This is a genomic window from Sphingobium sp. L-44, assembly GCF_056859495.1.
On the sequence record NZ_JBSXOQ010000118.1, the window covers coordinates 1 to 56308 of the forward strand.

At 65.5% G+C, this 56308-nt stretch carries 49 protein-coding genes, 2 tRNA genes and 1 other RNA gene; 32 read left to right on the plus strand and 20 right to left on the minus strand.

Annotated features, from left to right (window positions below; genetic code table 11):
* Window positions 1–385 precede the first annotated feature (385 nt).
* Window positions 386–3367, minus strand: a complete 2982-nt coding sequence (gene uvrA, locus AC13EK_RS21660; protein ID WP_069338690.1) for an excinuclease ABC subunit UvrA — start codon at window positions 3365–3367, stop codon at window positions 386–388.
* Between the two features lie 257 nt (window positions 3368–3624).
* On the opposite strand from uvrA, the gene AC13EK_RS21665 reads away from it, so the two are divergent.
* From AC13EK_RS21665 to AC13EK_RS21680, 4 genes are all read left to right on the plus strand, one after another.
* Window positions 3625–6111 carry an autotransporter domain-containing protein gene (locus AC13EK_RS21665; RefSeq protein ID WP_483022383.1) on the plus strand — a complete coding sequence of 829 codons (2487 nt, stop codon included), beginning with the start codon at window positions 3625–3627 and terminating at the stop codon, window positions 6109–6111.
* A gap of 122 nt (window positions 6112–6233) precedes the next feature.
* Window positions 6234–7160 carry a phosphotransferase family protein gene (locus AC13EK_RS21670; RefSeq protein WP_234792505.1) on the plus strand — a complete coding sequence of 309 codons (927 nt, stop codon included), beginning with the start codon at window positions 6234–6236 and terminating at the stop codon, window positions 7158–7160.
* Between the two features lie 423 nt (window positions 7161–7583).
* Window positions 7584–7928, plus strand: a complete 345-nt coding sequence (locus AC13EK_RS21675; protein ID WP_069338688.1) for a UrcA family protein — start codon at window positions 7584–7586, stop codon at window positions 7926–7928.
* Between the two features lie 160 nt (window positions 7929–8088).
* Window positions 8089–9387: an OprO/OprP family phosphate-selective porin gene (locus AC13EK_RS21680; protein WP_234792504.1), complete on the plus strand. Its 1299-nt coding sequence runs from the start codon at window positions 8089–8091 to the stop codon at window positions 9385–9387.
* Between the two features lie 51 nt (window positions 9388–9438).
* Here the strand turns inward: AC13EK_RS21680 and AC13EK_RS21685 are convergent, their stop codons facing one another.
* Window positions 9439–10188 (minus strand): LytR/AlgR family response regulator transcription factor, encoded by a 750-nt coding sequence (locus AC13EK_RS21685; RefSeq protein ID WP_069338696.1) that lies wholly within the window; start codon window positions 10186–10188, stop codon window positions 9439–9441.
* Between the two features lie 5 nt (window positions 10189–10193).
* Window positions 10194–11303: a sensor histidine kinase gene (locus tag AC13EK_RS21690; protein WP_069338686.1), complete on the minus strand. Its 1110-nt coding sequence runs from the start codon at window positions 11301–11303 to the stop codon at window positions 10194–10196.
* 158 nt (window positions 11304–11461) lie between these two features.
* Between AC13EK_RS21690 and AC13EK_RS21695 the strand changes: the two genes are divergently transcribed.
* The 4 genes from AC13EK_RS21695 to AC13EK_RS21710 all read left to right on the plus strand — a co-directional run bounded on the left by AC13EK_RS21695 (window position 11462) and on the right by AC13EK_RS21710 (window position 13121).
* Window positions 11462–11626: a hypothetical protein gene (locus tag AC13EK_RS21695; RefSeq protein ID WP_010335364.1), complete on the plus strand. Its 165-nt coding sequence runs from the start codon at window positions 11462–11464 to the stop codon at window positions 11624–11626.
* Between the two features lie 104 nt (window positions 11627–11730).
* Complete coding sequence (locus AC13EK_RS21700; protein ID WP_004207712.1) at window positions 11731–11982, plus strand: hypothetical protein; 252 nt, start codon at window positions 11731–11733, stop codon at window positions 11980–11982.
* Between the two features lie 59 nt (window positions 11983–12041).
* Window positions 12042–12416 (plus strand): hypothetical protein, encoded by a 375-nt coding sequence (locus AC13EK_RS21705; RefSeq protein WP_069338685.1) that lies wholly within the window; start codon window positions 12042–12044, stop codon window positions 12414–12416.
* 156 nt (window positions 12417–12572) lie between these two features.
* Window positions 12573–13121: a hypothetical protein gene (locus AC13EK_RS21710; RefSeq protein WP_004207710.1), complete on the plus strand. Its 549-nt coding sequence runs from the start codon at window positions 12573–12575 to the stop codon at window positions 13119–13121.
* Window positions 13122–13981: 860 nt separating this feature from the next.
* Here AC13EK_RS21710 and AC13EK_RS21715 read toward each other — a convergent pair.
* The gene (locus tag AC13EK_RS21715; protein WP_004207708.1) at window positions 13982–14638 is read right to left on the minus strand and encodes an alpha/beta hydrolase; all 657 of its coding nucleotides are present in this window, start codon (window positions 14636–14638) and stop codon (window positions 13982–13984) included.
* A gap of 152 nt (window positions 14639–14790) precedes the next feature.
* Here AC13EK_RS21715 and AC13EK_RS21720 point away from each other — a divergent pair, with 152 nt between their 5' ends.
* From AC13EK_RS21720 to blaSGM, 4 genes are read left to right on the plus strand one after another with little or no spacing between them, the layout of a single operon-like run.
* Window positions 14791–15825: a cysteine desulfurase family protein gene (locus AC13EK_RS21720; RefSeq protein ID WP_069338103.1), complete on the plus strand. Its 1035-nt coding sequence runs from the start codon at window positions 14791–14793 to the stop codon at window positions 15823–15825.
* On the plus strand, window positions 15792–16910 hold the full coding sequence (locus tag AC13EK_RS21725; protein WP_069338104.1) for a cysteine desulfurase family protein: 1119 nt from the start codon (window positions 15792–15794) through the stop codon (window positions 16908–16910). Before AC13EK_RS21720 ends, AC13EK_RS21725 begins: the two co-directional genes overlap by 34 nt.
* A gap of 19 nt (window positions 16911–16929) precedes the next feature.
* Window positions 16930–17265 (plus strand): 2Fe-2S iron-sulfur cluster-binding protein, encoded by a 336-nt coding sequence (locus tag AC13EK_RS21730; RefSeq protein WP_010337134.1) that lies wholly within the window; start codon window positions 16930–16932, stop codon window positions 17263–17265.
* Between the two features lie 3 nt (window positions 17266–17268).
* Window positions 17269–18249, plus strand: a complete 981-nt coding sequence (blaSGM, locus tag AC13EK_RS21735) for an SGM family class A beta-lactamase (RefSeq protein WP_069338105.1) — start codon at window positions 17269–17271, stop codon at window positions 18247–18249.
* A 50-nt stretch (window positions 18250–18299) separates the two neighbouring features.
* On the opposite strand, the gene AC13EK_RS21740 is transcribed toward blaSGM, so the two are convergent.
* Window positions 18300–19064, minus strand: coding sequence for a class I SAM-dependent methyltransferase (locus AC13EK_RS21740; RefSeq protein WP_483022384.1), 765 nt, complete (start codon window positions 19062–19064; stop codon window positions 18300–18302).
* A gap of 482 nt (window positions 19065–19546) precedes the next feature.
* On the opposite strand from AC13EK_RS21740, the gene ffs reads away from it, so the two are divergent.
* Window positions 19547–19644, plus strand: an RNA gene (ffs, locus tag AC13EK_RS21745) — signal recognition particle sRNA small type.
* Window positions 19645–19685: 41 nt separating this feature from the next.
* Here the strand turns inward: ffs and AC13EK_RS21750 are convergent.
* On the minus strand, window positions 19686–19976 hold the full coding sequence (locus AC13EK_RS21750) for a TM2 domain-containing protein (RefSeq protein WP_234792462.1): 291 nt from the start codon (window positions 19974–19976) through the stop codon (window positions 19686–19688).
* A 104-nt stretch (window positions 19977–20080) separates the two neighbouring features.
* On the opposite strand from AC13EK_RS21750, the gene AC13EK_RS21755 reads away from it, so the two are divergent.
* From AC13EK_RS21755 to AC13EK_RS21780, 6 genes are all read left to right on the plus strand, one after another.
* Complete coding sequence (locus AC13EK_RS21755) at window positions 20081–21706, plus strand: DNA polymerase III subunit gamma/tau (protein ID WP_037507431.1); 1626 nt, start codon at window positions 20081–20083, stop codon at window positions 21704–21706.
* Window positions 21703–22026 (plus strand): YbaB/EbfC family nucleoid-associated protein, encoded by a 324-nt coding sequence (locus tag AC13EK_RS21760; protein ID WP_004207701.1) that lies wholly within the window; start codon window positions 21703–21705, stop codon window positions 22024–22026. Before AC13EK_RS21755 ends, AC13EK_RS21760 begins: the two co-directional genes overlap by 4 nt.
* A 155-nt stretch (window positions 22027–22181) precedes the next feature.
* Window positions 22182–24581, plus strand: coding sequence for an endopeptidase La (gene lon / locus AC13EK_RS21765; protein WP_004207700.1), 2400 nt, complete (start codon window positions 22182–22184; stop codon window positions 24579–24581).
* Window positions 24582–24743: 162 nt separating this feature from the next.
* Window positions 24744–25016: an HU family DNA-binding protein gene (locus AC13EK_RS21770; RefSeq protein ID WP_004207699.1), complete on the plus strand. Its 273-nt coding sequence runs from the start codon at window positions 24744–24746 to the stop codon at window positions 25014–25016.
* 240 nt (window positions 25017–25256) lie between these two features.
* On the plus strand, window positions 25257–25841 hold the full coding sequence (locus AC13EK_RS21775) for a septal ring lytic transglycosylase RlpA family protein (RefSeq protein ID WP_069338106.1): 585 nt from the start codon (window positions 25257–25259) through the stop codon (window positions 25839–25841).
* Between the two features lie 82 nt (window positions 25842–25923).
* A tRNA-His gene (locus AC13EK_RS21780) sits at window positions 25924–26000 on the plus strand.
* Between the two features lie 192 nt (window positions 26001–26192).
* Here AC13EK_RS21780 and AC13EK_RS21785 read toward each other — a convergent pair.
* Entirely contained in the window at window positions 26193–28469 is a 2277-nt protein-coding gene (locus AC13EK_RS21785; protein WP_483022385.1) for a TonB-dependent receptor, read from the minus strand.
* Window positions 28470–28709: 240 nt separating this feature from the next.
* On the opposite strand from AC13EK_RS21785, the gene hisI reads away from it, so the two are divergent.
* On the plus strand, window positions 28710–29096 hold the full coding sequence (gene hisI / locus AC13EK_RS21790; protein WP_069338107.1) for a phosphoribosyl-AMP cyclohydrolase: 387 nt from the start codon (window positions 28710–28712) through the stop codon (window positions 29094–29096).
* Entirely contained in the window at window positions 29083–29616 is a 534-nt protein-coding gene (locus AC13EK_RS21795) for a hypothetical protein (RefSeq protein WP_037521773.1), read from the plus strand. Before hisI ends, AC13EK_RS21795 begins: the two co-directional genes overlap by 14 nt.
* A gap of 50 nt (window positions 29617–29666) precedes the next feature.
* On the opposite strand, the gene AC13EK_RS21800 is transcribed toward AC13EK_RS21795, so the two are convergent.
* The 4 genes from AC13EK_RS21800 to AC13EK_RS21815 all read right to left on the minus strand — a co-directional run bounded on the left by AC13EK_RS21800 (window position 29667) and on the right by AC13EK_RS21815 (window position 34172).
* Window positions 29667–30971 carry a M20/M25/M40 family metallo-hydrolase gene (locus tag AC13EK_RS21800; protein ID WP_069338108.1) on the minus strand — a complete coding sequence of 435 codons (1305 nt, stop codon included), beginning with the start codon at window positions 30969–30971 and terminating at the stop codon, window positions 29667–29669.
* 72 nt (window positions 30972–31043) lie between these two features.
* Window positions 31044–31703 (minus strand): YitT family protein, encoded by a 660-nt coding sequence (locus AC13EK_RS21805; RefSeq protein WP_170828734.1) that lies wholly within the window; start codon window positions 31701–31703, stop codon window positions 31044–31046.
* A 95-nt stretch (window positions 31704–31798) separates the two neighbouring features.
* The gene (locus AC13EK_RS21810) at window positions 31799–32935 is read right to left on the minus strand and encodes an aspartyl/asparaginyl beta-hydroxylase domain-containing protein (protein WP_069338110.1); all 1137 of its coding nucleotides are present in this window, start codon (window positions 32933–32935) and stop codon (window positions 31799–31801) included.
* Between the two features lie 40 nt (window positions 32936–32975).
* On the minus strand, window positions 32976–34172 hold the full coding sequence (locus AC13EK_RS21815) for an MFS transporter (RefSeq protein ID WP_069338111.1): 1197 nt from the start codon (window positions 34170–34172) through the stop codon (window positions 32976–32978).
* 184 nt (window positions 34173–34356) lie between these two features.
* Between AC13EK_RS21815 and AC13EK_RS21820 the strand changes: the two genes are divergently transcribed.
* Entirely contained in the window at window positions 34357–35229 is an 873-nt protein-coding gene (locus AC13EK_RS21820) for an EamA family transporter (RefSeq protein WP_069338112.1), read from the plus strand.
* 9 nt (window positions 35230–35238) lie between these two features.
* Here the strand turns inward: AC13EK_RS21820 and AC13EK_RS21825 are convergent, their stop codons facing one another.
* Genes AC13EK_RS21825 through AC13EK_RS21835 form a run of 3 tightly spaced genes read right to left on the minus strand, consistent with a single transcriptional unit; the run spans window position 35239 to window position 39192 of the window.
* Complete coding sequence (locus AC13EK_RS21825; RefSeq protein WP_010337124.1) at window positions 35239–35919, minus strand: L,D-transpeptidase family protein; 681 nt, start codon at window positions 35917–35919, stop codon at window positions 35239–35241.
* A gap of 60 nt (window positions 35920–35979) precedes the next feature.
* Entirely contained in the window at window positions 35980–38247 is a 2268-nt protein-coding gene (locus tag AC13EK_RS21830; RefSeq protein ID WP_004207688.1) for an NADP-dependent malic enzyme, read from the minus strand.
* Between the two features lie 27 nt (window positions 38248–38274).
* Window positions 38275–39192, minus strand: coding sequence for a LysR family transcriptional regulator (locus tag AC13EK_RS21835; RefSeq protein WP_069338113.1), 918 nt, complete (start codon window positions 39190–39192; stop codon window positions 38275–38277).
* 96 nt (window positions 39193–39288) lie between these two features.
* Between AC13EK_RS21835 and AC13EK_RS21840 the strand changes: the two genes are divergently transcribed.
* The 8 genes from AC13EK_RS21840 to AC13EK_RS21875 all read left to right on the plus strand — a co-directional run bounded on the left by AC13EK_RS21840 (window position 39289) and on the right by AC13EK_RS21875 (window position 48696).
* On the plus strand, window positions 39289–41403 hold the full coding sequence (locus tag AC13EK_RS21840; protein ID WP_069338114.1) for a malate synthase G: 2115 nt from the start codon (window positions 39289–39291) through the stop codon (window positions 41401–41403).
* A gap of 65 nt (window positions 41404–41468) precedes the next feature.
* The gene (locus tag AC13EK_RS21845; protein WP_069338115.1) at window positions 41469–42095 is read left to right on the plus strand and encodes a glutathione S-transferase family protein; all 627 of its coding nucleotides are present in this window, start codon (window positions 41469–41471) and stop codon (window positions 42093–42095) included.
* On the plus strand, window positions 42082–43341 hold the full coding sequence (locus AC13EK_RS21850) for a M24 family metallopeptidase (protein ID WP_069338116.1): 1260 nt from the start codon (window positions 42082–42084) through the stop codon (window positions 43339–43341). The genes AC13EK_RS21845 and AC13EK_RS21850 overlap by 14 nt, the downstream gene beginning before the upstream one ends.
* Before the next feature lie 67 nt (window positions 43342–43408).
* A complete protein-coding gene (locus AC13EK_RS21855; RefSeq protein ID WP_081331782.1) occupies window positions 43409–43714 on the plus strand; it encodes a DUF7660 family protein in 306 nt (101 codons plus the stop codon).
* A 167-nt stretch (window positions 43715–43881) separates the two neighbouring features.
* Window positions 43882–46536 (plus strand): alanine--tRNA ligase, encoded by a 2655-nt coding sequence (gene alaS / locus AC13EK_RS21860; protein ID WP_069338118.1) that lies wholly within the window; start codon window positions 43882–43884, stop codon window positions 46534–46536.
* A 40-nt stretch (window positions 46537–46576) separates the two neighbouring features.
* Entirely contained in the window at window positions 46577–47131 is a 555-nt protein-coding gene (locus AC13EK_RS21865) for a nucleoside 2-deoxyribosyltransferase domain-containing protein (RefSeq protein WP_069338119.1), read from the plus strand.
* A gap of 42 nt (window positions 47132–47173) precedes the next feature.
* Entirely contained in the window at window positions 47174–47680 is a 507-nt protein-coding gene (locus AC13EK_RS21870; RefSeq protein ID WP_069338120.1) for a DUF2306 domain-containing protein, read from the plus strand.
* Window positions 47681–47754: 74 nt separating this feature from the next.
* Window positions 47755–48696, plus strand: coding sequence for a glutaminase (locus AC13EK_RS21875; protein ID WP_069338121.1), 942 nt, complete (start codon window positions 47755–47757; stop codon window positions 48694–48696).
* 259 nt (window positions 48697–48955) lie between these two features.
* On the opposite strand, the gene AC13EK_RS21880 is transcribed toward AC13EK_RS21875, so the two are convergent.
* Window positions 48956–50740: a cation:proton antiporter domain-containing protein gene (locus AC13EK_RS21880; RefSeq protein ID WP_004207677.1), complete on the minus strand. Its 1785-nt coding sequence runs from the start codon at window positions 50738–50740 to the stop codon at window positions 48956–48958.
* A 192-nt stretch (window positions 50741–50932) separates the two neighbouring features.
* Here AC13EK_RS21880 and AC13EK_RS21885 point away from each other — a divergent pair, with 192 nt between their 5' ends.
* Window positions 50933–51226, plus strand: coding sequence for a hypothetical protein (locus tag AC13EK_RS21885; RefSeq protein ID WP_483022386.1), 294 nt, complete (start codon window positions 50933–50935; stop codon window positions 51224–51226).
* A gap of 18 nt (window positions 51227–51244) precedes the next feature.
* Here the strand turns inward: AC13EK_RS21885 and AC13EK_RS21890 are convergent.
* From AC13EK_RS21890 to aroA, 5 genes are all read right to left on the minus strand, one after another.
* A tRNA-Leu gene (locus tag AC13EK_RS21890) sits at window positions 51245–51330 on the minus strand.
* Between the two features lie 47 nt (window positions 51331–51377).
* Window positions 51378–51668 (minus strand): integration host factor subunit beta, encoded by a 291-nt coding sequence (locus AC13EK_RS21895; protein WP_004207675.1) that lies wholly within the window; start codon window positions 51666–51668, stop codon window positions 51378–51380.
* Between the two features lie 181 nt (window positions 51669–51849).
* Window positions 51850–53562 carry a 30S ribosomal protein S1 gene (rpsA, locus tag AC13EK_RS21900; protein ID WP_004207674.1) on the minus strand — a complete coding sequence of 571 codons (1713 nt, stop codon included), beginning with the start codon at window positions 53560–53562 and terminating at the stop codon, window positions 51850–51852.
* 175 nt (window positions 53563–53737) lie between these two features.
* A complete protein-coding gene (locus tag AC13EK_RS21905; protein WP_069338123.1) occupies window positions 53738–54367 on the minus strand; it encodes a (d)CMP kinase in 630 nt (209 codons plus the stop codon).
* Window positions 54364–55728 carry a 3-phosphoshikimate 1-carboxyvinyltransferase gene (gene aroA / locus AC13EK_RS21910; RefSeq protein WP_422067280.1) on the minus strand — a complete coding sequence of 455 codons (1365 nt, stop codon included), beginning with the start codon at window positions 55726–55728 and terminating at the stop codon, window positions 54364–54366. Before aroA ends, AC13EK_RS21905 begins: the two co-directional genes overlap by 4 nt.
* 176 nt (window positions 55729–55904) lie before the next feature.
* Between aroA and AC13EK_RS21915 the strand changes: the two genes are divergently transcribed.
* Entirely contained in the window at window positions 55905–56243 is a 339-nt protein-coding gene (locus AC13EK_RS21915) for a TIGR02300 family protein (protein WP_004207671.1), read from the plus strand.
* Window positions 56244–56308: the final 65 nt, after the last annotated feature.

Genomic DNA, 56308 nt, shown 5'->3' on the forward strand with positions numbered 1-56308 from the left:
GCCCTCAGGCGCCACGGGTTTTTCGAGGTGTCCAGATCGAAGAAACCCGGCTGCCCTGCCATCATCGCCTCCGCTATCGCGCAAAGGCAGTGAATCACTTCAGGCCCTCAGGCGCCACGGGTTTTTCGAGGTGTCCAGCTGAACGCGGAAAATATATATGAGGGTTGGACTCCTATTTCGCCGATCTTGGTTTTGAATATGGAAAGAACAACAAGGTTCAGTGCTATTGTTATAGATACCATCCCAGGAATGTTATTCCCTGATACCAAAATTGCCTCTCCAGAGGTTGCGAGGCAATTTTGGAATTGTGTTGGAGAGCGGCCTATTTTTGATTCTCTGAAATTGGCAGTGATGCTTTTAAAGCAAGTCGAAACGATTCATTAATCTACTCCGCCGCCACAGCCTCCAGCCCCAGCAACGGCGCCAGATAGCGCCCGGTAAAGCTCCTCGGTTCCTTCACCACCTGTTCCGGCGTGCCCTGCGCGACGACTTCGCCGCCCTTGACGCCGCCCTCCGGTCCCATGTCGATGATATAATCCGCCGTCTTGATGACATCGAGATTATGCTCGATCACCACGACGCTGTTGCCCTGTTCGACCAGGGCGTGGAGGACTTCCAGCAGTTTGCGGACATCCTCGAAATGCAGGCCGGTGGTGGGTTCGTCGAGGATATAGAGGGTGTTGCCGGTGGCGCGGCGCGACAATTCCTTGGCGAGCTTGACGCGCTGGGCTTCGCCGCCCGACAGGGTTGTGGCTTGCTGGCCGACCTTGATATAGCCAAGGCCCACTTCGGCGAGCATCGCCATCTTGTCGCGGATCGGCGGCACGGCCTTGAAGAATTCGACCGCATCCTCGACCGTCATGTCGAGCACGTCGGCGATGCTCATCCCCTTGAACTTCACCTCCAGCGTCTCGCGGTTGTAGCGGGCGCCATGGCAGACGTCGCAGGTGACATAGACGTCGGGGAGGAAGTGCATCTCGATCTTGAGCACGCCGTCGCCCTGGCAGGCTTCGCAGCGGCCGCCCTTGACGTTGAAGGAGAAGCGGCCCGGCTTGTAGCCGCGCGCCTGCGCTTCGGGCAGGCCGGCGAACCAGTCGCGGATATTGGTGAAGGCGCCGGTATAGGTGGCCGGGTTGGAGCGCGGGGTGCGGCCGATCGGCGACTGGTCGATGTCGATCACCTTGTCGCAATTTTCCAGGCCCGTGATCTTGTCATGCGGGCCGGCGACGATGCGGGCGCCGTTGAGGGTGCGGGCGCTGGCGGCATAGAGGGTGTCGATGGTGAAGCTGGACTTGCCCGATCCCGACACGCCGGTGATGCAGGTGAAGGTGCCGAGCGGGATCGACGCGGTGACGCCGGTGAGGTTGTTGGCGCGGGCATTGTGGACGGTGAGCTTCTTGCCCGAGCCCTTGCGGCGCTTGGCCGGGACTTCGATGCGGCGGGTGCCGTTGAGATAGTCCGCGGTCAGGCTGTCCTTGTGCGCCAATAGCTGCGGCAGGGTGCCCTGCGCGACGATGGTGCCGCCATGGACGCCGGCGCCCGGCCCCATGTCGACAATATAGTCGGCGGCGCGGATCGCATCCTCGTCATGCTCGACGACGATGACGCTGTTGCCGAGGTCGCGCAGGCGCTTGAGGGTGACGAGCAGCCGGTCATTGTCGCGCTGGTGCAGGCCGATCGAGGGTTCGTCGAGGACGTAGAGGACGCCCGAGAGGCCCGAGCCGATCTGGCTGGCGAGGCGGATGCGCTGGCTTTCGCCGCCCGACAGGGTGCCTGATGTGCGGTCGAGGTTCAGATAGTCGAGGCCGACATTGTTGAGGAAGCCGAGGCGCTCGACAATTTCCTTGAGGATGGCGCGGGCGATCTGGTTCTGCTGCTCATTGAGCGCGTCGGGCATGGCGGTGAAGAAGGCGAGCGCGTCCACCACCGAGCGGCGGGTGGAGACGGAGATGTCCTCGCCGGCGATCTTGACCGCGAGCGCCTCGGGCTTGAGGCGGGCGCCGTGGCAGGTCTCGCAGGGCATGGCGGTCTGGTACTTGCTCAGTTCCTCGCGCATCCAGGCGCTTTCGGTCTGGAGCAGGCGGCGGTTGAGGTTGCCGATCACGCCCTCGAACGGCTTCTTGACCTCATAGCTCTTCTTACCGTCGACGAAGCGCAGGGTGACAGGCTTGCCGCCGGTGCCGTGGAGGATGATGAGCTTCACTTCGCCCGGCAGATCGGCCCAGGCGGTGTCGAGGGAGAAGCCGAATTCCTTGGCGAGGGAACCCAGGACCTGCATGTAGTAGGGGCTGGGCGGGTTGGACTTGGCCCAGGGGACGACGGCGCCCTTCTTCAGGGAGAGGGCTTCGTTGGGGACGACCAGTTCGGGGTCGAACTCCTGCCGCTCGCCCAGGCCGTCGCAGGCCGGGCAGGCGCCCATCGGCGCGTTGAAGGAGAAGAGGCGCGGCTCGATCTCGGATATGGTGAAGCCGCTGACCGGGCAGGCGAATTTCTCGGAAAAGACGATGCGGTTGGCGGGGATGCCGGCATTCTTCATCTTGCCCGCGGACTGGGCCCTAACGGCTCGCCCAGGCGAGCCGGCTTCGGGGCTGCCTGCTTCCCCCGGAAGCAGGCTGGCCGCCCCTACGCCCTCGCGGCCGGGGACGACGCCCTCGGCCAGGTCGACGAAGGCGAGGCCGTCGGCGAGTTTCAGCGCTTGCTCGAAACTGTCGGCGAGGCGGGTGGCCATGTCGGCATTGACCGCCAGGCGATCGACCACGACCTCGATGTCATGCTTGTATTTCTTGTCGAGGGCGGGGGCATCCTCGATCAGGTAGAGCTCGCCGTCGATGCGGACGCGGGTGTAGCCCGCCTTCTGCCACTCGGCCAGTTCCTTGCGATATTCGCCCTTGCGGCCGCGCACGACCGGGGCGAGCAGGTAGAGGCGCGTGCCTTCGGGCAGGAGCATCACCCGGTCTACCATCTGCGAGACAGTTTGCGCGCTGATCGGCTCGCCGGTGGCGGGCGAATAGGGGATGCCGACGCGCGCCCAGAGGAGCCGCATATAGTCGTAAATCTCGGTGACCGTGGCGACCGTGGAGCGCGGGTTCCTCGACGTCGTCTTCTGCTCGATCGAGATGGCGGGGGAGAGGCCCTCGATATGCTCGACATCGGGCTTCTGCATCATCTCCAGGAACTGGCGGGCATAGGCGGAGAGCGACTCCACATAGCGACGCTGCCCCTCGGCATAGATGGTGTCGAAGGCGAGGCTGGACTTGCCCGAGCCGGACAGGCCGGTGATGACGATCAGGCTGTCGCGGGGCAGATCGACATCCACGCCCTTGAGGTTGTGCTCGCGCGCGCCGCGGACGCTGATGTGGGTCAGCATTCGGTAAACCTCTGCTTCGAAATATGGGTCAGACTCATGGGGGCGTTGTTCCAGATTTGTTCCGTGGGGGCAAGGGGCGTCGCCCGGTCGGAAGGCAAGATAGGAAGGGGGAGCGGCCAGGGGAAGATGGCCGGGCGTGGACGATGGCGCGCTGCGCCGGCCGGAGGGCGTTTCTGGTTCGGCTGCGGGCGCGCCTCGGCCTGTCTCGGGGTTTCCATGGATGGCCGCGGCTATGGGATCGCACGTAGAAACGGGGCATGACCTATTGGCGGCTCCATTGGCATGCGGGCGTCCTGAGCGTGGCGGGCAGCGTCGCGGGCATGACATTGGCGACGACCGGGGCCATGGCCCAGAGCGAGACGCCCGCGGGGCGGATCATCTTCCTGGGCTGGACCGAGGGCAAGGACTATTCGGTGTGGCTGTCCGGTGTCGATCCGGGCGAGTTTTTCGTCGTCTTTCCCGAGACCGGGGAGCGGGTGGACAGTTGGACCCAGCCCGATACCGGCCTGCACCTGACGGTATCGCCCATCGTGCGGGAAAATGGCGGCACCCATAATCTGTTCGCCCATATCCGCACCGAATATGCGGAATATGACAATTTCGTCGATTCCGCCGACCAGCATCCGGGCGGCATCAATTTCCCCGATCACTGGAACCGGCCCGACCCGGAACTGCCTGATCTGGTGACGCCGGAATTGCGGCCGAACCCGGATACGGTGACACCCGGCCTGCGCCCGTTGCCGGATACGGTAACGCCGGGATTGCGCCCCAATCCGGATTTGATCACGCCCGGCCTGCGGCCCTTGCCCGAGACCGTGACGCCGGAACTGCGGCCGAACCCCGACACGGTGACGCCGGGTCTGCGGCCCGATCCGGATACGGTGACGCCGGAGTTGCGACCGAACCCCGACACGGTAACGCCGGGACTGCGTCCTGATCCGGATACGGTGACGCCCGAACTGCACCCCGATCCCGAAATCGTCACGCCCGAACTGCGGCCGGTGCCCGTTCCCATTACGCCGGAGGCGCGACCAGACCCCGATACGGTGACACCGGAAGTCCGCCCGGACCCTGATACGCCAACACCCGAAATACGGCCTGATCCGGACACGGTGACGCCGGGTCTGCGGCCGAACCCCGATACGGTGACGCCGGGCTTGCGGCCTGACCCGGATACGGTGACGCCGGGGCTGCGGCCTGACCCGGATACGGTGACGCCGGGCCTGCGACCCGATCCGGATACGGTGACGCCGGGCTTGCGGCCTGATCCGGACACGGTGACGCCGGGCTTGCGTCCTGATCCGGACACGGTGACGCCGGGCTTGCGACCTGACCCGGATACGGTGACGCCGGGTTTGCGGCCCGATCCCGATACGGTGACGCCGGGCCTGCGGCCTGATCCGGACACGGTGACGCCGGGCCTGCGGCCCGATCCGGATACGGTGACGCCGGGTCTGCGGCCTGACCCGGATACGGTGACGCCGGGGCTGCGGCCTGATCCTGACACGGTGACGCCGGGTCTGCGTCCTGATCCTGACACGGTGACGCCGGGACTGCGGCCTGATCCGGACACGGTGACGCCTGGTCTGCGGCCCGATCCGGACACGGTGACGCCGGGCTTGCGGCCCGATCCGGACACGGTGACGCCGGGGCTGCGTCCTGACCCGGACACGGTGACGCCGGGGCTTCGGCCTGACCCGGACACGGTGACGCCAGGACTGCGGCCTGACCCGGATGTAGGCGGGCCGACGGTGCGGCCGATACAGCGGCCGCGCCCCGAGACGTTGCCGCCGATCGCGCCGACCGGTGTCGCGCCGGGCCGTGACGAGCGGCGCCCGATGCTGATGACTGCCGATGAGGTCTGCCGGGCCGGGCGTGAAGGCCGGCTGCGGGGCGATCCGCAACTGGTCGACAAGGCCTGCCGGATTGCAGCCAATGCCCGCCGGCGCTGGACCGCCTGGGGGGAATGGAGCTATTCTACGCTGAAGGATGACCGTTCCGGCGCCCGGACCAGGGGCAGCGCGAACCAGTATAATATTGGCCTGGATCGCTGGATCGACAAGCGCACCGTTGCCGGCCTGGCCATCCAGTTCGGCAATTCGGATTATAAATCCTTCAATGGCGGCATGCGCCAGCAGGCCGATTCCATCACGGTGAAGCCATACATGGTGCATCGGATGGCAAATTCGGACGTGGTGCTGGATGCCAGCATCGGCTTCAACTTCGGCGAATATGAACAGCATGTGCTGATGCTGTCGGGCAAGCATGACAGCTTCACCCTGTCGGGCACGATCGGGATGAGCGCGCAGCGCCCGATCGGCAGCTTCCTGCTGCGGCCCCGCCTGTCGTGGAGCTATGCCAGCATCTGGCACGACAATTATGTCCTGCAGGGGCAGGTGGGCAATATCGACCTGCGCGTGCTGCAGGGCGATGCGCGCTATGATTATGGCGCGGTGGCGACGTCGCTGGAGATCAGCCGGCCATTCCGATCGGATGATATGGTCATCACCCCCTATGTCGAGGGTGGCGTCGATTTTGCCTATCTGCGCCCCAATGGCGGCCGTGTCCTGGGGCCGGACCTGCGCCTGATCGCGACCACGCCGGCGACCGGATCGGTCCGGTTCGGCACGCGCATCCAGTTGCGCGGCAATGTCGCGCTGATCGGATCGGGCGAATATTACGGGATCGGATCGGGCGGCCTGTCGAGCTGGCAGTGGCGGGGAAATCTGTCCTTCCGATTCTAGCGCGGCGGGACGGGGCGAGCGGGTCGCAGGCGAAGGGGCGGACGAGCTGTCGCGTCGCTGATGGCGCGTATCGGCGCAAAAACACTGGTCAAGCCTGTTCGGGTGCGGCACAGGCGAGGGGCATGAGCCTGCCCAATCCTTCCACCTTCATTGCCGAGGGCGCCTCCGCCGCGGTCTATCGGCTGGACGGGGGGCGGGTGCTCAAACTGTTCCATGAGGGCGTCGACGCCGGGATCGTCGCCCGCGAACATGCGACGGCGCAGGCGATCCAGGCGACCGGGCTGCCGGTGCCGCGCGTGTTCCGGCGCGCGGAGGCTGGCGGGCGGCAGGGCATCATCTATAGCGAGATAGAGGGGCCGAACCTGCTCCATCATATCGTCCGCCATCCCCATCGGATCGGCTGGGCGATGGGCGCGATGGCGGCGTTGCAGCGGGCCATCCATGGGCATGACCTGCCCGCGCTGCGCAGCCGCAAGGCGATATTGGCCGAGGATATCGAGATGGCGCCGATCGGCGATCGGTTGCGCGCGGCGGCGATCGACCGGCTGGACCAGTTGATCGAGGGTGACCGGCTGTCCCATGGCGACCTGCATCCCGCCAATCTGATCGTCAGTGGCGACGGGCTGGCGGTGATCGACTGGTCCAAGGCGGCGCGATCGGCTCCGGCGGCCGATGTGGTGCGCAGCGAGATGTTAATGCGTTTCGGGCCGGGGCAGTCGGCCGGGATGCTGGAGGGCATGCTGCGCGACGCGACGACGGCCTATTATGTCGGGCGCTATCGCAAGCTGGCGGGGACTGGTAAGGCTGGCCTGGCTGCGGCATCGGCTGCCGGGGCGGGACGCGGCCTTTGCCGCCTATCTGACCGATGCGTTGCGCCGCGCCGGACTGCCGCCGCTGGAAGGCTGATGTCGTTGGTGGATGGCGGTGGGCGGTTCGTCCCCCGCCGATGCCGCCCGGCGGATGCTGTACCCCGGTCATCGAAGCGGCGCGCGCAGCATCGGTCCTGTCGTTATTCTGACATCGAAACAGGCCAGAGAGCAGCGCGTTAAGCGACGGTTCACGGCCGATGGTGCCGTGTTGACGGTAACAGTTGAGACAAGATCTGGAGTGCCCGACAGCATCCGGATACGCCCCCGGCATTCCCTTGCGCCGGGGGCGTTTTCATGTCCGCTCCTCCTGCGTCTCCGTAATTTCCCCTAGGGAATAGGATGTCGTTTCGCAGACGAATGGCATTCGTCCGGTCGTTCGTCCCCGCAAATCCGCGCTTGGTCGATGGATCGGTCGTTGGCCGATGCCGGGGGTTGCCGGTCGAAGCGGACGAGCGGCGAGACGGCCGGGCGCGTACACAGGATGGGCGAACGGGATATGGCGCAACGCCCCCACAAGACCCCCGCCGAACCGTTCGCATCCGGCATGTCGATGCCCCCTGACGACGCAGGCCGGATGCCATGACAGTTTTGAGGAGACACGCCATGTTCGCCACCGCCAAGATCATCACTGCCCTGAGTGCCGCCGCCGCCCTGCTGGCCGGTTCCGGCATCGCTTCGGCCGAGGAGTTCACGTCCAACGGCCGCACCACCGAGGTCCGCTTCGGTGACCTGGACCTCACGCGCCACGCCGACCAGCAGGAACTGCGCACCCGCATCTCCCGTGCGGCCAGCCGGGTCTGCTTCAGCACCGACATCAACACCATGAGCGCGTGCCGCGCGGCGGCGATCGCCCAGGTCGAGGCGCCGATCGCGACCGCCATCGCCCGCGCCCAGACCAACGAACGCTATGCCGATGCCAAGAATGCCCAGCCTGTCGTCGGCAACTGACGCCCATCATCCCGCCAAGGGAGGGAGAGGGCCTGGCGCGAGCCGGGCCCTTTTCGCGTGGGAAAAGGCCCGTCGCCCCGGCCATTCTCGGTATTTCCCACGATGGCGGACCTCCGGATTTGCGACGATCAGAAGGGACAGGTTCAAGGGGAAATTGGTCATGCACGCGCGTCTTCCCGGCACTTCGCCCGTCATCATGGCAATGCTGATGGCCGGGGGGCTATGCGCGACCGATGCCTGGGCGCAGAGCACGGAATCGCTATACGAACCGATTGGCCATCATAGCGGCGGCGACGTGCATGCGGTGGACGAGACGCCGAGCTATGTCGTCCCCGATTTCGCGCCGGCCAAGGCCGCCGACCCGAACAAGGAACTGCCCTTCTTCAAGATCCGCCTAGGCCTGTCGCTGATCGGCGACTGGACCGATTTCAGCCAGGACGCGGTCAATGAAAGCCAGATCGGCCGGCAGGAGAATGAGTTTCAGGTGCGATCGGCGCGGCTCAGCCTGATCGGATCGGTCGGTGGCGACTATCGGGTGAGCTATCAGGTCAGCGGCGAATATAAGGGGTTCGACACCAACCCCGAGCAGAAATGGAAGCTGACCGACGCGTCGCTGACCTTTCCGTTGGGCAGCCGCACCAAGATGACGCTGGGCAAGACCAAGGAGACATTCTCCTACGAAATGGTCGGGGATTCGGCGAACCTGCCGCATAGCGAGCGCGTGCTGACGCCCTTTTTCACGTCGCGCAATTTCGGCGTCCGCTTCGTCCAGGTGCTGGGCGCGAACAAGGCGGCGACCTTTTCGGCGGGCGCCTACAAGGATAGCTGGGATTTCGGCAGCTCGACTGATCGTGGCTGGGACTATTCGGCGCGCATGACCGGGCTGATCTGGGACGTGCCGGACCGCAATGAGTTCCTGCATGTCGGCGTGGCCTATCGCCATGCGGCGGCGGACGGCACGATCCGCTACAGTGGCCGGGCGGAAACCAATGTCGGCGACGTCGCGATCGACACCGGGAAATTCGCGGCGCAGAGCAGCGACGGCTTTGCCGGTGAGGCGCTGCTGAATGTCGGGCCGGTGTCGTTCCTGGGCGAATATATATTGAACCGGACCAATTCGCGCGAATTTCGCGATCCGGTCTTCCATGGCTGGTATGTCACCGGCAGCTGGATATTGACCGGCGAGACCCGGCCCTATGACCGCAATGTCGGCTATGCCCGGCGCGTCATTCCCAAGGGCCGCTGGGGCGCGCCGGAACTGGTGGCGCGCTATTCGGAAATGGACCTGGACGATAATGGCATTGAGGGTGGCCGCTTCAAGAAGACGATGTTGGGCCTCAACTGGTGGGCGACGACGCGCTGGAAATTCGGCGCGACCTGGGGCCATACCTGGCTCGACCGGTTCGGCGAGCGCGGCGAGAGCGACACAGTGCTGACCCGCATCCAGTGGATCTACTGAGCGCGGAAGAGCGCGTTTTGGAAAATGCGCGGGTGCGCCAGCGGCGCACTCTCAGCGTCCAGTCATGGCCCGCGCATTGGCGAGATAGGTGCGGCCGATGCGGATCTCGTTGCCGTCGGCCAGCGCCGCGAACCAGACGCCGCTGCCATCGTGACGCAGCCGCGCGATATGCGGGCGGCGGACGATGTGCGAGCGGTGCAGGCGGACGAACGCCTGCGGATCGAGCCGCTCCTCCAGCGAACTGATGGTCTGGTGCAGCAAATAGCTATGGGCGCCGACATGGAGGCGCATATAGTCGCGCTCCGCCTCGATCCGGTCGATCTGGTCGGCGGCGATGCGGACCAGTTCGGAACGGTGCGGCACCCAGAATTCCTCGGCCCATTCGGGCGCGGGTTCGGCCGGGGTGAGGGGGGCGTCCTCCTCGCCCTCGCGGCTGCGCAGCGCCTGTTCGACCCGGTCGACCGCGCGGGTCAGGCGATCATGGGCGACGGGTTTCAGCAGATAATCGACCGCGGCGAGATCGAACGCCTCGACCGCGAAGCTTTCGAAGGCGGTGACGAAGATGATCGCCGGGCGGATGCCCATCTGGCTGATCGCGCGGGCGACGCCGATGCCGTCGAGCAGCGGCATGGCGATGTCGAGCAGCAGCAGGTCGGGCTTCAGGGCCTCGACCAGGCGCAGCGCCGCCTCGCCATCATTGGCAGTGCCGACCAGCGCGATGCGCGGTTCGCGCGCGCACAGCATCTGCAATCGCTCGACCGCGAGCGGCTCATCATCGACGATCATGGTGCGGATGGACATGGGCGTCAGCACCCCCGGCGGTTGAGCGGAAGGAAGAGATTGACGGCAAAGCCGCCATCGGCCTGCGGACCATAGTCGATCCGGCCCTGATCGCCAAAGCGGGCGGACAGGCGGTCGCGCACATTGGCGAGGCCGATGCCACTGCCGCCATCGCCGGGGCTGGGCGGCTTGTCGCCATTGTCGGCGACGGTGAGGTGCAGCAGGCCATGCTCCTCGCGCGCGCGGATGGTGATGGCGACCGGGCTGGAGGTGCGCGAGACGCCATATTTGATCGCATTTTCGACCAAGGGCTGAAGGATCAGGCCCGGCACGCAGGCGGTCAGCAGATCGGCGGGAATGTCGATCCGGGTGGCCAGCCGGTCGGGGAAACGCACCGCCTCGATATCCAGATAGAGTTTCTGGAGATGGACTTCCTCTTCCAGTTGCACGTCATCGAGCGGATCGCCGGTGAGGCTGGTGCGGTAGAAATTGGAGAGCGACATGATCATCTGTTCGGCCTCGTCGCGCCGGTCCTTCATCACCAGGGAGGAGAGCGAGTTCAGTGTGTTGAAAAGGAAATGCGGGTTCACCTGATAACGCAGCGAGCGCAGTTCGGCCTGCTGCGCGGCGCGTTCGAGCCGGGCGGCGCGGCGTTCGGTGCGATGCGCCTCGCTGGCATAGGAGAGGCCGAGATAGAGGCCGGCCCAGGCGGACAGGAAGAAATAGCGGCTGACGGCGTCATCGACGATATAGATCAGCGCGTGGGACTGGGCCTCATATTTCTGCTGGTCCATGTCGGGAAACATGCCCATCGGGTCATAGATGTTGAAGACATAATAGTTGGCGACCGCCATGGCGAGCGCGAAGGGCGCGGCGAGCGAAAAGGCGGCGACGATGCGGACCGCCAGCGGCTTGGCATCGAACCGGCGTATCGCCAGATAGAGAATCCAGGTCACGATGATGCCGATCAACGTCACCACGGCGCGGCGGGCGGCCATTTCGCCCTGATAGTCGAAGCCCACCACCAGCGCCCGCACGCTGATGAGGATCGCGTAGAAGAACCAGAAGCCGATGATGGAATAGAGGGCGGCGGTCGGCGAAACGCCGCGCGGCCCCTCTTCGGTGGGAAGTGTCATGGAGGATATCTACGCCAGCTTGGCGACGCTGTCGCCCCCTGCGTGCGATGCTGGTCGAAGCGGCTTGGCGGTTGGTCGAAGCGGCGGCGTGGGGCACTGGCGGGGAACCGGGGCCTGACCCTGTCGGTTGATCCGGCAGGAGAAAAGGAGACGCGCAGATGAGCGATACCAAGCGCGAGAGCGAGAAGAAGCTGGACGAGGCGCTGGAAGACAGCATGGACGCGTCGGACCCGCCCGCGACCAGCCGGCCCGACGATGACGGCGAACCGGTGCCGTCTTCGGGATTTCCCGAAAAGCCCCGGCCCGAAAAGCCTGATCGCTGACCGATAGCGGACCGCGAAAATCCATGTTATTCCAGTCGGGCAAGCGCGGCCCCGACCGCCATCAGGCGGCAGGCCGGCTTCCCGCGCGAGAGGAGCAGACGACGATGCCGACTTCCACCACCCCCGCGATCGAACGCATTGCCCGCGTGCTGGCCGGGCGCCAGCTCAGCCTGAATGGCGGCGGCCAGGATCCCCATGCGGCGGGCGCGGTGGATGCGGCCTGGCCCGACCATGTCGACGATGCCTATGCGATATTGCACACGCTGCGCGAGCCCGATGCCGACATGGCGCGGGCCGGCGACGTGGCGGTGTGGCGCAGCATGATCGGCGCGGTGCTGGAGCGGCGTGCGGGCTGAACCGGCGACACGCGAAATATTAACCCGGTCATGGCAGGGAGCGCGCAGGAGACTGCGCCATGTACCACATCGAATTTCGCCATGATCTGAACCTGCTGGACATCAAATGGTCCAAGCTGTTCACGGCGCAGGAAGTCGCGGCCTATGCCCGCGAGTGCAAGGCCCGCTTCCTGGCCGAGGGGTTCAAGCCGGGCTATCTGCTGCGCATGGACATGAGCGCCAGCAGCGCCCAGCCGCAGGAGGCGGTCGCGTCCTTCCGCGCGAATCTGGGCGATTTTCCCAAGGCGCGGCGGATCGCCATCATCACCGGCAGCGCGATCACCCGGTTGCAAGTGAAGCGCGAAATGACGCAGCCCTATTTGCGGATCTTCGATGATGCGACGGCGGGGCTGGCCTGGCTGCTGGCACCCGAAGCGGTTGAAGCGGAGGCATAATCCTCCGTCCGTCGCATTTCACAAAAATATCATGTTGCACTGCAAAACGAAATCTGGTCCCTTGTGACAATCGGTGGGACAGGTGCCCGTTAAGCCTTTGCTAACCATGTGAGGCGCATGTTCTGCTGATCGACTTCAAGTCGGAGGGCATGAGCAATGGGCACGAGTGCAAGACCGGCGGACGGGGCCATTACCCTGGCGGAATTGCGGGAATTCGCCAGTTTCCCGTCGGCCACGCAAAGATATATTCGCAGATCGCTGGACATCGGGCTGCATCGCCGCGACGCGATGAAGCTATGGTCGCGCGACATGGTCGAGGAAGCCAGCATCCGCGCCCAGGCGCGCATCTATGGCCGGCTGGACGAGATCAAGGCGCATGTTCCCGACGATAGCGGGCTGGACCAGGTGGAGCCGTTCATGGCGCCGCTGGTGACGGTGTCCGCCTTCGACCTGGGGCAGGACCGGCTGGCGAGCTTCTCGGCCTATCGCTTCCTCTATGAGCGGCTGCTGGGGGCCGGCGCACGGCCCTGGCTGCCGGGCGCCTTCTGTGCGGCGGCGAGCCTGCCGCATCTTCATCCCGAAAAGCGCCGGCTGCTGTTGCAGTCGATCAGCGAGGCGGCGGCCACCGCGGTCGGCTGGTCCAACCGCGAGCCGACCTTCTACCCCGAATGGGTCGAGAAGGTGGACCTGTCCAAGGCCAACTGATCCGGCCTGATCCTGCCGGCGCCCCTGGGGAGGGCGCGGGCGGGATGGCGGCTTGGTTGCTGGTCTGGCGCCGTTCGGCCTGTCCTTCCTCCGCCTTCTTCACGGCGCCGCGCGCATGAACCGCGCGGCGCTCGACCGTCCTCCATCATCTCTTGCTCTCGAAGAACAGGAAAATCACAGCCTTCACCGGGTGGGATTTGGGTGGGAAGCTGGCCACCTGTTTCACAGCGTCATCCCCGCGCAGGCGGGGATCCATCTCACCAGCTTCGGACCAGATGCGAGGTCAGGAGATGGATTCCCGCCTGCGCGGGAATGACGGATTTGGGTGGTTTCCTGCCATTCCACTAACGTCATGCAGAACTTGTTTCAGCATCTATCAGCCCCAACAAGCCATTGGTCTGCTGGGAGGAATGGACCCTGAAACAAGTTCAGGGTGACGATGATGGTGAGGACAGCTTATGGTCGCAAACCTGCCAATCGTCACGGGCGTCATCCTGACGAAGGTCAGGATCCATTGTGCACTACGCCAGATAGGGAGTGCTGAATGGATCCCGGATCAAGTCCGGGATGACGGATATGCCAAGGTCAGCTTTTGGGAGAAGCCGTGGAGTAAGTGGAGGGTACTCCTTCTGGGCGCCAGCCATCAAGGATTCATGGCGGGGGGCTGTGGGCGTCCCGCTGCAAAAGGCCAGAGGCGGGGGCTGGAGATCGCGAAGATCGGACTGATCGACATTCGGCTGCGGGCTGGTGCTGGATGCGGCTCGGCAGATTTCCGGTTCTGGCCGGCAGGCAGATCGTGCGGCCAAAGAAAAAGGGGCTGCGCGGCGGCAGCCCCTCCATGATCCCGATCGGGCCGGTCCTCAGCGGATCGGCGAGTCCGGCGACAGGCGCATGTCGAGATAATTGTCGACCGACTTCATCAGCTGGTCCAGCTCATGCTCGAAGAAGTGGTTGGCCCCCTTGATCTCGTCATGATGGATGGTGATGCCCTTCTGGGTGCGCAGCTTGTCGACCAGCTTCTGCACCGCGCTGGCGGTCACCACTTCGTCCGCCGTGCCCTGGACGATGATGCCCGACGAGGGGCAGGGCGCCAGGAACGAGAAGTCATACATGTTGGCCGGCGGCGCGACCGAGATGAAGCCGCGGATTTCCGGGCGGCGCATCAGCAGCTGCATGCCGATCCAGGCGCCGAAGGAGAAGCCGGCGATCCAGGTGGTCTGCGCTTCGGGGTGGAAGCTCTGCACCCAGTCGAGCGCCGCCGCGGCATCGCTGAGTTCGCCGATGCCATTGTCGAACGTGCCCTGGCTGCGGCCGACGCCGCGGAAGTTGAAGCGCAACACGGCAAAGCCGCGCTTCACGAAGGTCTTGTAGAGCGCCTGGGTGATGCGGTCGTTCATCGTGCCGCCGCCCTGCGGATGCGGGTGCAGGATCATGGCGACCGGCGCGCGCGGGCGGGGCGGGGGGCTGAAGCGGCCTTCGAGGCGACCTTCGGGTCCGGGGAAAATGACGTCGGGCATGGCACCTGTTATGGTCTGGGCTGCCACGGGGCAGCGAGGAAAGGGTCCGTGCGCGCGCCGGGGCTTGGCCATATGGCCTTCACGCTGGCGCAGCGCGGCAATCCGCCTATATAGATGCCGCCGCCATTTCCGCAATCAATGAGTAGTTCCGCTTGGCCGCCGACCGCCTTTATCTCGATCATGCCGCGACCACCCCGATGCTGCCGCAGGCGCAGGCCGCGATGGTCGCCGCGATGGCGGGCTGGGCCAACCCGTCCAGCCCGCACAGCGACGGGCGCGCGGCGCGGGCGATGCTGGAGGATGCGCGGCGGCGGATCGCGGCGGCGCTGGGATGGGATGGCCATATCCTCTTCACCTCCGGCGCGAGCGAGGCGATCGCCATCGCGCTGACCCGCGCCAAGGCGGGGCGAATCATCACCTCGCCGGTCGAGCATGACGCCGTGTTGCGCGTGACCAAAGAGGCCGAGCGGCTGGCGGTGGATGGCGATGGCCGGGTGCTGTTGCCGGAGCTGGCGCCGGGCAGTCTGGTCGCGATCCAGCATGTGAATAACGAGACGGGCGTGATCCAGCCACTGGCGGATTTCCGGCGCGCAGGGCTGCTGCTGTTTGCCGATTGCGCCCAGAGCGCGGGCAAGCTGGCGCTGCCCGAGGCCGACATGATCGCGATCAGCGCGCACAAGTTCGGCGGGCCGCCGGGGATCGGCGCGCTGCTGATCCGCGACCTGGCGCTGGTCGAGCCGAGCGGCGGGCAGGAACAGGGCTATCGCGCCGGCACCGAAAATCTGCCGGCGATCATGGCGATGGCAGCGGCGCTGGAGGCACGGGGCGAGTGGATGCCGGTGGCCGCCGCGCTGCGGGCAAGGCTGGACGCCGGGATCGAGGCGGCAGGCGGGCAGATCGTCGCGCGCGACGCGCCGCGCCTGCCGGCGATCGCCAGCTATCGCATGCCCGGCCTGTCGGCGCGGGCGCAACTGATCCAGTTCGACCTGGCCGGCATTTCCGTGTCGGCGGGCAGCGCCTGTTCGTCCGGTTCGCTCAAGACCAGCCATGTGCTGGGCGCGATGGGTTGGGACGCGGCGGAGGCCGGCGAAGTGGTGCGGGTGAGTTTCGGCCCGCAGACGAGCGCGGCGGATGTCGATCGCTTCCTGGCCACATGGACCGCCATGGCGGAGCGGGCGAGCCGGTGATCTATCTCGACTATCAGGCGACGACGCCGCTGGCGCCCGAAGCCTTCGAGACGATGGTGCCGCTGCTGCGCGACCAGTTCGCCAATCCGCACAGCGCGCATCGCGCCGGCCGCATGGTGGCGGCGCAGGTGGAACTGGCGCGCGACGCGATCGGCCAGTTGCTGCCACCGGGCGGCAGGCTGCTCTTCACCTCCGGCGCGACCGAGGCGCTGAACATCGCGATCCAGGGCGCGCCGGCGGGCGACATCGTCACCATCGCGACCGAACATGCCGCCGTGCTGGATACGGTGGCGGCGATGCGGCGGATGGGCCGGGCGGTGACGGTCCTGCCGGTGGATGGCGACGGGCTGGTCGATCTGGACGTCGCGGCGCGGGCGATCGTGCCGGGCGTCGCTCTCGTTGTCGCGATGCTGGTCAATAACGAGATTGGCGTGATCCAGCCGGTCGGCGCGCTGGCGCAACTGGCCCATGGCGCGGGCGCGCTGTTCCTGTGCGACGCGGTGCAGGGCTATGGCCGGGTGCCGATCCCCGACCCGTGCGACATGGTGGCGATCAGCGCGCACAAGATCCATGGGCCAAAAGGGATCGGCGCGCTGTGGCTGCGCGACGGGGTGAAGATCGACCCGCTGATCCATGGCGGCGGGCAGGAAGGCGGGCTGCGGTCGGGCACCTTGTCGCCCGCCCTGTGCGCGGGCTTTGGCGTGGCGGCGCGCCTGATGCGGGAGCAGGCGGAGGCGGATCGCGCGCACATCGCGGCGCTGTCTGCGCAGGCGCGCGCACTGTTCGCCGACTGGACGCTGAACGGCAGCGCCGACGCGCGTTATCCCGGCAATCTCAACATTCGTCGCGCCGGGATCGACGGCGCGCGATTGTTGTCCGATTGCCGCAATATGTCTTTTTCGCTCGGCAGCGCTTGCGCGAGCGGGTCCGGGCGGCCTAGCCATGTGCTGCGCGCCCTGGGTCTTTCAGACAGTCAGGCGCGCGGATCGGTGCGGATCGGCTTTGGTCGATACACGACACCGGCCGAACTGGAGGAGGCTGCGAAGGTGATTAACGGGGCGGCGACCGCACAAGCGGCGCCGTGAGCAGGGAGCATCGCATAGCATGACCATGGTCACCTTCATCAGCGCCGACGGCGAAAATCGACTGGAGGTCGATGCGCCTGCCGGGTCCGTCCTGCTGGAGGTTGCACAGGCGGCGGGTCAGCCGCTGGAAGGAACATGCGAAGGGCAAATGGCCTGTTCGACCTGCCATGTCATCGTCGATGCCGCCGATTTCGACCGGCTGCCGCGCGCGAGCGAGGATGAGGAGGATATGCTGGACCTGGCCGCTGCGGCGACCCGCACCAGCCGTCTGGCCTGCCAGATCATCCTGTCCGAGCAACTGGACGCGCTGACCGTCCGTATCCCCGGCGAATTCAACAATATGCAAGGTATGTAAGCCATGGCGCTGCGCAAATCCCTGTCGCTGGCGGCGCTGACCGCCTGTCTGGTCGTGGCCCTGCCGCTGTCGGCCGCGCCCAAGAAGAAGGCGCCGGCCAAGAAGGCCGAAGAGGTGCCGACCCTGCCGACATTGATGCCGCCCGCACCACGCTATCTGGTGCCGCAATCCGCGCTCACCTCCGTGCGCAATCCCAAGGAGATCGAGGAGGAGACCGGCGGGCGCATGGGCATCGCGCTGGTCGATCGCGACGGTGCGCTGATCCTGGGCTTCAACCGCGACGATCGCTTTGCCATGTGCTCGACCTTCAAGGCGCCGCTGGCCGCTGCCGTGCTGATCGGCGCGCAGGGCGGCAAGTTCGGGCTGGAGGGTGAGATCCCCTTCACCAAGGACGATATTCTCGATTACGCGCCGGTGGTGAAGAAGAACAAGAAGCGCGGCCGCATGTCGATGGCCGAACTGGCCGCGGCGGCGGTCGAAGTGAGCGACAATAGTGCCGCCAACCTGTTGCTGCCGATGCTGGGCGGGCCGGAGGGGCTGACCTCCTTCATCCGCGCCCATGGCGACAAGATCACGCGGCTCGATCGCATCGAGCCGGACCTCAACGAGAATGTCGCAGGCGATCCACGCGACACGACCAGTCCGGCGGCGATGGCCGGACTGATGGGGCGGTTACTGTTCCGCGATATGCAGGCGGCCGATGCTGACAGGCTGCGCGGCTGGCTGAATGCCAGCACCACCGGCGACAAAAGGATCAAGGCGGGCCTGCCCGAAGGTTGGACGTCGGGCAGCAAGACCGGCAGTTGCGGTACCGCCTATAATGACGTCGCGCTGGTGAAGTCGCCGGCGGGTGAGGAATATATATTGGCCATCTATCTCGACCGGCCGACCGTGGACGACAAGAAGGCCGAGGCGGCGATCGCCGAGGCCGCCCATTCGGCGCTGGAATTCGTCAGCAAGGCGCAGAAGAGCGGGCTGGACTAAAAGCCGCTCGATGGCGGGGGCGCCAGCCGACGATCCCACCCGCAGGAACTTTAATGTTTCTGGACGACGAAGGTGTGCGATACGCCCTGGATCTCCCTGAGATCGGTGCATTCCCGAACCTCGAGCGTGACACAGTCCTGCTGTTCGATGATGCGGAAAATTTCGTGCTGCGGCAAAGCGTTCATTTCCATGGCGGGCGCGGTGCCGGCCAGATATTCCGCCACGCTGAACCGCCACCCCTTGAGAAAGGTCGGGATCTGGACAATGGCCACGCCGCCGGGGCGCAGCGCGCTGAGTAGCCGCTCGTAGATCGCCGCCATGATCGGCGGAGGATTGTGCTGAAGCACGATGCGGCTGAAGATCAGGTCGAAGGTGCCGAGATCGTCAATGTCGTCCACCGATCGGATTTGGGCAAATTCAGCGTTGGTGATGGACTTGCTTTCCATGGTCTTCGCCGCTTCGCGCAGGTGGCTCGGCGAGATATCGACGCCGACGATCCTGCGCGCATGGGGGGCGAGGGCCACGGTGAGGCGTCCGACGCCACAACCGAAATCCATGACGCGATCGAAACCCGTTGCAGGCAGGCCGGCGCGACTGAGATAGCTCAGGGCATTGTCGACGTCGATCTGCCCATGGGCAAAGAAGGCGTCGAGATGCTCCTGCAATGAATCCTTGAAGAATACGGGATTGGTGAGAACCGACCAATGGGGTTCGGTTTCACCGAATTTCTTCCAGTTTTCCGCAATGCCGTCGAACATCATCTGCAATTGCCGGGGCGTGCAACGGACCTCGACGTCGTTATCCTTCTCGCCCATTTGTTGTCCGATGGGGGCGGCGCCAGCGGGCAGTGTCTGGGCGATCCCATCCCTAAACTCTGCGCTGTGGATGAAGGCCTAGCGAAGATCCTGCCAATTTGCCGCGCGGGCGTTGATGGCGATAACCTCCGCATTTTCCGGTTCGCGCCCGAGCAAGAAGCGGTAGCAATGTACGACGGCATCATGGGAAACAGGCATGTAAGTCAACCTCCCGATATTCGGAACGAGGGTTCTTGCAAGATCGGGATATTATCAAATATTCTTGCTAGCTCACGATCCAAAGCGCGGATGAGCGCGTTGGTGGCTCGTCTCTGTCCTCTCATCGCCGTTGAGCGGTGTTTGTTCCTCATGAGGAGCCGCATGGTCAGGGAAGGATCGCTGCATGTACGGCAAAGTCTGACCCGTGTCGTGAAGGCGGCCGGTGTAAGCAGCGGATTGGCAATGCCCCCTTGCCTTCCTGTCATGAGTTCGCCATATGCCCGGCCGGGAGTCGGGCGGACGTAGTCGTCGCCAACCTGGTCAGGTCCTGACGGAAGCAGCCACAACGATTTTTCTGCGGGTCGTTCCGGCTCCCACCATAAGCATCACAGCGTGAGCCGATCCGCTAGTCTGAGATTTTGGTCACGGGCGATACCTGGTATCAGAAAAGCATCTACAAGAATCCAGATGCCTAAGGCGATCAATAAAAAAAACGCCGATTATGGCTACAAAAGTCGCCCAGCCAATAATGAGTAGTGCGAGCTGAGCAACAGCTGTTCCTGTTTGGCCTAGGTAGAAGCGATGGCCGCCGAAACCTCCCAAAAAGAACCACAGAAGGTAGGCGACGCCGACCGATTTTTTGTTGGCGTCGTATAGCATTTGCTGACGGGCATTCGATCCCCCCGAACTACCATTATTCTCCTGAACGTTCATTAAATCCCCCTAGTTATTTGTGGAATGATGGCATCCCTATCAAAGGCGGGCAAGGCCGCACTTGTCGTTGGATTCTGGCGGTCCCTAGCTGCTAAGAGCTTAGCATGTCCGATTCCCCTCAGCCCTATCGCGTGCTTGCGCGCAAATATCGTCCGCGCAACTTTCGCGAGCTGATCGGGCAGGACGCCATGGTCCAGACGCTGGGCAATGCGATCCGGCGCGGGCGCCTCGCCCATGCCTTTCTGATGACCGGCGTGCGCGGGGTCGGCAAGACGTCGACCGCGCGGCTGATCGCCAAGGCGCTGAACTGCATCGGCCCGGATGGGCAGGGCGGGCCGACGATCGACCCGTGCGGCGTGTGCGAACCCTGCATGGCAATCGCCGAGGGCCGGCATATCGACGTGGTCGAGATGGACGCCGCCAGCCATACCGGCGTCGACGACGTGCGCGAGATCATCGAGGCGGTGCGCTATGCCGCCGTGTCGGCGCGCTACAAGATCTACATCATCGACGAAGTCCATATGCTCTCGAAGAACGCGTTCAACGCGCTTCTGAAGACCTTGGAGGAGCCGCCGGCCCATGTGAAATTCCTGTTCGCCACGACCGAGGTGAACAAGGTGCCGGTGACGGTGCTGTCGCGCTGCCAGCGGTTCGACCTGCGCCGCATCCCGGCCGAGATGCTGGCCGGCCATTTCGCCCATGTGGTCGAGGCCGAACAGGTCGCGGCCGAACCCGATGCGCTGTCGCTGATCGCGCAGGCGGCCGAAGGTTCCGCGCGTGACGGCCTGTCGATCCTGGACCAGGCGATCGCCCATGCCGAAATGGGCGAGGGCGAGCCGATGGTTACGGCCGCGCAGGTGCGCGAGATGCTGGGCCTGTCGGATCGCGGCTCCACCCGCCGGCTGCTCGGCCTGCTGCTGGAGGGCGATACCGCCGCGCTGCTGGGCGGGGTGCGCGATCAATATGCGCTGGGGGTCGAGCCGCTGTCGCTGATGCGCGGCCTGCTGGAGCTGGTGCATGCGGTCACGCTGGTGAAGGCCGGGCGCGACATTGCGACGCCGGGCCAGTCCGACGAGGAACGCGGCGCGCTGGCCGACTGGGCGTCGCAGATCGGCTTCGGCCCGCTGCATCGGCTGTGGCAGCTGATGCTCAAGGGTCATGACGAGGTGGCGACCGCCGCCCTGCCGATCGAGGCGTGCGAGATGGCGCTGCTGCGCGTGATGCATGCCGCGACCATGCCCGATCCCAGCGACCTTGCCCGGATGCTGCAGGGCGGGGTGCCGATGGCCGCGCCGGCGCTGCCGGGCCAGGCGCCCGCCGCCGCCGCGCCCGCGCCGGAACCCGCGTCCAGCCTGCCTGCCACATTCGAGGATCTGATCGAAGCCTTCTGGCAGAAGAGCAAGGGCCATCTGGCGCAGGAAATGCATGATTGCGTGGGGATCATCCGCTATGATCCGCCGATGCTGGAGTATCGCGGCACGGCCAGCCTGTCGCCCGACTTCGCCACCCGGATCATCCCGGCGCTGCGCGAGGTGACCGGCGTCGCCTGGACGGTGACGCAGGGCGAGGGGGAGGCCAAGCCGACCCTGCTGGCCAATGAACAGCGCCAGCTGGCCGACAGCCGCGCCGCAATTTTGGAAACCCCGGTGGTCAAGGCGGCAATGGACGCCTTCCCCGATGCCGAGCTGGTCCATTCGGATGAGCCGGAACAATGGAGTGCCGAAGCATGAAGGATCTGAACGAAATATTGGGGATGGCCAGCCGCGTGCAGGAAGAGCTGCAGCGCGCGCAGGACAATCTGGACAAGCTGGAAGTCGAGGGCGCGGCCGGTGGCGGCCTGGTCAAGGTGAAGGCATCGGCCAAGGGCCGCATCCTGGGCGTGTCGATCGACGACAGCCTGCTGGCGCCGTCGGAAAAGCAGATGCTGGAAGACCTTATCACCGCCGCGTTCAACGATGCGCGCAAGAAGGCGGACGAGGTCAGCAACACCGAAATGGGCAAGATGACCGCCGGCCTGCCGCTGCCGCCGGGCTTCAAGCTGCCGTTCTGAGCCGGCGCGCATTGCCGTTCCGGGGCTGCCGTTGGCGGATAAGCCCTTGTTCATCGTTGCAGCAATATGGTGATCGCTGATTGATTGACGCGACGGGCATCCCCATAAAGGCGATGAACCGCATGACGGGCCGCAAGTCTGGCCCTGGAGAGTGAATGACTACGCAATATCCCCTTCTGCCGCTGCGCGACATCGTCGTCTTCCCGCAGATGATCGTCCCGCTCTTCGTCGGTCGCGACAAGAGCGTCGCCGCGCTGGAAGCGGCGATGGAGGGCAATAAGGAAATCTTCCTGGTGTCCCAGCTCGACCCGGCCGAGGATGATCCGGGCAAGGACGCGCTGTATGACACCGGCGTGGTGTCGGTGGTGCTGCAACTGCTCAAGCTGCCCGACGGCACGGTGCGCGTGCTGGTCGAGGGCAAGCATCGTGCCCAGCTGGCCGATCTGGCGCCTGCCGAGGCGGGCTATCTGGTCGCCGAGGTCGCGCCGGTCGAGGAGATCGTCGCCGAAGGTCCGGAAGCCGCTGCGCTGATGCGCTCGGTGGCCGAGCAGTTCGAGAATTACGCCAAGCTCAACAAGAAGCTGCCGGCCGAAACGCCGGTGCAACTGCGCGAGATCGACGATGCCGGTCGCCTGGCCGATTCCGTTGCCGCCAACATCAACGTCAAGGTCGCCGACAAGCAGTCGCTGCTGGTCGAGCCCGATCCGGTCAAGCGGCTGGAGATGGTGTTCGCCTTCATGGAAGGCGAGCTGGGCGTGCTGCAGGTCGAGAAGAAGATCCGCGGCCGCGTGAAGCGCCAGATGGAAAAGACCCAGCGCGAATATTATCTGAACGAGCAGCTGAAAGCGATCCAGCGCGAGCTGGGCAATGGCGAGGGCGAGGAAGGCGACGAGCTTGCCGAACTGGCCGACAAGATCGCCAAGGCGAAGCTGAGCAAGGAAGCGCGCGCCAAGGCGACGGCCGAGCTCAAGAAGCTCAAGGGCATGCAGCCGATGTCGGCCGAAGCGACGGTGGTGCGCAACTATCTCGACGTGCTGCTGGGCCTGCCCTGGGGCAAGAAGGGCCGGGTCAAGACCGACCTCAAGAAGGCGCAGGCGATCCTGGACGAGGATCATTTCGCGCTGGAGAAGGTCAAGGACCGGATCATCGAATATCTGGCTGTGCAGGCGCGCACCAACAAGCTGAAGGGGCCGATCCTATGCCTCGTCGGCCCGCCGGGCGTCGGCAAGACCTCGCTGGGCCGTTCGATCGCCAAGGCGACCGGCCGCGAATTCGTGCGCCAGTCGCTGGGCGGCGTGCGCGACGAAGCCGAGATCCGCGGTCATCGCCGCACCTATATCGGGTCGCTGCCGGGCAAGGTCGTGTCGAACCTGAAGAAGGCGGGCACCATGAACCCGCTGTTCCTGCTCGACGAGATCGACAAGCTGGGCCAGGATTTCCGCGGCGATCCGGCGTCGGCGCTGCTGGAAGTGCTGGACCCCGAACAGAACAGCAAGTTCCAGGACCATTATCTGGAGATCGACGTCGACCTGTCCGACGTGATGTTCGTGACGACGGCCAACTCGCTGAACCTGCCGCAGCCGCTGCTCGACCGCATGGAGATCATCCGGCTCGAAGGCTATACCGAGGACGAGAAGGTCGAGATCGCCCAGCGCCATCTGGTGCCCAAGCAGATCGACGCCCACGGCCTGAAGAATGGCGAGTTCGAGGTTACCGAGGCCGCGGTGCGCGACCTGATCCGTTACTACACCCGTGAAGCCGGCGTCCGCACGCTGGAGCGGGAAGTGGCGCGTCTGGCCCGCAAGGCGCTGCGCAAGATCCTGGAAGGCGCGTTCGACAAGGTCGAGATCACGCCCGAAAACCTGGCCGACTATGCCGGCGTGCGGAAATTCCGCCATGGCGTGGGCGAGGAAGAGAATCAGATCGGCGCCGTCACCGGCCTGGCCTGGACCGAGGTGGGCGGCGAACTGCTGACGATCGAGGCGGTGACCGTGCCCGGCAAGGGCCTCATCAAGACGACTGGCAAGCTGGGCGAAGTGATGAACGAATCGGTGCAGGCCGCCTTCTCCTATGTGAAGGCGCGCTCGCCCGGCTATGGCATCAAGCCGAGCCTGTTCAACCGCAAGGACATCCATATCCACCTGCCCGAGGGCGCGGTGCCCAAGGATGGTCCGTCGGCCGGTATCGGCATGGTCACGACCATCGTGTCGACCCTGACCGGCATTCCCGTCCACAAGGATGTGGCGATGACCGGCGAGGTGACGCTGCGCGGCCGGGTGCTGCCGATCGGCGGCCTCAAGGAGAAGCTTCTCGCGGCGCTGCGTGGTGGCATCAAGACGGTGCTGATCCCGCAGGAAAACGAGAAAGACCTAGCGGAAATTCCGGCCAACATCCGCGAGGGGCTGGAGATTGTTCCGGTGTCCCATGTCGACGAGGTGCTGGCACGTGCGCTGGTGTCCAAGCCCGAAGCGATCACCTGGACCGAGGAAGATGATCTGGCGGCGCAGCCCAGCGCCGGCCAGGGTCGCGACGGCGATCCTGCTATCCGTCACTAAAAGCCCGGTTTTCGGCGCGTTTATGCCCATGGGGGCAAAAACGCGCCGGAGCCGGGTTTTTTGACGCTTTCCCTTTGACACCGCTTGAAAGCTGGGCCTTATTGCCCCGCCTACGCCGCGATTCCTTGACTATCCAACATCTATAAAGGGGGTTCCCAAGGCATGAACAAGCAGGATCTTATCAGCGCCGTCGCTGAAAGCAGCGGTCTCAGCAAGAGCGACGCCAGCAAGGCGGTCGAGGGCGTGTTCGACGCCATCACCGGCGCGCTGAAGAAGGGCGACGAAGTGCGCCTGGTTGGTTTTGGCACTTTCTCTGTGTCGCAGCGCAAGGCTTCGACCGGTCGCAACCCGCGCACCGGCGAGACGATGACGATCAAGGCGTCGTCGCAGCCGAAGTTCAAGGCCGGCAAGGGCCTGAAGGATTCGGTCAACTAAGGATGCAGGCGCGCCCGTTCGGGCGCCTTGTCATTCGATGATTTTGCCGGCGTCGCGGTCGGGACAGAGTGAGGGAGAGTGGCGCTGCGGCAGGGGAAACCCGCCCGGCGCGTGCATGTCGAAAGGAAGGGGTAGGGGCCGGGAGCCTCTGCCCCTTTTTTTATGGCCTTGTGCGGCGGATCGCGGCGATGATCGGCCCGCTGCCCTCGACCTGCTGCGCCTGCGGGGGTAGGAGGGGGCATGAGAGCGATCAGACGGGGTATCGGGACTTCGGGTGCAGCCTTGGCGCTGCTGGGGGCATTGTCGGCCTGTGGCGGGGGGAATTTCCGTCCGGTGAGCGACATGCCGGTGCGCATCGGCAAGCCTTATACGGTGCGCGGCACCACCTATGTGCCGGCCGACCAGCCGGGCTATGACCTGGTCGGCTATGCCAGCTGGTATGGATCGGAATCGGGCAATCGCACCGCCAATGGCGAACGCTTCCGGCCGGGCTGGATCACGGCGGCACATACCAGCCTGCCCTTGCCCGCCTATGTCGAGGTGACGGCGCTGGATACCGGGCGCACGATCCTGGTGCGGATCAACGACCGTGGTCCCTTTTCGCGCGGGCGGATCATCGATCTGTCGCGCGGCGCGGCGGAGGAACTGGGGATTCGCGGACAGGGCCATGCGGCGGTCCGGGTTCGCGCCGTCGATCCGTCGGAAAAGGATCGCAAGAAGCTGCGCAAGGGCAAGCCGGCGGAGGGGCGGCCGCGCGTTGGGGCGGACGAACTGGCCGTGCTGCGCGCCCGTCTGGCGGCGTCCGGCAACGATGCCGGGCGATAATTTTCATCCTTTGACATAAGCTGCTTGACGGGGGAGGGGCGGCCGCATATGTGGCCCTTCTCGCGGGGCAACAGCCCCTGTGGCGATCGTAGCTCAGTTGGTTAGAGCGCCGGTTTGTGGTACCGGAGGTCGCGGGTTCGGATCCCGTCGATCGCCCCATTTCCTTCGGGAATGCGCGAAATGAAACCCCGTCCTGCCTCGGCAGGATGGGGTTTTCGCGTTTCTGGCTTCGGTGATTTTCCTGGCGCGTGGCGGCGGCTTTCCGCTGCCCTGGGCGCAACAAGAAAGGGCGCCCCTTGCGGGACGCCCTTCCTCTGCCGACTAACGCCTATGGGGCGTTTAGACTTCGGTTTAGAAGCTGGCCTTGATCATGCCGCCGATGATGCGCGGTTCGTTGATCATGCCGGTCAGGTTGTTGAAGTCGATCGCGCTGACGGCGCGGATCTGGTTGGTGATGTTGCGGGCGAAGGCTGCGATCTCATAACCATGGTTCGACTTGTAACCGACCTTGAGGCCGCCCTCCAGCGACGAGCGGCCGCGGAATTCGGCTGCCGAGTAGAGGAAGTAGTTGATTTTGCTACGATAGGCCCAGTCGGTATAAGCGAAGACTTCGCCCGCATCGCCGACCGGGATGCCATAGCGCAGGGTCGCATTGGCGATGTAGCGCGGCGCCTGGGGCAGGTCATTGCCATCCAGATAGCTGTAGGTGGTGCCACCATCGACGAAGGTGTTGCCGGTGGGCGTGCACATGCCCGAGCCGCAGACCGCCACGAAGGCGTTCTTGTCGCGGATTTCGGTGAAGTTGTAGCTGCCGCCCACGGTCAGGTTCAGGTGATCGAGCGGCTGCGCCTCCAGATTGCCTTCCAGGCCATAGCCGACCGCCTTGTTCACGTTGATCAGGCGGGCCGAGTTGCCGACGCCGCCGACCGCCGTCAGCTGCAGATCGTCGGTGTTCCAGTAATAGGCCGACAGGTCGAAGCGGACCATGTTGGCGATCGCGCCCTTGATGCCGCCTTCATAGGAGATGGTGGTCTGCTTCTTGGCGACCGAGGGGACGCTGAAGAAGGTCACGCGGTCCTGGATCGCCGGGCCCTGATAGCCGGTGGCGACGCGGCCATAGAGGTTCACGTCGGGGCTGAGCGCATAGGTGGCGCTGACGTCCCAGGACAGGTTGCTGCCCTGCGCGGTGTTGCTGAGCGGCAGGTCGACGCCGATCAGCTGCGACGAGATGCTGCTGGCGGCGAGCGCCGGATCGAGCGTGATCGTGTCGCGCTTGTCGTCGTGCGAATAACGCACGCCGGCACGCAGCGTCAGGGCCGACGTCACCTTGGCTTCGCCCGAGGCGAACAGGCCGATATTCTCGTTGGTGTTGTTGTGCAGGATTGCACTCACCCGGTTGCCCGCGAGATCATAGGCATATTCGTTATACTTCAGGCGCTGGTGGAAGAAATAGGTGCCCGCCTGCAGGCGGATGCCGTTCATGTCGTCCGTCGCGAAGCGGAATTCCTGGCTGAATTCCTCCGGCTTGGTCACGCCGCCGGTGTTGGAGTCGAACGAGCCGACGCCGAGCTGGCCGGCGGTGCAGCCGGTATAGGGGTAGCAGCCGCCGCCATCGATGTCGCCGGTGCTTTCGACGCTGGCCTTCTCATAGCCGGTGGTCGAGAAGAAGGTGCCCAGGCCGTCGACATGGAGCTGCATGCGCAGATTGCCGCCGCCCTGCTTCATCGACTGGCTGGTATAGCCGTCCAGGTTCACATGGTCCTTGTCGAAGCCGTCGACGAAATGGTTGCTGCCCTGCTTGAAGATGTTGGCGCGGAACACGCGCGGGCTGCCGTCCAGGTCACGATAATGACCGCTCAGCACGGCCTTGAAGTCGCCGGCTTCATAGGCCAGCTGCACGCGGCCGGCCATGTCGCGATAGCCTTCCAGCTCGCTGGCGGCGTTGCCGCCGTCATTATCGTTCTTGACCCAGTCGTCGCGACGCTGGAGCAGGCCCGACACGCGGAAGCTGAGGCCGTCGGCGATCGGGCCGCCGATCGCGGCTTCGGCATTGACGGTGTTGTAGGTGGCCCAGGAGGCGCTGGCATAGCCGGTGAAATGATCGGTCGGCGCGGCCGAGGTCATCTTGACGACGCCCGCCGGGGTGTTGCGGCCGAACAGCGTGCCCTGCGGGCCGCGCAGCACTTCAACGCTGGCAAGGTCGAACACCGGGAAGCTCTTGAGCATCGGATTTTCGAGCGCGACATCGTCGAGCACGACCGAGACCGGCTGGGCGGCGTTGGGATCGAAATCGGTGTTGCCAAGGCCGCGGATGTAGAAGCGCGGGAAGGTGCGGCCGAACGAGCTTTCGACCTGAAGGCTGGGCGTGCGCGCGGCGAGGAAGCGGACGTCGAGGCCGCTGCTGTTGAGGGCGTCGAGCTTTTCGCCGCCGATGGCGGTCACGGCGACCGGCACGTCCTTGGCATTTTCAGCCCGGCGCGAGGCGGTGACGACGATTTCACCCAGGCCTTCGCCCGATGCGGCGGGCGCTTCGGTCTGGGCATGGGCGGCACCGATCGGCGCCAGAGCGGTGAGTGCGACGGCGAGCGCGCCGCGCGAAATGCTGGTGAAGATATGCGAAGATGTCATATTTGGCCCCCTTGATTGGCCTGGCATCCGTTTCCCTGCTGGTGTCCGCTGTTGCGGATCGCGCGCGACGCTATGCGCGCGCGGGGCTTGGGGCAAGCAGGACTGTCGCCATTCTGTAGCATCCGTGCAACAGATTTGCCAAAATGCGACAGTCCGACCCGATGGCGCTGTCAGGCCGTGCCCCGATGCAAAGCGCCGAAGGGACTTCGCACGGGCCGCATTGCCGATTATAGCGCGCGCATGGATGACGCACGCGACCGGGGGCTGACCCTCAACCCCAAATATGACGATCATGGCCTTATCACTGCGGTGGTGACCCATGTCACCTCGGGGGAAGTGCTGATGGTGGCGCATATGAATGCGCATGCGCTGGCGCTGACGGTCGAGACCGGCCTGGCCCATTTCTGGTCGCGCAGCCGCCAATCACTGTGGAAGAAGGGCGAAAGCTCCGGCCATATGCTTGGCGTGCGCGACATCCGGATCGACTGTGACCAGGATGCCGTCTGGGTGCTGGCAGAGCCGGCGGGGCCGACCTGTCACACCGGTGCGCGCTCCTGCTTCTTCCGCCGGATCGGACCCGATGGGCTGAGCGCGGTCGATGAACCGGGCGTCGATGCGGCGCACTAGCCTTTTTCTCGCATGTCTTCTGGCCGGGTGTCAGCAGGCCGCGACGCCGGGCGCCGCCGCGCCCGATCGCAGCGGGGCCGCGGCTTCGGGGCTGGAGCGCGCGGCGATCGCGACCGGCGCCATTGCCGACGCGTCGCGGATCGCGCCGGTCGGGCTGTTCCAGCGGCGGCATGAAGCGGGGCGGGATTCGCTCTGCGTCCTTCCCGCCAAGTCGGGCGACTATCGTTTCGGGCTGGAGGCGATTTTCGGCACCGAACAGAGCTGCCATGGCGCGGGCACGGCGCGGCGGGCCGGCGACAAGCTGATCCTGAGCTTTTCCGGGGGCAGGAAGTGCATCATCGTCGCCCAATATGATGGCGACCAGGTGGCGCTGCCCGGCGTGGTCGACATGGCCTGTGACCGGCTGTGCGACGGGCGCGGCAATCTGGAAGGGGTGACCTTCCCGCGCATCGCCAATGATGCGGGCGCGGCCCTGCGTGCGCGCGATCGCGCGGATGAACCGCTGTGCGAGGCGGACTGAACGGGACGGACTGAACAGGGCCGGCATTTTGGCCGGCCCCATCAGGTTGATCAGCGATAGCCGGCTGCGGCGAGCAGGGCGACCAGGTCCATCCGCTTGACCTTGAGCGATTCCGGCGCCGACACGTCGATCCATTCGTCGGGCGAGTGACCCCGGCCGCCGGTCGCCGCGCGCGGGATGGTGATGGCCGGGATGCCCAGGCTCATCGGCACATTGGCGTCGGTCGAGCTGAAGCTCATCCGCGCGGTGACGCCTTCGGCAGCATAGGCGGCGGCGGTCTGGCGGACCAGCGCCGTATCGGCGGCAGTGCTGCCGGCCGGACGATCGCCCACCACCTTCTTGTCGACGCGGATCGGGCCTTCCTTGATCGAGCGGGCGCCATTTTCGGTCGCGACGGCCTTGTCCACCGTGACGAGGAACGCCTGTTCCAGCTTGGCCAGTTCGGCAGCACTTTCCGATCGCATGTCGACCTGCAGCCAGACTTCCTGCGGGATGGCGTTGACCGAGGAGCCGCCGCCCACGACGCTGGCGCTGTAGGTCGTCTTGGGCGACTGGGGCACCGGGATCTTGTAGAGATCGACGATCGCCTGGCTCATCGCCGTCATCGGATTGACCAGGCCGAAGGCGCCGAAGCTGTGGCCGCCGGGGCCGGTGAAGGTCAGGCGATAGCGCTTTGATCCGACGCCGCCATTGATCAGGCCATCGACCGAGCCATCGTCGATCGAGAAGAAGCTGGCGATGCGGTCCTTATATTTGCCCTTGTGGAACAACTGCTTCATGCCGCGCAGGTCGCCCAGACCTTCCTCGCCGACATCGCCGACGAACAATATGTCCATCGGCGCGCTGATATTGGCGCCGACGATCGCCTTGATGAGGCTGAGTTGGGTGGCGAGGCCGGCGACATCGTCCCCGACGCCGGGCGCGTGGAGCTTGTTGCCCTCGCGCCGGACCGTGACCGGCGTGCCTTCGGGAAAAACGGTGTCGAGATGGGCGGACACGACGATCAGCTTGCCGCCCGGCTTGCCGCTGCCACGGCGCAGGCCCAGCACATTGCCGCCCTCGTCAATCTCCACATCGGTAAGGCCGGCGGCGCGGAACATGTCGGCATAGGCCTTGGCCCGCGCCTCTTCCTTGAAGGGGGGCGCCGGAATCTGGGTCAGGGTGACGATGTTCTCGACCCACTGGTCATGTTCGGCCTCCAGCGCGGCGAAGGCGGCCTTGACCGCCGGGCGCGCGCGGATCGCGGCAATGGCGCGGGCATCGGCCGGTGCGGTCGCGCTGGTGGGCGTGGCGGCACGGACCGGCACCGACAGGGCCGTGCTGGCCAATATTATACAGAGCGCGAACCGCTTCATTCTGGACCCCTTTTATGATGGGCGCACCGGCGTGGGCGCCGGGGTCCGTCTAGCCGGGGAGGCGGGCGCGCATCAATGGCCGATATAGCGGCCAGGGCGGTGGTTGACGAACAGCACGGCGTTGATCGCGGCGGCCGAGAGGACGGATAGGCCAAAACGCTCGGCATTGAGGATCGGCAGCGAGGCGAGCAGGATCAGCACGTCGCAGGCCATCTGGGTGCGGCCGGCATTCCAGCCGCGCGATTTCTGCAGGATCAGCGCGACCACGCCGACGCCGCCCACGCCTGCGCCATGGCGGGCGATGGCCAGGATGCCGAAGCCAATGATCGAGCCACCGAACAGCGCGGCGAAGAAGGGGCTGATCCGGGCGATCTCCATCGCATAGGGCATGGCAAGGCCGACGCCCATGATCGCGATATTGGCGAACAGGGTCTTGAGGCCGAAGGCCATGCCCATCGCCCGCCCGGCGAACAGGAAGAAGGGGATATTGATCAGCAGGAACAGCGTCGCGGGCGACAGATGGATCAGATAGGACAGCAGCAGCGCGATGCCGGCCATGCCGCCGGTCACCAGCTTTGCCTGTTTCAGCAGCATCAGCCCCATGGCGATGAAGGCGCAGCCAATGGCGATCGCATAGAAATCCTCGGCAGGACTATGCGGCCGCGCGACATGGGCGGGCGGAACGGGCAGGGTAGGAGACGGCGCCGGGGGCGTCGGGTCGATCGAGGTCATGGCATGTCCGAAAAGCGTGAGCGCCCCGTGCCATCCTCTCTTGTCGTCTTTGTCCGCGCCCATAGTCGCAGATGGGCGTTCTGAAAAGAGGCGGGTTAGCCGGCATCCACCTGTTTCGGGCCGAAGCGGTCGATCGCTTCGAACAGGCGTGTGAGCGCGATCCGTTCCTCCGCGTGGATTTCCGGGCGCCAGACTTCGAACAGCAGGACGACGCGGGTGTCATTGCCCCGGTTCCATGCCTCATGTTCGATGCTGTCGTCGAAGATCAGCATTTCGCCCGGCGCCCATGCGCGGGTCTCTGCGCCGACCCGCAGTGCGCAATTGTCGGCCACGATCAGCGGCAGATGGCAGATCAGACGGGTGTTGAGCACACCATGATGGGGCTGGATATGGGTACCCGGTTTCAGCAGCGACCAGAGCGCCATGGGCGAGCGGCCGGCGATGACGGGCCGGGGCACCTGTTCCAGCGCGGCCATGACGGCCGGGCAGCGGGCGGCATGGTCCGCTACGATCTCGCCATCCTGCCAGAAATAATAGGCGCCCCAGGAGGGATCGTCGCGCAGCGGGTTGTTGGGCGCCGGGCGATCGATGGGCGTCTGGACATAGGGCGCGAAATCGGGCGCACCGGCGCGGACCGCGTTCAGTTCGGCGATGATGGCGTCGGTTGCCGCCTCTACCGCCGGTACCCAGGCAAATTCGTCGCGCTCGTAAAAGGCGCGCTGCGGCAGGCCAGGAAAATAGAACATGCTGGGCTGCTGGAGATAAAGCTGCGTCTTGCCCAGCAGCAGGTCGGTCGCCTGGGCAATGCGCGGGAGCGTGGGGAGGCCAGCCATCGCCGCGTCGAGATGATCCTCGAAATCCCGGCTGGCGCCAGCGATCGCCTCCTGCGCGCGTTGAAGCAGCGGTTGTAAAGCGGGCGGGGCACCATGGGCGGCGGCCTGTGCCAGGGCGCTGCGGAACCAGGATGTCGCGCCACGCAGATCGCCGCGCCGCTGGAAATTCTGCCCCATGGCGAGCAGCGCGGGCAGGTTGCGCATATCCTGTTGCAGGATGCGGTTGAGCGCCGCCTGTTCGCCGTCCAGATCGCCCAGCCGGTTGCAGGCCTGGGCCAGCAGCATGGCCGGAGGGTCTGCCATTTCGGAGAGGGTGGCGCGCGCCACCGCCGCGTCGCCGCGGCGCAATGCGGCGATCGCCGCGTCCTGCAAAGTCTGTTCGCGTACCCGATCCGTCATCCGCCCGCCTTAGCCAGCGGAACGGATGGAAGGAAGCGGCTTATTCGCAGGGCACCAGCGCGGGCTGGGCGCTGCGCCGTGCGGTGGCGATGGCGACCAGATAGATGGCCAGGCCGCCCAGCGACAAGGCGCAGCCGATCCAGCCGGTCGACACCAGGCCATAGCCCGCCGCGATCGATAGCCCGCCGAGCCAGGGGCCGAGCGCATTGGCGATGTTGAAGGCGCTGTGGTGCAGTGCGGCGGCCAGCGTCTGGGCGTCGCCCGCAACATCCATCAGTCGTGCCTGCAACGGCGTGCCCATGCCGCCGCCAATGCCGATCAGGAAGACGATGAGGCTGAGGCTCCAGATATTGCCGGCCATGAAAGGGAAGAGAGCCAGCGCAACCGCGCTCCACACGAGGATGCCGATGACGGTGCGGTTGAGCGCACGGTCGGCCAGCCAGGCAACGACGAGATTGCCGATCGTCATGCCCAGGCCAAAGACGATCAGGATCAGCGGCACCAGGGTTTCGGACACATGAGTCACCTCGATCATGGTCGAGGCGACATAGGTGTAGACCGCGAACAGGCCGCCAAAGCCGATCGCGCCGGTCAGCAGGGTCAGCCAGACCTGCGACTTGCCGAGCGCGCTCAGCTCGCGCATCGGGCTGGCCTTCGGATCACCGGCGTCGCGCGGAGCGTAGAGCGCGACCAGGCTCATGGTCAGCACGGCGAGCGCGCAGACCACGAAGAAGCCCGACCGCCATCCCAGTATCTGGCCCATCCAGTTGGCGACCGGCACGCCCAATACCGTGGCGATGGTGAGGCCCGACATCACCTTGGCGATCGCCAGGGTGCGCTTCTCGATCGGCACCAGGCTGGCCGCGACCAGGGCGGCGACGCCGAAATAGGCGCCATGGGGCAGGCCCGAAAGGAAGCGGAACAGCAGCATCCAGTGATAGCTGGGCGACAGCGCCGACAGGCCGTTGCCGACCGCGAACATTGCCATCAGCGCGATCAGCAATGTGCGGCGCGGCAGGCGCGCGGCAAAGGCGGCGATCAGCGGCGCGCCGACCACCACGCCCAGCGCATAGGCGCTGATGGCATGGCCGGCGGTCGGCAGGTCGATGTGGAGGTCGCGCGCGAAGAAGGGCAGCAGGCTCATGGAGGCGAATTCGGTCGTGCCGATTGCAAAGGCGCCCACGGACAGCGCGAAAAGGACGAGCGCGGGGTGCGCCTTGTGGGACTGGCTGCCCATGAGAAGCTCCATGCTGCAATGCAAAATGACGGAAGTCCGCCAGATGGGCCGAGTGACAGCGATGGTCAAGGCTGCATACGTATGAGATTCTTGCAACTGGCAACGCATCTGGTGCAACGCGGCATCGAATGACGCTTTTCCAATTAATCGTATATGGTATTCATTGAATATGGGCAGGAATGAGATGAACGGGCAGGGTGCCGTGCTGGCGGGGGCTGGCGCCGTGCTGGCGTCGCTGCTGTCGATGAACATGGGCGCGGCCTTTGCCAAGACGCTGTTCCCGATCGTCGGTGCCTATGGCATTGCGGCGCTGCGCATCTTCCTGGCGGCGATCCTGCTGATGCTGTTCCGGCGGCCATGGCGCCGACCGATCCCGGCCGATGTGCGCTGGCCGCTGCTGATCTATGGCGCGACCCTCGCGCTGATGAACCTGCTCATCTATCAGGCGTTCGCCCGCATCCCGCTCGGCATCGCCATGGCCATCGAGGTGACGGGGCCGCTGGCGATCGTGCTGTTCGGTTCGCGCCGGCCGCGCGATTTCCTGTGGCTGGGGGCGGCGGTGATCGGCCTGCTGCTGCTCTTGCCGCTGCGCAGCGACGCCGCGCTTGATCCTTTGGGTGTCATCTTCGCTGTCGGGGCGGCGGCCTGCTGGGCGCTTTATATCCTGACCGGCAAGCGGGTGTCGGGCGCGCTGCGCGGCGATGCGGTCGCCTGGGGCATGCTGGCGGCGGCAATCCTGGTGCTGCCGGTCGGGCTGACCCATGCCGGCGCGTCGCTCCTTTCGCCCTGGGTGCTGATGGTCGGGCTGGCGATCGCCCTGCTGTCGAGCGCCTTGCCCTATTCGCTGGAGATGGAGGCGATGCGGCGCCTGCCCGCGCCGGTGTTCGGCCTGTTGCTGAGCGCGGCGCCGGCGATCGGCGCATTGGCGGGCTTCGTCGTGCTGGGTGAGCGGCTGACGGCGCTGCAGGGCGTGGCGATATTCTGCATCATCGCGGCATCAGGCGGCAGCGCGCTGACGGTGCGTCATGCACCCGCAATCGAGGATGCGCCGCAATAGGGGGGCCGGTCAGCCGCTGACGACGGCCTTGCTGGTATCCAGCATCTTGCCGTTGGTGATGATGACCATGTCGCCGACCTTGGTGACGCCGAACAGCTTCTGCGCAAATTCCTTGGGCACGCCGATGCAGCCATGGGTGGCATAGCCCCATTTGACGTCGCTGCCGTGGATGGCGACGCCGTCGCTGGTCAGCCGCTGCATATAGGGCATGGGCGCGTTGTTGTAGGTGCTGGAATAATGGTCGGCGTCCTTCTGCATGATCGGGAAGGCACCGAGCGGGCTCTGCTTGTCGGTCGCGCCATAGAGGATGACGGCGGCGCCGATTTCATAGCCGTCGCGGAAGACGGAAAGGGTCTGGGCTTTCAGGTCGACGGTGATGATGACCGGCCCCTTGGCCGGCGCGCCTTCCTCGTCCCAGGCATAGTCGCCATGCTCGAAAGGCCCCTCGATCTTGAGCACGCGCTTGACCGCCAGGGCATGGGGATCGACCTTCATGCCCTGATCGCTGCGCCGTTCGACCAGCGGCAGCGGCTTGGGCGCGGCGGCGGCCTCGGCCGGTTTGGCCTGGGTCGCGTTGCCGGCGTTGCGATCAATCTTGTCGGTCAGCAGCAGCGCGCCGCCGCCCAGGACGGCGCCGATCAGCAGTTTCGGGCCAAGGCTGCGAGCCAATGTGCCGATGACGCCTGCCATGATCTTCCTCGCTTCATCCTTTGCCGGTCAAGCTAACAGCCTAACCGGCAAAGGTTAAGGTCAGCCTTCGCGCGCCACTTCGGCGGCGGCGATGGCGGTCAGGTTGAGGATGCCGCGCGCGGTGACGCCGGGCGTCAGCACATGGATCGGCTGGGCGGTGCCGATCAGCATCGGCCCGACCGTGGGCGAGCTGGACGAGGCGCCGAGCGCCGTCAGCGTGATATTGGCGGCGTCGAGGTTCGGCATCACCAGCAGGTTGGCCGGCCCCTCGAACCGGGAGTCGGGGATCAGCCGTTCGCGCAGCGCCTGGCTGAGCGCGGCGTCGGCGTGCATTTCGCCATCGACCGCCAGCTCCGGCGCGGCCTGGCGCACCAGGTCGAGCGCGGCGCGCATCTTGCGGGCGCTGGGGCTGTTCGACGCACCGAAATTGGAGTGCGACAGCAGCGCCACGCGCGGCTTCAGGCCGAAATGCTGCAACTCGGTCGAGGCCAGCAGCGTCATTTCCGCAATCTGGTCGGGCGTCGGGTCCGGCACCATATGGGTGTCGGTGATGAACAGCGCGCCGGCGTCGAGGATCAGGCCCGACAGCGCATAGATCCGGCTGTGGTTGGGCGCGCGATCGATGATGCGCAGCACATGTTCGACCTGGCCCCAATATTCGGAGCGGCCGCCGACCAGCGCGGCGTCGACCCGGCCGGTGCGCAGCAGCATGGCGGCGGTGACGGTCGGGCGGCGATAGACATGGCGCAGGATTTCGTCTGGCGGCACGCCCTTGCGCGCGGCGATGGCGCGATAGGCCTCGACCAGTTCGCGCATGATGTCATGATCCGTCTCGGGATCGATCACCTCGACATCGCGGTCGAGCTGGAAGCTGAGGCCCATGTCGGCCAGCTTTTGTTCCAGCAGGCGGCGGCGCGCGACGATGGTCGGCTTGACGATGCCTTCGTCCAGGCCGTCCTGGATCGCGCGCAGCACGCGCTCATCCTCGCCCTCGCCATAGACGATGCGGCACTGGCTGCCGCGTGCGGCATGGAAGACCGGCAGCATCAGCTGGCCCGAGCGGGTGTTCTGGTGCGACAGGGCGCGCTTATATTCTTCCAGGTCCAGCGTCTTGGTGGCGACGCCGCTGTCCATCGCCGCCTTGGCCACGGCACCGGCAATCTCGCCGATCAGGCGCGGATCGAACGGGGTCGGGATGATGTAATCGGCGCCGAACACCAGCTTGCGACCGCCATAGGCCTGCGCCACGCTGTCATGCGCGGGCATGCGGGCGAGGGCAGCGATCGCGTCGGCGGCGGCGACCTTCATCGCTTCGTTGATCTGGGTCGCGCCGCAATCCAGCGCGCCGCGGAAGATATAGGGGAAGCACAGGACGTTGTTGACCTGGTTCGGATAATCAGATCGGCCGGTGGCGATGATCGCGTCCGGGCGCACTTCGCGTGCGGCTTCCGGGCGGATTTCCGGTTCCGGGTTGGCGAGCGCGAAGATCAGCGGATTAGGCGCCATCAGCGGCAGCCATTCCGGCTTCAGCACGCCCGGCGCCGAAAGCCCCAGGAACAGGTTGGCGCCCGGCAGCACGTCGGGCAGGGTGCGCGCGTTGGTGTCGCGGGCATAGCGCGCCATGTTGGGCAGCATGCCTTCGCGGCCCGAATGGATGACGCCGTCCTTGTCGGTCATCGTCACATTGTCGATCGGCAGGCCCATCGAGACGAGCAGGTCGACGCAGGCGAGCGCGGCGGCACCGGCGCCCGAAGTGACCAGCTTGGCGTCGGCCAGGGTCTTGCCCTGCAGCACCAGCGCGTTGCGCACGGCGGCGGCGACGACGATGGCGGTGCCATGCTGATCGTCATGGAAGACCGGAATGTTCATCCGTTCCTTCAGGCGCCGTTCGATCTCGAAACATTCGGGCGCCTTGATGTCTTCCAGATTGATGCCGCCAAAGGTCGGCTCCAGCAGGGCGACGGCTTCGACGAACTTGTCGGTGTCGGTGGTGTCGACTTCGATGTCGAACACGTCGATGTCGGCGAATTTCTTGAAGAGGACGGCCTTGCCTTCCATCACCGGCTTCGACGCCAGCGCGCCGATCGCGCCGAGGCCGAGGACGGCGGTGCCGTTGGAGATGACCGCGACCAGATTGCCACGCGCGGTATAGTCCAGCGCCTTGGCGGGATCGGCAGCGATCTCCTCGCAGGGGGCGGCCACCCCCGGCGAATAGGCCAGCGCCAGATCGCGCTGGTTCACCATGCGCTTGGTCGGCTCGATCGCGAGCTTACCGGGCTGGGGAAGGCGGTGATAGTCTAGGGCGGCGCGGCGGGTGTTATCGTCCATGCGATGCGCCTTAGAGACTGTGTTCCGCTAGGGCAAGCCAGTGCGGTCCGTCCGCGACTCCCACGGCGGCGCAAGGGCATATTGCGCAGCAAGAAAGTCGACGAAGGCGGTGATGGCCAGCGGCGGATTGGCCTGTGGCAGTTGCACGGCATAGAGGGCGACGTCGCTCGACCCTTCATGATCGGGCAGGATCTGGCGCACGTCGCCCTGCGCCAGCGCGTCGCTGATGTCCCACAGTGAACGCAGCGCGATGCCGCTGCCCGACAGCGCCAGTTCGCGCACGACTTCGCTGCTGTTGGTGCGGATATGGCTGTGGCCGTCGATCGCGACCGACCCCTTGGGACCGATCAGGCGCCAGGGCAACTGGCCATCGGCGGCGAGCAGGCGGTGCTGCTTGAGGTCGGCGATGCGCCGCGGCGTGCCGAAGCGGTCGAGATAGGCGGGTGCGGCGCACAGGATGCGCCGATTGGGCGCCAGCCGCCGGGCGGTGAGGCCGGCGCCCGGATCGGCGGCGATGCGGATGGCCAGGTCCGCCCGGCTTTCGATCAGGTCGACATAGTCGTCGGACAGGTCGAGCCGCAGGTCGATGCGAGGATGGTCGTCCAGGAAAGGCTGGAGATAGGGGGCAAGATGCATGCGGCCAAAGGAGGTCGGGGCGGTGATTCGCAGCGGGCCGGACGCAATCGCCGACACGCCCGACACGCGACGTTCGGCTTCGTCGAGAGAGGCGAGGATCGCGCGCAGGTCGCTATGGAGCCGCTCGCCCGCCGGGGTCAGCGCGAGCCGGCGGGTGGTGCGGTGGATCAGCCGGGCGCCGAGCCTCTCCTCCAGCCGGGCCAGCCGCTTGGACATCATCGCGGGCGAGATGTGGAGCCGCCGTCCGGCGGCCGCCAGCCCGCCTTCATCGACGATGCTCACGAACAATTCATGGTCCGGGTCCATCATATTCGTTCACCACAGGAAAGTCTCTATTCGAATAATAGCGTCTACACGGCATAATTGGAAAGGCGTAAAAGGACGGCATAGCAAGGAGTGGATTGCATGACCGACCGTATGATTGAACGCGCCGGCCTGAAGGTTGCGCAAACGCTGGCCGATTTCATCGAGCAGCGCGCGCTGCCGGGCACGGGCATTGATGCCGCCGCCTTCTGGGCGGGCACTGCCGACATATTGGCGCGCTTCACCCCCGACAATGCGGCGCTGCTGCGCACGCGCGATGACCTGCAGACGCAGATCGACGCGTGGCATCAGGTGCGCCGGGGGCAGGCGCACAACGCCGCTGCCTATCAGGCCTTCCTGCGCGAGATCGGCTATCTGGTCGAGGAACCGGCGCCGTTCGGGATCGGCAGCGAGAATGTCGATGCCGAAGTCGCCCGCATGGCCGGGCCGCAGCTGGTTGTCCCGATCCTCAACGCCCGTTTCCTGCTCAACGCCGCCAATGCGCGCTGGGGCAGCCTGTATGATGCGCTCTATGGCACGGATGCCATTGCGGGCGCGGCTTCGGGCAAGGGCTATGACGCGGCGCGCGGGGCGCAGGTCATCGCCTGGGCCAAGGCGTTTCTGGACGATGCCGTTCCGCTGGCAACGGGAAGCTGGGCCGATCTGGCGGGCGAGGAAATCATCCTGGCCGATCCGGCGCAGTTTGTCGGCACGAGTGCGAAGGGCAGGTTGTTCCGCCATAATGGCCTGCATATCGAAGTCGTCTTCGACCCGGACCACCCGATCGGCGCGACCGACCCGGCCGGCATATCCGACGTCATCCTGGAATCCGCGCTGACCACCATTTGCGACCTGGAGGATTCGGTCGCGGCGGTCGATGCGGCGGACAAGGTTACCGCCTATGCCAACTGGCTGGGGCTGATGCAGGGCGACCTGACCGAGACGTTCGAGAAGGGCGGGCGGCAGATGACCCGCGCGCTCAATCCCGATCGCGCTTATGCTGCGCCCGATGGCAACAGCTTCACGCTGCCGGGCCGCAGCCTGCTGTTCGTCCGCAATGTCGGTCATCTGATGACCACGCCGGCGATCGCGCTGCCCGATGGGCAGGACGCGCCCGAGGGGATAATCGACGGCATCGTCACCAGCTTGATCGCGCTGCATGATCTGGCCAAGGCGGATGGCAACAGCCGCGCGGGCAGCGTCTATATCGTCAAGCCCAAGATGCACGGGCCACAGGAAGCGGCCTTCACCAACCGCCTGTTCGACGCGATCGAGGATATGCTCGGCATGGCGCGCCACACGATCAAGGTCGGTGTCATGGATGAGGAGCGGCGCACATCGGCCAATCTGGCGGCCTGCATCCACGCCGTCCGCGACCGGATCGTCTTCATCAATACCGGCTTCCTCGATCGCACCGGGGACGAGATGCACACGTCGATGCAGGCCGGGCCGATGATCCGCAAGGGCGAGATGAAGGCGAGCGACTGGATCACGGCCTATGAGGATCGCAATGTCCAGATCGGCCTCGCCTGTGGCCTGTCGGGCCGGGCGCAAATCGGCAAGGGCATGTGGGCGGCGCCCGATCGCATGGCCGACATGCTGGAGCAGAAGATCGGCCATCCCAAGAGCGGCGCCAACACCGCCTGGGTTCCGTCCCCAACGGCGGCGACGCTGCACGCGACCCATTATCATCGCATCGACGTCTTCGCCCGTCAGGAAGAACGCAAGGCCGAGGGCATCGCGTCGCTCGACAAGTTGCTGACCATTCCCGTCGCGGTCGGCCGCAATTTCTCCGAAGAAGAGATCGCGCAGGAACTGGACAATAATGCGCAGGGCATATTGGGCTATGTCGTCCGCTGGATCGACCAGGGTGTCGGCTGTTCCAAGGTTCCCGACATCCATGATGTCGGCCTGATGGAGGATCGCGCGACACTGCGCATTTCCTCGCAGCATATGGCCAACTGGCTGCTGCACGGCGTTTGCACGGCGGAACAGGTTGATGCCGCGCTGACCCGCATGGCGGCCAAGGTCGATGCGCAGAATGAAGCCGATCCGCTCTATCAGCCGATGAGCGGGCGCGAGGGCGAGAGCCTGGCCTTCCAGGCGGCGCGCGCCCTGGTGTTCGAGGGCGTCGCGCAGCCCAATGGCTATACCGAGCCGCTGCTGCACGCCTATCGCGCCCGCGCCAAGGCGGAGGAAGTCCTCGAGATAGCGTAAACTTCGCTGTCACTCTTTCCCATGCTGCGTTAGCCCTGATCGGGTCGCAGCATGGGAGAGGCGCCATGACCATCATCGTCCATCATCTGAACAATAGTCGTTCGCAGCGCATCCTGTGGCTGCTGGAGGAACTGGGCGAGGCTTACGAAGTGCGCCGCTATGAGCGGGACCGCAAGACGATGCGCGCGCCCGCCGCCCTGCGCGCCGTCCATCCGCTCGGCCGGTCGCCGGTGGTGGAGGTGGATGGCCATCGGCTGATCGAGACCGGGGCGATCATGGAATATCTGGTCGCGCGAGCCGGTGGTCGCTTCGGCGCGCCGACCGATGCAGAGGGCGCGATCCGCTGGCGCCAGTTTCTCCATTATGCCGAAGGATCGATGATGCCGCCGCTGCTGGCCCTGCTGGTGGTCGGCAAGCTGGGCCTGCTTGGCCGACCGGCACGGCCGACGGTGCAGGGGATGCTGGACGATCATCTCGACTGGCTGGAAAGCGAACTGGCAAGCCGGCCCTATTTCGCCGGGCCGGACTTCTCCGCCGCCGACATGATGATGAGCTTTCCGATCGAGGCGTCGCGGGCACGCGGCGGGCTTGACGAATCGCGTCCGCATCTGATCGGGTGGCTGGAGAGAATACAGGCGCGGCCCGCCTATCAGGCCGCGCTGCGCACCGGGGGACATTATGCTTACGCCTGATCGCCGCACCTTGCTTCGCTATGCCGCTGCCGGGGTCGCCACCGCGCTGGTCAGTCCGCGCCTGTTCGCGCAGGAAAAGGCGGTCGAGGCGCTCCAGTCGATCACGCGCGACGTAACCCCGATCGGCAAGGCCGAGCGCGCCGACCGGCTGGCGCGGGCGCAGAAGATGATGCAGGCACAGGGCATCGACGCGCTGCTGGTCGAGCCGGGCGCGAGCCTCATCTATTATAGCGCCATCCGCTGGTGGCGTTCCGAGCGGCTGACCGCGCTGGTCATTCCGGCCAGCGGCACGCCTCTGGTTGTCTGCCCCTTTTTCGAGAAGCCCTCGATCGACGAATCGCTCGCCATCCCGGCCGAGGTCCGCGTCTGGCAGGAACATGAAAGCCCCTATGCGCCGATCGCCGATTATCTGAAGGCGCGGGGCCTGGACAAGGGGCGGATCGGCATCGAGGAGACGGTCCGCTATTTCGCGGTCGATGGGCTGAAGGCCGCGCTGCCCGCCGCGACCCTGGTGAAAGACCCGGTGACCCGCGCCATCCGCATGCGCAAGACGGCGGCCGAGATCGCGCTGATGCAGAAGGCAGCGGACGTCACCATGGGCGCCTATCGCTGGACCTATCCGCAGGTGAAGGCGGGCATGACCCCTGCCGATATCGGCGCGCTGATGACGGCCGCGACCAGTGCGCTGGGCGGCAAGGGCGAGTTCAACCTGATCCTGCTCGGCGAAGCGACCGCCTATCCGCATGGTTCCGGGAAGCCGCAGTCGGTGCGCGCGGGCGAGGTGGTGCTGATGGATTGCGGCTGCACGGTCGAGGATTATCAGTCCGACATCAGTCGCACCTTCGTCTACGGCGCGGCACCCACGGCGCAGCAGCGCAAGGTGTGGGACGAAGTGGCGCAGGGGCAGCAGGTCGCGATCCGGGCGGCGAAGCTGGGCGTGGCGGCCGGCACGGTCGACGATGCGGTCCGCGCCTATTATGAGAAACTGGGCTACGGCCCCGGTTACAAGCTGCCCGGCCTGTCTCACCGCACGGGCCATGGCATCGGCATGGAGGGGCATGAGCCGGTCAACCTCGTCCATGGCGAGACGACCAAGCTGGACATCGGCATGTGCTTCTCCAACGAACCGGGCCTCTACCTGCCCGGCGCGATGGGCGTGCGCATGGAGGATTGCTTCCACATGACCGGGCAGGGGCCGCAATGGTTCTCCAGGCCGCCGGTGTCGATCGAGGAGCCGATGGGGTAGGTGTTGAGTTCTTCCTTTTCGGGCTTTGCTTATCGAAGCCTCAGTATTTCAACAAGAGATCGTAATAATGACGACTTCTGGCCCGATTGATTTGGATAAGCTTCTCGATACGGTCTGCGATGAAGCGACTTTCATCGAATTTATGCAGGCTTTGGCGGGTGATTTCGCTGCTGAACGGGAAGCCGAAAATGGCAATTCTAGCGGGCCATATGGCCCCGGCCATCTGGGCTGGGAAAATGGAACAGTCGATGATTTTTTGTTTGCTGCTGCGGCTTGGGGGCACATCAAAATGCTGACAGGTCAATCGGCTGCGGAGCCAAACCTATGGCGCCGATGTGCCCACATTCTCTACGCTGGGAAATTTTACGAGTAATCGCATCATTGTCTATTCCGTCATCCCAGCGAAGGCTGGGATCTCACTTTTCTTGAAGGCACCGAAAGAAGGACAGAGAGATGCCAGCCTTCGCTGGCATGACGGATGTTTCTGCACGACCAAATCCCCCGCTTGTGCGGCGGGCCGCTTCCCACTAAATCGCGCGCATGACCTCGACCAACGACATTCGCCGCAGCTTCCTCGATTATTTCGGGGCCAATGGCCACACCATCGTTCCGTCCGCGCCGCTGGTGCCGCACAACGACCCGACGCTGATGTTCGTGAACGCCGGCATGGTGCCGTTCAAGAATGTCTTCACCGGTCTGGAAACGCGCCCCTACAAGACCGCGACGTCGAGCCAGAAGTCGGTCCGCGCCGGCGGCAAGCACAACGATCTGGACAATGTCGGCTATACCGCGCGCCATCACACCTTCTTTGAAATGCTGGGCAATTTCAGCTTCGGCGACTATTTCAAGGAACAGGCGATCCATCATGCCTGGACCCTGCTGACCAAGGAATGGGGCCTGCCCGCGGAAAAGCTGACGACGACCGTCTATCACACGGACGACGAGGCGTTCGACCTGTGGAAGAAGATCGCGGGGCTCCCCGATCACAAGATCATCCGCATTCCGACCAAGGATAATTTCTGGGCGATGGGCGACAGCGGCCCGTGCGGCCCCTGTTCGGAAATTTTCTACGACCATGGCGACCATATCTGGGGTGGCCCTCCGGGATCGCCGGAAGAGGATGGCGACCGTTTCGTCGAGATCTGGAATCTCGTCTTCATGCAATATGAGCAGGAAGCCAACGAGATCGTTTCGGAACTGCCCAAGCCCTCGATCGACACCGGCATGGGGCTGGAGCGCATCGCCGCGGTGATGCAGGGCGTCCATAACAATTATGACATCGACACGTTCAAGGCGCTGATCGCCGAGAGCGGGGCGCTGACCCGCACCGCGACCGACGGCGAGTTCCAGGCCAGCCACCGCGTCATCGCCGACCATCTGCGCTCGACCAGCTTCCTGATCGCCGATGGCGTGCTGCCGGCGAACGAGGGCCGTGGCTATGTGCTGCGCCGGATCATGCGCCGCGCCATGCGCCACGCGCACATCATCGGTGCCAAGGATCCGCTGATGTATCGCCTGGTGTCGAGCCTGGTGTCGGAAATGGGCGGCGCCTATCCCGAACTGGTCCGCGCCCAGCCGCTGATCGAGGAAACCCTGCTGCGCGAGGAAACCCGCTTCCGCAAGACGCTGGAAAACGGCCTCAAGCTGCTGGACGAGGCGACCGCCGATCTGGCCGAGGGCGCGACCCTGCCGGGCGAGACCGCGTTCAAGCTCTATGACACCTATGGCTTCCCCTATGACCTGACTGAGGATGCGCTGCGCACCCAGGGCCTGTCTGTCGACCGGGCCGGCTTCGACGCCGCCATGGCCGAACAGAAGGCCGCCGCGCGCGCCGCCTGGAAGGGATCGGGCGAGAAGGCGTCGGACGAGATCTGGTACGACATCGCCGAAACGCTCGGCAGCACCGAGTTCATCGGCTATGCCTCGACCAAGGGCGAGGGCGAAGTGCTGGCCCTCCTCAAGGATGGCGCGCGGGTCGATACGGCGTCGGCCGGCGACAAGGTGACGATCATCACCAACCAGACGCCCTTCTATGGCGAGAGCGGCGGCCAGAATGGCGACGCCGGCACGATCACCACGCTGGGCGGCCTGGTGGCCGAGGTTGCCGACACGTCCAAGCCGCTCGGCCGCCTGCATGCACATCAGGCGACGATCAGCGCGGGCAGCGTCAAGGTCGGCGACACCGTCAACCTGACGGTGGATGTCGAGCGTCGCGATCGCATCCGCGCCAATCACAGCGCCACCCACCTGCTCCATGCCGCGCTGCGCAAGGAACTGGGCGGCCATGTCACCCAGAAGGGCAGCATGGTCGCGGCCGACCGCCTGCGCTTCGACTTCTCGCATCCCGAGGCACTGACCCAGGCGCAGATCGCCAAGGTCGAGGCCGATGTGAACGCGCAGATCCGTCATAATGACGAGGTCATGACCCGTCTGATGACCCCGGACGATGCGATCGCCGCCGGCGCAATGGCGCTGTTCGGCGAGAAATATGGCGATGAGGTTCGCGTCCTTTCCATGGGTAAGGGCGACGACCATAGCTATTCTGTCGAACTGTGCGGCGGCACCCATGTTCGCGCGCTCGGCGACATCGCCCTGTTCAAGATCGTGTCGGAAAGCGCCGTGTCTTCGGGCGTGCGCCGGATCGAGGCGCTGACCGGCGAGGCGGCGCGCCTGTGGCTGGTCGAGCGTGACGAGAAGCTGCGCCAGACCGCGGCCGCGCTCAAGACCACGCCGGAAGAGGTGCCCGCACGCATCGCCGCGCTGGTCGAGCAGAGCCGCAAGCTGGAACGGGAACTGGCCGAAGCCAAGAAGGCGCTTGCGCTGGGCGGTGGCGGTTCGGCCAAGCCGGCCGGTCCCGAGAAGGTCGGCAGCGTCGACTTCCTGGGCCAGGTGATCGACGGCCTCGACCCCAAGGAACTGCGCGGCATTGTCGACGGCAACAAGAAGGTGCTGGGCAGCGGCGTGTCGGCGGTGCTGGCCGTGGTCGATGGCCGCGCGACCATTGCGGTGGGCGTGACCGACGACCTGACCGGCAGCTTCAGCGCGGTCGATCTGGTCCGTGCGGGCGTTGAGGCGCTGGGCGGCAAGGGCGGCGGCGGCCGTGCCGACATGGCCCAGGGCGGCGGCCCCGATGGCGACAAGGCGCAGGCCGCGATCGACGCGGTCAAGGCCGCGCTCGCCAGCGTTCCGGCCTGACACGATGGGCAGGCGCGCCGCCGGTGCGCTTGCCGTCCCTATGCTGCGCCTGATCCTTGCATCCTGTCTGCTCGCCCTGCCAATGACGGCGCGGGCGGGCGAGGCGGTGACCATCACCTCGCCCGTGCCGTTGCCGGCCGCGCATGATCGCGCGCGCCTGTTCCTGGGCGGCAGCATCGACATGGGCAAGGCGACCGACTGGCAGCGCGACATGATCGCGGCGCTGGCCGACGAAAAGGTGACGATCCTGAACCCGCGCCGGGCCGACTGGAACCCGGCCTGGAAGCCCGAAGCCGGCGACCCCCATTTCCGGCAGCAGGTGGAATGGGAACTGGCCGCGCTGGACAGCGCCGACATCATCATCCTCTATCTGGCGCCGGGCACGCAGAGCCCGGTCAGCCTGCTGGAAATGGGCCTGCATGCGCGCGGCGGAAAATTGATCGTGCTGTGTCCCGACGGCTTCTGGCGCAAGGGCAATGTCGACATCACCGCGGCCCGCTATGGCGTGGAACAGGTGTCGACGATTGAAGAACTGACGCGCGTGGTGCGGCGACGCATCGGCGCGGTCAACACGGCGCTGCCCGCAGCCGATTGACCCGACCCTGCACGGCTGACAAGTTGCGATGCAGGGGGATATATGGCCAGCATTGCAAGCACATCGTCGCAGCCCAAGGGGATTGCGCCCGACCGTTATGAACGCGTCCTGGCGGTGGCGTCCGTCATCCTGCTCGCCGTGGTGCTGACCGCGATCGGGCGGGGGCATGGGCAGTGGGGGCAGGTGCCGGGCCTCGTCTGGTTCCATCTGCTGACGATCCTGGTCGCGCTGGCGCTGACGCCGGTGATGCTGTTGCGGCGGCGCGGCGACGGGCGGCATCGCTGGCTGGGCTGGGTGTGGAGCAGCGCGCTGTTCCTGACCGCGCTCGACAGTTTCCTGCTGCACGGGCCGGGCAGCCGGTTCAGCATCATCCATATCCTGTCGATCTTCACCCTGATCCAGGTGCCGATCATCGTGCTGTCGGCGCGGCGCCATGACCTCAAGCGCCACCGTCGGTCAGTGCGCGGCATGGTGACGGGGGCGCTGCTGATCGCCGGCTTCTTCACCTTCCCGTTCGACCGGATGCTGGGCCACTGGCTGTTTGGCTGAGTGGGGGCGCGGGCTGGTACCGCACCGAAAAATCGCCCTTTCGCGATTTTTGCAACAGGCTCTAAGAGGCTGCCATGGATCTGACAGCTTTGATCGACGATATCGTGGCCGCCATGGCCAGGGAGACGGAGCGGGGCACGGTCGCCAGCTATATTCCCGAACTGGCGAAGGTGGATGCCGGCCAGTTCGGGATCGCCATCGCCACCGCCGACGGGCGGCTGTTGACCGGCAGCGACGCTGACACCGGCTTTTCGATCCAGTCCATTTCCAAGGTGTTCGCGCTGACGCTGGCGCTGGGCAAGGTCGGCGACCAGTTGTGGGATCGGGTCGGGCGTGAGCCGTCGGGCAATGCCTTCAACTCCATCGTCCAGCTGGAGCAGGAACATGGCATCCCGCGCAATCCCTTCATCAATGCCGGGGCGATCGTGGTCGCCGACGTCAATCTGGGCGGGCATCAGCCGCGCGTGGCGATCGGCGAGATGCTGCGCTTCGTGCGCTATCTGGCCGGTGACGACGCGATCCGCATCAATGAGGAGGTGGCCGCGTCGGAAACGGCGACCGGCTATCGCAACATGGCGCTCGCCAATTATATGCGCGCCTTCAACAATGTCCGTCATCCGGTCGATCTGGTGCTGGGCAGCTATTTCCATCAATGCGCGATCGAGATGAGCTGCCGGCAACTGGCGCTGGCGGGCCGTTACCTGATGCTCGATGGGCGCCATCCCGAGGGCGGACGGGTCGTGTCGCCCAGTCGCGCGCGGCGCATCAATGCGCTGATGCTGACCTGCGGCCATTATGATGCGTCGGGCGATTTCGCCTTCCGGGTCGGCATTCCCGGCAAGTCGGGCGTGGGCGGCGGCATATTGGCGATCGTGCCGGGCCGCGCGACGATCGCGGTCTGGTCGCCGGGCCTCAACACCAGCGGCAACAGCGCGCTGGGCACCAAGGCGCTGGAGATGCTGGCGCGGCGGACCGGCTGGTCGGTGTTCAGCCCGCCCGAAGTGCATCAGGGCTGACGCGGCGACGCGACAGTCGAAGTTCACAGTGTCGTCAGCATAGAATTGGGCCATTTGCACCGGAAACGCGCCTGCCACGCGCCACCGACGCGACAGTGACGTGACAATCGGGGCACGGCCACGCACCTTCGACGCGACAGTGAAGCGACAGCCAGGCGACAGCGACGCAACAGTCACTGCCGATCAGTCGCGATGTAGTGAGTGCGTTCCATCGGCAAGGATAGAACAGAGACAGGCGCAATAGGAAAGCCCTAGCGCCTCAGGGCACTTCGTCCTGACGCAGGCGGCGCAGGCGGGGGGCGGATTGTAGCTGGGCGGCTTCCTTGATGCCGACGCGCAGATCCTCGCGCGCCTGATGGATCGACGCGATCACCGGCCCCATGGCGACGCCAAGGTCGACCAGCGCGGTTTCGGCCAGTTGCAGCGAGCTTTCGAGCGTTTCGGGCACGGCGTCGCTGGCGCCGGCCTTGTAGAGCTGGGCGGCATGATCGGCATCGCGGGCGCGGGCGATGATCGGCAGGTCGGGCACCCAGCCGCGGACCCGCTTGGTGACCCGCACCGACAGGACCGGATCGTCCATCGTCAGGATGAGCGCGCGGGCATGGCCGAGGCGCAGGCGATCGAGCATTTCCGCACGCGCGACGTCACCGAAAAGGATCGGATAGCCCAGGCGCCGGGCCTCGGCGACGACATCGGGATCGGATTCGACGACGATGAAGCGCTGGCCATGGGTCTTGAGCAGGTCGCAGACCATCTGGCCGACCCGGCCGAAACCGATGACGACGGCCGCCGCCTCGGTCTGGTCCGGTTCGGTCTCGACCCGTTCCTCGCCAATGGCATTTTCCAGCCGCTGGGCGATGTCATGGCCGAAGCGCGCCAGCAGCGGCGTGATGGTGAGGCCGATGGCGGTGACGATCTGCCAGAAGGCGGCGGTGGAGGGGAGGATCAGCTTGGCCGCCGCCGCCGCGGACAGCACGATCAGCGTGGTTTCCGACGGGCTGGACATCAGCACGCCGACTTCCAGCGCGACGCCCTTGCGCACGCCCGAGAAATAGAGAAGCAGGCCGGTGACCAATGTCTTGGCGACGACGACGCCCAGCACGGCGAGCAGCAGGCTGGGCCAGTTGGCGAGGATGACGCGCAGGTCCAGGCTCATGCCCACGGTGATGAGGAAGACGCCGAGGGCGAGGCCCTTGAACGGCGCGGTCATCACCTCGACCTCGCCATGATAGTCGGTCTCTGCGATCAGCAGGCCCGCGAGCAGGGCGCCGACGATCGGCGACAGGCCAGCGATGGAGGTGGCAAGGCTGGAGAGGATGACGACCAGCAGGCTGGCGGCGAGGAAGACTTCCGGGCTCTTGGTGCGCGCTGCCTGGCGGAAGATATGGGGCAGGAAGATGCGGCCGAAGACCAGCATCACCGCGATGGTGAGGCCGCCCTTGAGCAGGGTGGTCGCCAGTTCGTTCCAGGCGGCGTCGGGGCTCGTCGCGACCGATGGCGCCAGCGCGCCGAGCATGAAGATGATCGGCACCAGCGCCAGATCCTCGAACAGCAGCATCGAGAAGGCGGAGCGGCCGACCGCGCTCTGGGTGCCGACCATCGGTAGCACCACGGCGGTGGAGGACAGGGCAAGGGCAAGGCCGAGGCCGATCGCGCCGGCGGTCGGCTGTCCCAGCAGATAGAGGCCCATGGCAATGAGCGCGGCGCTGCCCAGCAATTCGGTCGCGCCGACGCCGAACACCTGCGCGCGCATGCTCCACAATCGCCGGAAGCTCAGTTCCAGCCCGATGGAGAAGAGCAATAATATGACGCCCAATTCGGCAAATGGCTCAATCGCCGCCCGATTGGAGATGGTGACATGATAGAGCCAGGGATATTGGCCGACCAGCGAGCCAAGTCCTGCCGGACCGACGGCAAGTCCCACCAGGATGAAACCGATGACGGGACTGATGCGGAAACGGGCGAAACCGGGAATGACCAGGCCCGCTGCACCCAGGATGACGAGGGAGTCGCTGAAGCTCTGGGGATTGATTGCATCGGTCATGAGGCATCATTGCGGGTGACGCACGGAAATGCCAGCCTTTTGCCAAAAGAATTCCGGGCAAATCGCCAGCGCAGGCGGGCGCGGTGCGATGTGACATTTGCGTTACCGGCCTGTAATTTTCCGGACATCCCGACGCAAAATCGGCGGCGCTAGAAGGGCGGTCGGATTTGCTATGGACGAATGGTGATGGGAATGATGGCTGCGCCGCTGCAAGATGCGCCGATCAGTGCCGGGGATATCCTGATCTGGGCAAGGGTCGAACAGGCCCTGGCCGGCAAGAATGCGGCCCTTGCGGCGCAGATCAATGCCCGCGCATGCGGCCGCAGCATGAGCTCCACCGCCGATGTCGAGATTGCGTCCGAACTGGCGCGGATGGACGAGGGGCTACTGGTCAGGCTGTGGCTGGGCGCCGACGATCCCGAACATCCGACCCGCCGGGAAATGCTGGCGCTCGATCGCCTGGCGCTGATCAGCGCCGATTTCTGAGCGGCGAGGCAAGCCGCCTGGTGCGGACGATGGGACTTGAACCCATATTCCCAGGGGGAGGCGGATTTTAAGTCCGCTGCGTCTACCGATTTCGCCACGTCCGCGCTGCGCCTTCCCCTGAAGGCTCAGGCGCGGCAGGTCAAGGGGCTGATCAGTCGGCGGCCTTGCCGTTCAGCCGTTCGCGCATTTCCTTGCCCGGCTTGAAATAGGGCACGCGCTTGGCCGAGACCGGCACCTGTTCGCCAGTGCGGGGATTGCGGCCGGTGCGGGCATCGCGGGCGCGGGTGGTGAAGGCGCCGAAGCCGCGCAGTTCGACCCGGCCGCCACTCGACAGGCGATCGACAATCTCGCGGAAGAAAAGATCGACGATCCTTTCCACTTCCTGCAGGCTGAGGCCCGGATTTTCTTCGCCGAGTTTCTGGATCAGTTCAGAACGGATCATAGTTCCTCCAGCACCCCTAATTTCCCCTGCCGACATTTATAAACAATTGGAAAGCTGTTGACAATCGGGGAGCAACGAAATCGTTTCGATAGGGCAAGGAAGTGGCGGAAGGGCATGAAAAAGCCCGCCGGAACATGGGTTCCGGCGGGCTTTTCTTTGCCTGTTGGCAGGAAGGAAGGGATTAGCCTTCGTTCTTGGCCTTGAGCGCTTCGCCCAGGATGTCGCCCAGCGACGCGCCGCTGTCCGACGAGCCATACTGTGCAACAGCCTGCTTTTCTTCGGCAATCTGCATCGCCTTGACCGAGAAGGTCGGCTTCTTGGCGCGGTCGAAACCGGTCACCATGGCGTCGAACTTCTGACCGATCTGGAAGCGTTCCGAACGCTGTTCGTCGCGGTCGCGGCCCAGGTCGCTGCGCTTGATGAAGCCGGTGGCGCCATCTTCGCCGGCCTGGACTTCCAGGCCGCCGTCGCGAACTTCCAGAACGGTCACGGTGACGATCGCGTTCTTGTTCAGGCCAGCAGCAGCGGCGGTGGTGCCGCCGGCGGCCGGACCGCCACGCTCAAGCTGCTTCATGCCGAGGCTGATGCGCTCCTTCTCGACGTCGATGTCGAGAACGACGGCCTGAACCGTCTCGCCCTTGCGGTGCAGCGCCAGCGCGTCTTCGCCCGAGATGCCCCAGGCGATGTCCGACATGTGGACCATGCCGTCGACGTCGCCGTCCAGGCCGATGAACAGGCCGAATTCGGTCGCGTTCTTGACTTCGCCTTCGACGGTCGAGCCGATCGGGTGACGTTCTGCGAACGAATCCCACGGGTTCGACTGGGCCTGCTTGAGGCCGAGCGAGATGCGGCGCTTCTCGGGATCGACTTCGAGAACGATGACTTCCACTTCCTGGCTCGTCGAAACGATCTTGCCGGGGTGGACGTTCTTCTTGGTCCAGGACATTTCCGAAACATGGACCAGGCCTTCGATGCCCGGCTCCAGTTCGACGAACGCACCATATTCGGTGATGTTCGTGACGCGGCCCGACAGCTTCGCACCGACCGGGTACTTGGCGGCGGCGCCTTCCCACGGATCATTTTCCAGCTGCTTCATGCCGAGGCTGATGCGCTGGGTTTCGCGGTTGATGCGGATGATCTGGACACGGACGGTGTCGCCGATGTTGATCATCTCGTTCGGGTGGTTGATGCGCTTGTACGACAGGTCAGTGACGTGCAGCAGGCCATCGATGCCGCCCAGGTCAACGAACGCACCATAGTCGGTGATGTTCTTGACGACGCCTTCGATGATCTGGCCTTCGGCCAGGGTCTGGATCAGGCCCGAGCGCTGTTCGGCGCGGGTTTCTTCCAGGATGGCGCGACGCGACACGACGATGTTGCCACGACGGCGATCCATCTTGAGGATCTGGAAGGGCTGCGGGATGTCCATGAGCGGGGTGACGTCGCGAACCGGGCGGATGTCGACCTGCGAGCCGGGCAGGAAGGCGACGGCGCCGTCGAGGTCGACGGTGAAGCCACCCTTGACGCGGCCGAAGATGACGCCTTCGACGCGGGCGCTTTCGGTGAACTCGGCTTCGAGCTTGTCCCAGGCGGCTTCGCGGCGCGCGCGGTCGCGCGACAGCATGGCTTCGCCATGGGCGTTTTCGACGCGGTCGACATAGACTTCGACTTCGTCGCCGACCTTGAGGTCAGCCTTCTGGCCGGGAGCGGCGAATTCGCGCAGCGGCACGCGGCCTTCCGACTTCAGGCCGACGTCGATCAGCGCCATGTCGTTTTCGATGCCGGTGACGGTGCCCTTTACGACGCGGCCTTCAAAGCCGCCGTCTTCGCCACCGAGAGAATCATTGAGAAGCGCGGCGAAATCGTCGCGCGAGGGGAATGCCGTAGAGGCCATGGTTGGTCCTTCACTCATCATTGCTGGCCAATCGGTTGTGTCCGATGGTCTTTGGCCAAACCACGCATGCGGCCGAATACCGCCTGCGTATCCAAGGGGTTGGGCGTTGGAACGCCAAGCCTGGAAAAGCGAAAAGGGCGCCCGGAATTTCCGCGCGCCTTATCGGGTCACACGCCTACGGGCGACCTTCAAGCTGGGCGTCCACAAGCGCGATGGCCCTCTGGACGGCGGCGTCTATAGTCAAATTGCTGGTATCTAGCAAGTCGGCGCCATCGGCCACCTTGAGCGGGGCATGGTCGCGGCTCATGTCGCGGGTGTCACGCGCCTGGATATCGGCGATCAGGCTGTCCATGTCGGGCGCGCCGCCATGGGCCTCAGCATCCTTGAAGCGGCGTTCGGCGCGGACATGGACGCTGGCGGTGACGAAGATCTTCGCGTCGGCATCCGGCGCGATCACGGTGCCGATGTCGCGCCCGTCGAGGATGGCGCCGCCCGGCTGGGTGGCGAAGTCGCGCTGGCGCTGGGCCAGGGCGTCGCGCACGCTCTGATGCACCGACACGCGCGAGGCGAGGCTGCCAACCGCTTCGCTGCGCAGCGCCGGATCGGCCAGGATGGCGTCGTCAAAGCCGCAGGCGGCCAGCGCGTCGGCCTGATGATCCGGGTCGCCGCCCTTTTTCAGCACGGACAGGCCCACGGCGCGATAGAGCAGGCCGGTGTCGAGCACCGGCAGGTTGTAGTGGCGGCCCAGCGCCTTGGCGATCGTGCCCTTGCCCGATGCGGCGGGGCCATCGACGGCGATGATCATGCGATGGCTCCCAGCGTCTGGAGCAGGGTGGTGAAGGTCGGGAAGCTGGTCGCGACCGGGCGCATGTCGTCGATGGTGACGCCATCGCGAGAGACCAGGCCGGCGACCGCGAAGCTCATGGCGATGCGGTGGTCGAGCCTGGTGGCGATCGGGCCGCCGCCGGGCAAAGGCTGGCCGCCGCTGCCCTCGATGATGATGCCGTCTTCCAGTTCCTCGACCGTGACGCCGATCGCACGCAGGCCGGTGGCCATGGTGGCGATGCGGTCCGATTCCTTGACGCGCAGTTCGTCGAGGCCGCGGAAGACGCTGCGGCCGTGCGCAAAGGCTGCCGCGACGAAGGCGACGGGATATTCGTCGATCATGCTGGGCGCGCGGGCGAGGTCGGGCTCGACACCGTTCAGGGCAGAGGCGGTGACGACCAGGTCGCCGACCGGCTCGCCGCCGACTTCGCGGGCGTTGATGATCTCGATCGATCCGCCCATTTCGCGCAGCAGGTCGATCAGGCCCGCGCGGGTGGCGTTGAGGCCGACATTGGCGATCGTCACCTGCGATCCCGGCACCAGCAGCGCCGCGACCATCGGGAAGGCGGCCGACGAGGGGTCGCCGGGCACGACGATATTCTGCGGCTTGAGTTCGGCCTCGCCCTTGAGCGTGATGATCCGGGTGCCGTCGGCCTGGACCTCGACCTCAAGGTCTGCGCCGAAGCCCTTGAGCATGCGTTCGCTATGGTCGCGGGTCGGGATCGGTTCGACCACGCGGGTGATGCCGGGGGTGTTGAGGCCGGCGAGCAGGATCGCCGACTTCACCTGGGCTGAGGCGACTGGCAGGGTGTAGTCGAGCGGCACGGCCGGGCAGGCGCCGGTCATGGTCAGCGGCAGGCGATCGCCGGGGCTGGTGGTGAAGCTGGCGCCGACGCGGGAGAGCGGTTCGGTAACGCGCGCCATCGGGCGCTTGCTGAGGGACGCGTCGCCGACGAAGGTGGCGGTGATGCCATGGCTGGCGACCAGGCCCATCAGCAGGCGGGTCGAGGTGCCGCTATTGCCCATGTCGAGCGCTTCCTGCGGCTGGAGCAGGCCGCCGACGCCGACGCCATGAATATGCCAGATGCCGTCATCGTCACGGCGGATGTCGGCGCCCATCGCGCGCCCACCGCCGCCATCGGCGGCGGATACTTTGGTAATTTTCGCGCCCATGGCGCGAAGGGCGGCCGCGGTGGCCAGCACATCCTCGCCCTCCAGCAGGCCTTCGACCCGGCTTTCGCCCACGGCCAGAGCGGACAGCATCAGCGAACGGTGGGAAATGCTCTTGTCGCCCGGAACCGCGACGCTGCCGGACAGGGCAGGGGCGGCGGTGAAGGTCATCGGGCTGGGTTGGTCATTATGGCTGGTCACGGGGTATCCATCATCTTGGAACCGAAAAAATGCGCCCGGCTTTTGACAGCGCGGTTTCGCTATGGCAAGGCGCCCGACGTTTCGTGGCCGACTTCCGTCGCGCCGCGTGATTTCTGTTTGAGCATCGAAGAAGGAACAGGCCGGACATGGTGAAGGCTGAATGGGGCACGAAGCGGACCTGCCCGAAATGCGCGACTCGCTTCTATGACCTGGGCAAGGACGACCCGGTGACCTGCATCAACTGCGGCGCCGCCTGGGAGCCCGAACCGGTGCTGAAGTCGAAGCAGCCGCTGCCCTATGAAGAGGCCGCGCCCAAGAAGGTCGTGGAAACGGCCGATGGCGAGCTGGAGACGGCGGACGATGATCTGGACATCGATCTGGACGTCGATGATGACGGCGATTCGCCGGATAATGACGTCGATTTGGGCGGCGATGACGACCTGGGCGTCGATGCCGGCAACGATGACGGCGACGACGACAATTAAGTGAAAATTCTGCTTGCCAACGGGATCGCCTGATCCTAGAGGCAGCGACCTCCGAGGCGCCGGAC

What these genes read in the sequence shown, in the direction of transcription:
- AC13EK_RS21730 (WP_010337134.1), top strand. Translation starts at nt 16,930, where the DNA reads ATGACCATGGTCACCTTCATCAGCGCCGACGGCGAAAATCGACTGGAG.
- AC13EK_RS21715 (WP_004207708.1), bottom strand. Translation starts at nt 14,638, where the DNA reads ATGCCCGACGTCATTTTCCCCGGACCCGAAGGTCGCCTCGAAGGCCGC.
- AC13EK_RS21760 (WP_004207701.1), top strand. Translation starts at nt 21,703, where the DNA reads ATGAAGGATCTGAACGAAATATTGGGGATGGCCAGCCGCGTGCAGGAA.
- AC13EK_RS21710 (WP_004207710.1), top strand. Translation starts at nt 12,573, where the DNA reads ATGGGCACGAGTGCAAGACCGGCGGACGGGGCCATTACCCTGGCGGAA.
- AC13EK_RS21785 (WP_483022385.1), bottom strand. Translation starts at nt 28,469, where the DNA reads ATGACATCTTCGCATATCTTCACCAGCATTTCGCGCGGCGCGCTCGCC.
- AC13EK_RS21750 (WP_234792462.1), bottom strand. Translation starts at nt 19,976, where the DNA reads ATGAACGTTCAGGAGAATAATGGTAGTTCGGGGGGATCGAATGCCCGT.
- AC13EK_RS21700 (WP_004207712.1), top strand. Translation starts at nt 11,731, where the DNA reads ATGCCGACTTCCACCACCCCCGCGATCGAACGCATTGCCCGCGTGCTG.
- AC13EK_RS21725 (WP_069338104.1), top strand. Translation starts at nt 15,792, where the DNA reads ATGGACCGCCATGGCGGAGCGGGCGAGCCGGTGATCTATCTCGACTAT.
- uvrA (WP_069338690.1), bottom strand. Translation starts at nt 3,367, where the DNA reads ATGCTGACCCACATCAGCGTCCGCGGCGCGCGCGAGCACAACCTCAAG.
- AC13EK_RS21865 (WP_069338119.1), top strand. Translation starts at nt 46,577, where the DNA reads ATGCTGCGCCTGATCCTTGCATCCTGTCTGCTCGCCCTGCCAATGACG.
- AC13EK_RS21870 (WP_069338120.1), top strand. Translation starts at nt 47,174, where the DNA reads ATGGCCAGCATTGCAAGCACATCGTCGCAGCCCAAGGGGATTGCGCCC.
- AC13EK_RS21685 (WP_069338696.1), bottom strand. Translation starts at nt 10,188, where the DNA reads ATGTCCATCCGCACCATGATCGTCGATGATGAGCCGCTCGCGGTCGAG.
- AC13EK_RS21845 (WP_069338115.1), top strand. Translation starts at nt 41,469, where the DNA reads ATGACCATCATCGTCCATCATCTGAACAATAGTCGTTCGCAGCGCATC.
- AC13EK_RS21840 (WP_069338114.1), top strand. Translation starts at nt 39,289, where the DNA reads ATGACCGACCGTATGATTGAACGCGCCGGCCTGAAGGTTGCGCAAACG.
- AC13EK_RS21855 (WP_081331782.1), top strand. Translation starts at nt 43,409, where the DNA reads ATGACGACTTCTGGCCCGATTGATTTGGATAAGCTTCTCGATACGGTC.
- AC13EK_RS21670 (WP_234792505.1), top strand. Translation starts at nt 6,234, where the DNA reads ATGAGCCTGCCCAATCCTTCCACCTTCATTGCCGAGGGCGCCTCCGCC.
- blaSGM (WP_069338105.1), top strand. Translation starts at nt 17,269, where the DNA reads ATGGCGCTGCGCAAATCCCTGTCGCTGGCGGCGCTGACCGCCTGTCTG.
- AC13EK_RS21835 (WP_069338113.1), bottom strand. Translation starts at nt 39,192, where the DNA reads ATGATGGACCCGGACCATGAATTGTTCGTGAGCATCGTCGATGAAGGC.
- AC13EK_RS21705 (WP_069338685.1), top strand. Translation starts at nt 12,042, where the DNA reads ATGTACCACATCGAATTTCGCCATGATCTGAACCTGCTGGACATCAAA.
- AC13EK_RS21695 (WP_010335364.1), top strand. Translation starts at nt 11,462, where the DNA reads ATGAGCGATACCAAGCGCGAGAGCGAGAAGAAGCTGGACGAGGCGCTG.
- AC13EK_RS21775 (WP_069338106.1), top strand. Translation starts at nt 25,257, where the DNA reads ATGAGAGCGATCAGACGGGGTATCGGGACTTCGGGTGCAGCCTTGGCG.
- AC13EK_RS21875 (WP_069338121.1), top strand. Translation starts at nt 47,755, where the DNA reads ATGGATCTGACAGCTTTGATCGACGATATCGTGGCCGCCATGGCCAGG.
- AC13EK_RS21825 (WP_010337124.1), bottom strand. Translation starts at nt 35,919, where the DNA reads ATGGCAGGCGTCATCGGCACATTGGCTCGCAGCCTTGGCCCGAAACTG.
- AC13EK_RS21905 (WP_069338123.1), bottom strand. Translation starts at nt 54,367, where the DNA reads ATGATCATCGCCGTCGATGGCCCCGCCGCATCGGGCAAGGGCACGATC.
- rpsA (WP_004207674.1), bottom strand. Translation starts at nt 53,562, where the DNA reads ATGGCCTCTACGGCATTCCCCTCGCGCGACGATTTCGCCGCGCTTCTC.
- AC13EK_RS21850 (WP_069338116.1), top strand. Translation starts at nt 42,082, where the DNA reads ATGCTTACGCCTGATCGCCGCACCTTGCTTCGCTATGCCGCTGCCGGG.
- hisI (WP_069338107.1), top strand. Translation starts at nt 28,710, where the DNA reads ATGGATGACGCACGCGACCGGGGGCTGACCCTCAACCCCAAATATGAC.
- AC13EK_RS21770 (WP_004207699.1), top strand. Translation starts at nt 24,744, where the DNA reads ATGAACAAGCAGGATCTTATCAGCGCCGTCGCTGAAAGCAGCGGTCTC.
- AC13EK_RS21675 (WP_069338688.1), top strand. Translation starts at nt 7,584, where the DNA reads ATGTTCGCCACCGCCAAGATCATCACTGCCCTGAGTGCCGCCGCCGCC.
- AC13EK_RS21880 (WP_004207677.1), bottom strand. Translation starts at nt 50,740, where the DNA reads ATGACCGATGCAATCAATCCCCAGAGCTTCAGCGACTCCCTCGTCATC.
- AC13EK_RS21740 (WP_483022384.1), bottom strand. Translation starts at nt 19,064, where the DNA reads ATGGGCGAGAAGGATAACGACGTCGAGGTCCGTTGCACGCCCCGGCAA.
- lon (WP_004207700.1), top strand. Translation starts at nt 22,182, where the DNA reads ATGACTACGCAATATCCCCTTCTGCCGCTGCGCGACATCGTCGTCTTC.
- AC13EK_RS21680 (WP_234792504.1), top strand. Translation starts at nt 8,089, where the DNA reads ATGCACGCGCGTCTTCCCGGCACTTCGCCCGTCATCATGGCAATGCTG.
- aroA (WP_422067280.1), bottom strand. Translation starts at nt 55,728, where the DNA reads ATGACCTTCACCGCCGCCCCTGCCCTGTCCGGCAGCGTCGCGGTTCCG.
- AC13EK_RS21805 (WP_170828734.1), bottom strand. Translation starts at nt 31,703, where the DNA reads ATGACCTCGATCGACCCGACGCCCCCGGCGCCGTCTCCTACCCTGCCC.
- AC13EK_RS21815 (WP_069338111.1), bottom strand. Translation starts at nt 34,172, where the DNA reads ATGGGCAGCCAGTCCCACAAGGCGCACCCCGCGCTCGTCCTTTTCGCG.
- AC13EK_RS21810 (WP_069338110.1), bottom strand. Translation starts at nt 32,935, where the DNA reads ATGACGGATCGGGTACGCGAACAGACTTTGCAGGACGCGGCGATCGCC.
- AC13EK_RS21690 (WP_069338686.1), bottom strand. Translation starts at nt 11,303, where the DNA reads ATGACACTTCCCACCGAAGAGGGGCCGCGCGGCGTTTCGCCGACCGCC.
- AC13EK_RS21755 (WP_037507431.1), top strand. Translation starts at nt 20,081, where the DNA reads ATGTCCGATTCCCCTCAGCCCTATCGCGTGCTTGCGCGCAAATATCGT.
- AC13EK_RS21665 (WP_483022383.1), top strand. Translation starts at nt 3,625, where the DNA reads ATGACCTATTGGCGGCTCCATTGGCATGCGGGCGTCCTGAGCGTGGCG.
- AC13EK_RS21820 (WP_069338112.1), top strand. Translation starts at nt 34,357, where the DNA reads ATGAACGGGCAGGGTGCCGTGCTGGCGGGGGCTGGCGCCGTGCTGGCG.
- AC13EK_RS21795 (WP_037521773.1), top strand. Translation starts at nt 29,083, where the DNA reads ATGCGGCGCACTAGCCTTTTTCTCGCATGTCTTCTGGCCGGGTGTCAG.
- AC13EK_RS21915 (WP_004207671.1), top strand. Translation starts at nt 55,905, where the DNA reads ATGGTGAAGGCTGAATGGGGCACGAAGCGGACCTGCCCGAAATGCGCG.
- AC13EK_RS21830 (WP_004207688.1), bottom strand. Translation starts at nt 38,247, where the DNA reads ATGGACGATAACACCCGCCGCGCCGCCCTAGACTATCACCGCCTTCCC.
- AC13EK_RS21800 (WP_069338108.1), bottom strand. Translation starts at nt 30,971, where the DNA reads ATGAAGCGGTTCGCGCTCTGTATAATATTGGCCAGCACGGCCCTGTCG.
- AC13EK_RS21885 (WP_483022386.1), top strand. Translation starts at nt 50,933, where the DNA reads ATGATGGCTGCGCCGCTGCAAGATGCGCCGATCAGTGCCGGGGATATC.
- AC13EK_RS21895 (WP_004207675.1), bottom strand. Translation starts at nt 51,668, where the DNA reads ATGATCCGTTCTGAACTGATCCAGAAACTCGGCGAAGAAAATCCGGGC.
- alaS (WP_069338118.1), top strand. Translation starts at nt 43,882, where the DNA reads ATGACCTCGACCAACGACATTCGCCGCAGCTTCCTCGATTATTTCGGG.